Genomic DNA, 57,671 nt, shown 5'->3' with positions numbered 1-57,671 from the left:
CAAAGATAGCGTGCAGGCAGTTATTACAGCACCTAGCCGCGAGCTCGCAACGCAAATTCATAACGAAATCAAAAAACTCATCAAATATAGCGATGACGAAATTCGTTCGTTGCTTGTTATTGGTGGTACGGATAAACAAAGAACCATCGATCGTTTGAAGAAACAGCAGCCTCATATCGTTGTTGGTACGCCGGGTCGGATCAATGATTTGATTCGTGAAACAGCGCTACTGGTTCATACAACGCAGGTTTTTGTTATCGATGAAGCGGACATGACGCTTGATATGGGATTCTTGATGGATGTCGATCAAATTGCGAGCAAAATGCCTGAAAACCTGCAAATGCTTGTTTTCTCGGCGACAATCCCGCAAAAATTAAAACCTTTCTTGAAAAAGTACATGGAAAATCCGCGTTATGAGCATATTCAGCCGCAAGCTCTTGCGAATACAGACGTGAAACATCAGTTGATCGCTCGTCGTAGTAAGGACAAGATGGATATTCTGAAAAACGCGCTTGTAGCTTATCAACCATATTTAGCAGTTGTTTTCACCAATACGAAAGCAATGGCTGATGAAGTGGCGAAAGGCTTGACCGAACGCGGTTTGAAAGTAGCGAAAATTCATGGTGGCGTTGAGGCCCGCGAGCGTAAACGTACAATGAAACAGCTGGAAAACCTAGAATACCAATACGTTGTAGCGACTGACCTAGCTGCACGTGGTATTGATATTCAAGGAATCAGCCATATTATTAACTACGAATTACCAAGCGATCTTGATTTTTATATCCATAGAACGGGTCGTACAGGCCGTGCCGGGCACTCTGGTATCGCGCTAACGATTTATGAGCCATCGGATGAGGATGCACTGAACCAACTGGAAAAAATGAACATCGAATTCAAGCATGTCGATCTTAAGAATGGTGAATTTGTGGATGCGGATGACCGTAACCGTCGTCAAAAGCGGGAAGCGAAGCGCGAAGCAGCGGATCCACGCGAAATCGGTATGCGTAAAAAAAGCCAAAGAAAAAGGCAAACCAAACTACAAAAAGAAACTCAACTACAAAATGAATGAAATTAAACGTCGCGAAAGAAAAATGAACAAACGCGGGAGGTAACTAGCATGTTAAGATTAGGCTCACATGTTTCGATGAGCGGCAAAGATATGATGCTTGCCGCAAGTCAGGAAGCAGCATCTTATGGATCGAATACGTTCATGATCTACACAGGCGCGCCACAAAATACACGGCGTAAACCGATTGAAGACTTGAACATTGAAGCGGGACTTGCGCATATGAAAGAGCATGACATCACGGATATCGTGGTGCATGCGCCTTACATTATTAATATTGGGAACGCCGTGAAACCAGAAACATTTGAAATCGGCGTCACTTTTTTGCAATCGGAAGTGGCACGTACAGCGGCTCTTGGCGCGAAACAAATCGTTCTTCATCCTGGCGCGCATGTTGGTGAAGGTGCAGAAACGGGAATCAAGCAAATTATTAAAGGCTTGAATGAATCGTTGAAACCAGATCAAAATGTGCAAGTAGCGCTCGAAACGATGGCTGGAAAAGGTACAGAGATTGGCCGAACATTTGAAGAAATCGCCGCGATTATGGATGGTGTGACGCATAATGAGTTGCTTTCTGTAACGTTTGATACGTGTCACGTGCATGATGCTGGTTATGATATTGTGAACGATTTTGATGGTGTTCTGAATCAGTTTGATAAAATTATTGGTTTGGATCGCTTGAAAGTGTTACATATCAATGATAGTAAGAATGAACGTGGGGCGCATAAAGATCGTCATGCGAATATTGGTTTTGGTCATATTGGCTTTGACGCGCTGAATTATATCGTGCATCATCCGCAGCTGGACGACATTTCTAAGATTCTGGAAACGCCGTATGTTGGGGAAGATAAGAAGAATAAGAAAGCGCCATACAAGCATGAAATTGCGATGCTTCGTAGTCAAACATTCGATCCAGATCTTTTGACAAAAATCATAGCAGCCGAATAAGGCGCTAATAAAGGAGATAAAAACATGACAAAATCACTCGTTTTTGGACATAAAAACCCGGATACAGATACGATTTGTTCTGCGATTGCGTATGCAGAATTAAAGAAAGCGCAAAGGCAAGACATCGAAGCGGTTCGTCTTGGCGAAATCAACAGCGAGACGGCTTTCGTCCTTGATTATTTTAAGATAGAAGCGCCGCGCCTTGTTGAAACGGTTGCGAATGAAGTAAAAACGGTTAGCTTAGTAGATCATAATGAAAAACAACAAAGCGTAGCTGATATTGCTGATGTTACCGTTGTAGAAGTCATCGATCACCATCGTATCGCTAATTTTGAAACGGCAGATCCTTTGTATTACCGCGCGGAACCAGTTGGTTGTACGGCGACAATCCTTTTCAAAATGTTCCAGGAAAAAGGCATCGAAATTTCGAAAACAACGGCGGGTCTTATGCTTTCGGCGATTATTTCCGATACTTTGTTGTACCAATCACCAACATGTACACCAGAGGATAAAGAAATCGCTGAGAAATTAGCGGCTATCGCGGGAGTTGAAACAGCTACATACGGCTTGGAAATGCTAAAAGCTGGCGCAGATGTGACGACTAAAACGGTGCCTGAACTATTGCTGGACGCCAAAGAATTTGAAATGGGCGGTTCAAAAGTAGAAATCGCGCAGATCAATGTTGTCGATGAAAAAGACGTGTTGATTCGCCAAACAGAAGTGGAAGCAGAGATGAGCAAACGGATTGCTGATAAAGGTCTTGATTTGTATTTATTCGTCATCACCAATATTTTGACGAATGATTCTGTAGCCATTGCGCTTGGTAGCAAAACGGATAAAGTCGAAGCGGCATACGGTGTTGTTTTTGCGGCGAATGTAGCACCGCTAGCTGGTGTTGTATCGCGTAAGAAGCAAGTCGTGCCAATTTTGACAGAGATTTTTGCGAAATAATAACGGAAGGAGAAGCAGCTTCGTGTGTAGGCTGTTTCTTTTTCTACCATGAGGAGCGATTGATTTGGAGATACATCGTTTGGATACCCTATCGTTAAAGGAACAAGTGGCATTGTGGAATGAGGCGTTTGGAGATTATCTCGTACCGGCTGTTATGACGGAGGCGAGTTTCACCGCACGGATGGAGAAATTGCAACAATCCCCACACGAGTCGCTTATCGCAAAAGTCGAAGGAGAGGCTGCGGCGATTATATTAACGGGAACGCGCGATTTCAAAAATACGAGAATGGCGTGGATCGGTGGGCTCGCAGTTGTGCCGAGATTTAGAAAAATGGGCGTATCGCGTCAACTTTTGGAGCGGCTTTTTGTGGGTTACCGAGAGCAGGGAGTGGCTGAGTCGCGTTTAGAGGTGATTTCGGAGAATGTTCCTGCGCTGGGACTCTATCAAAAGCTAGGCTACACCGAAATAAACGAATTGATTTATCTCACTGGGAACTTGCAGGATTACGAGGTTGTCGGTTATCAGTTAAAAGAAGTAAGCGATCCGAACGATTACATAGCGCTGGAAGAGGATGCGTTACCATGGCAAAATAGGATTGCAGCACATCATAAAATCGCGACTATTTGGCGGAAGGAGAAGCAATTAGGCTATATTGTGTATGGGGCTTCGGATGATAATTTGATTCTTTTGCAAGTGAGACTAGATAACGCGCCAGAGCAGATTTTAGACTTATTACAGGCTTTTTATGACACATATGGCGGCATTTCCTGCGCGGTATTTAATGAAGTCGTGACAAGTGAATATATCCCTGTTTTACTGGATAAAGGCTTCGAAAAAATAGCAACACAAATCCAAATGCGTAAAATAATCTAGCAAAATGCGTTTTCCACTCGGAAAAACGCACTTTTAACACCTAGGTTCTCCGACGAATCGGAATGAAGCTTGCCAAGAACAATACAATTGCCAAAATCAGTGCTGTGTACGAAACGAAGGCGTTCCAATCCAGCACGCGAACGTAGATGCCGACGAACGCCCAGACGAAGACAAGTGGCGCGATCCAATCATTTTCGCGGACTCGGAAAGTATAAGCGATAAGCGTCGCAATAATGAGTAGCGCAATCGTCCAAGCAACCTCACCAAGCCCCTAAAAAAGCTGGTGATTTCCTTCCAAGTGATGTAGTAACAAATATTCGCGATAGTTGCCACGCTGACCCAGCCTAAATAGAGACTGATTGGTGCCCTCCAAACGAGCGATTTTGTCACGATTTGTTGTGCTTTATACAGTGTGATGAGTCCGACTAACAGTAATAGCATGACAATAACCGATCCTAAAAAATAACCATAATGCCAGCAAACAATCCATAAACCATTCAATAAAGACGTGATGGAAAATGAAAAGGCGAGTGCTGTCGTCACATTTTTTCGGTTGAAAGTCAGCGCGATAAGCATAGGAATAAACTGATATAAATAACGCCCCAAATAACAAATACATACCCTGCCGGTGTAAATAAGACATCGAGTCGATTGGAAATTTCGCCAGTATTGAGGCCATTCAGCGGCAAAATATTAGCGAGTGCATTGATGCCAACCATGATCACAAAGCACAGATACATCCAGATTAGTTTCATTTCAAGCACCTCCATATTTGTGCTTTCCCTTTATCGTGGTTCATTAATCATCTGATAAACGAATAAAAATGATAAATAAGAGTCATTACGATTTACAGGTTCGGCTTTTTTATGTATACTAGAATGAAGTAGTGATTTTTAAGTATAAAAGGAGTTTTTTCAAGGTATGGATGAGATATTAAAGGTAGCGAACATTTCCTACCATTACGATAAAGAAGAAGTGCTCCAGAGAATCAACTTATCAATCAAAAAAGGGAGTTTCACCGGGATTATCGGGCCCAATGGTTCTGGGAAATCGACCTTGCTGAAACTGATCTTAGGGCTTCTAAAAACACAACAAGGAGAGATTACGTTGTTTGGAAAGCCGCACGCAGACTTTAAGGATTGGTCTAAAATTGGCTTTGTATCGCAAAAATCCAATGCGTTTAACGGTGCTTTTCCGGCGACGGTGAAGGAAGTTGTGTCTAGCGGTTTGGTGAAGAAGAAAGGAATGTTTCGTCGGTTGAATCGCCATGATTTTGAAGCGGTCTATGAGGCGCTAGACATTGTGGATATGAGACGGTTTGCGGGGCGGAATATCGGCGAGCTTTCTGGTGGGCAGCAGCAACGTGTTTTTATCGCCCGCGCGCTTGTGAGTAAACCGGAAGTACTGATTTTGGACGAGCCGACAGTCGGTATTGATGCGCAGAATGTGGCGTCTTTTTACGAGTTGTTGAAAGAGCTGAATGCGAAAGAGGATATTACGATGTTGCTTGTGACGCATGATATTTTAGCGGTGAATTCGTATGTGGATCATATTGTCAGCATGAATACGAAGGTGCTTTTTGACGGGACGGCCGTTGATTATCAGTTGTACTTAGAGGAACGAGAACTTGAGGCGCTTGAGGCGAGTCGGATTGGGGTGACACATTGTGATTGCGAACCTGTTTGAATACGATTTTATCCGAAATACGTTTATCGTCGGCATCGTGATCGGGATTGTGGCACCGCTTTTGGGAAGTTTTATCGTGGTTCGGCGGCTTTCCTTGATGGCGGATGCGCTAAGTCATGTCAGTTTGGCGGGCATCGCGGTGAGCCTTTATTTAAGCAAGATGTATTTACCACTCGTGGCGCTGAATCCGCTGTATCTTGGCTTCGGTTTTGCAGTCGGTGGTTCTCTATTGATGGAGAAACTACGCAATGTGTATAAGCAATTCCAAGAACTGGCGATACCGATTATTATGTCGGCGGGGATGGGATTCAGTGTTATTTTTATATCGCTTGCAAATGGATTTAATACGGACCTTTTCAGCTACTTATTCGGAAGTGTCAGCGCTGTGAGTACATCGGATATGTGGACGATTTTGGCGACTGCGTTTATCGTATTACTCACTGTATTTTTCTTGTATAAAGAACTATTTTTGCTATCGTTTGACGAAGAGTACGCGAATGCCTCAGGAATTCCTGCAAAAGTGGTTGATGTGATTTTCATGTTGTTAGTAGCGCTCGTGATTGCGTCCAGTATGCGCATTGTTGGGATTCTACTAGTGTCGTCTCTTATGACGTTGCCCGTAGCAGCCGCAATTCGTATCGCTAACGGCTTTAAACAGACCATTGCTTATGCGATTCTGTTCGGGGAAATATCGGTGATAGGCGGCCTTGTGAGTGCTTTTTACCTCGACCTAGCTCCAGGTGGTTCGATTGTTATTATCTCTGTCTTGATTCTCGTTATAACGATTAGTGTTCAAAAAAATTAAACAAAAACTGGCGATAGCCGAAAGAAGTGATTCGAATGTCTCTAACAGCTAATGAAGCATTGCAGTTAATGAAGCGAAAAGGCTACAAACATACGGATAAGCGCGAATTTCTAATTAACCTGTTTGCACGAAAAAATCGTTATATGACGGCAAAAGAAGTTTTGGAGTGCATGAAAGAGGATTTTCCAGGAATTAGTTTTGATACAATTTACCGTAATTTGTCTTTATTTGTGGAATTGGATTTATTTGAGGAAACCGAGTTGTCGAGCGAGAAACATTTCCGGTTATCGTGTGCGCATGAAGAACATCATCACCATTTTATTTGTATGGAATGTGGGAAAACGCGCGAAATTCGGATGTGCCCGATGGATTTCTTGGAAGAAGCATTGCCGGGTTATCAGGTCGAAGGTCACAAGTTTGAAGTGTATGGAAAATGTCCAGATTGTCTCGCAAAAGTTGGATGAAAACACGAAAACGCGCCCCCATCAACGGGAACGCGTTTTTTTTCTTGGTTACAAAATTAGTACCATTTATTTGTCCAAACTGATAACCAATCGAATCGACTAACTCGGAAATCGTGTTGACCTGCTGGATATTGGCGAGCTCACACACGATATCAGCCGCAACGATGGAATCTTCCAACGCGTGGTGATGTTCAAATGTGATGCCAAAATAATCGGCAACAAGGTTCAACTTATGCGAACGTAATGGCAATATTTTTTGCGATAATACGCAGGAACAGAAATAGAGATTTGCGGGTAATGGCAGATCGTATTTCTCCGTTGTAGCGCGGAAAACATTGATATCAAACGTTGCAAAATGGGCCGCGACTGGTAAATCGCCGATAAAGTTAATAATACTTGGATAGACTTCCAACCAATTCGGCGATTCCCACACGTCTTCTGGATAAATGCCGTGGACGCGAATATTGGAAGGGTAGAAATCTTCTTCAGGATTGATTAATTGATAGTATTCGGAATGCTTTTCGCCGTTCAGATATTTGACCATTCCAATCGAACAAGGACTCGTCCGCGAACCATTGGCAGTTTCAAAATCAAGAACGACATAGTTTAAATCTCTCATCTTGTCTTCACTCCTTCTCATCCATCATACCTCTAAGAATTTGACTTGCGCAAGGATTTTGGTTTGATATAAAGGCCAAGGTCGCGCCGTTCTTTTCGCAATGCTTTGGACAGCGAGAGCATCATCAAAAGCATAATAAACGAAAACGGTAGGGCGACGATGATTAGCATATTTTGCAAGCCTTCTAAACCACCACTGAAAAGTAGAATCGAAGCAATGAGCGACTGAATAATGCCCCAAATAAATTTGACACGATTCGCAGGGTTCATCACGCCGTTCATCGTTTGCATACCAAGCACATACGTGGCCGAGTCAGCAGATGTAATGAAAAATACGCCAATCAAGAAAATCGCGATGACAGAAAGTAGCGATCCCAGCGGCATGTGGTTGAAAGTACCAAACAGGACTTCTTCGGTTTTCAGTTGCGTTAAGTCAAAGCCAGCGCGTTGAACGGACGTAGATGCTGTTCCAAAAACAGCGAACCAGACAATACTAAGTAGCGTCGGCAACAGGATAACACCAGCTAAAAATTCACGGATTCGGCGACCTTTGGAAACACGCGCGATAAAAATACCGACAAACGGTGACCAAGAAATAAACCAAGCCCAGTAGAAAATAGTCCAGCTATTAATCCACTCACGACCCGCCGCATCAACCGGTGAAGTCCGGAAGCTCATACCGATAAAATTTTGCATATAAGCGCCGGTAGCGTCGGTCATCATATTTAGCGTCAACAAGGTCGGGCCAACGACAATAACGATAATCATCAGAAGGACGGCCAACACCATATTCGTGTTGCTGAGCCACTTCATACCGCGACCAAGCCCACTCATGGCAGAAGTCAAAAACAGGACGGTAACGATGGCAATAATGATAATCTGAACTTTAAAACTAACGGGAATGTCAAATAAGAAGGACAAACCGCCATTGATTTGCGTCGCACCAAAGCCAAGCGTTGTCGCAACACCGACAATCGTCGCGAATACGGCAATAACATCAATCGTCACGCGGACGGAAGGCTTCATCCATTTTCCAAGAAGCGGGTCAAGCGTTGCGCTAATAAGTCCTGGCTTGTCATGTCTAAATTGGAAGTAGGCAAGCGTCAGCCCAACGAAAGCGTAGATCGCCCAAGCATGAATTCCCCAATGGAAAAAGGAAAAACGGAGCGCGTCCATTAACGCTTGATTTGTTCCAGGTGCAGCTTCAGGACTCGAAATCGCATAATGAGATAACGGCTCCGTCGCGCCCCAGAATACGAGCCCAACGCCCATTCCAGCGCTGAACAGCATACCGAACCAAGAAATAGTTGAATATTTTGGTTTTTCTCCCGCTTTACCGAGTTTGATCGATCCAATCGGACTAAAAATCAAGTAAAAGCAGAAAATCACGATGACTGAAACGAAAATTAAGTAGTACCAGCCAAATGTTGTTGTAATAAAATTTTGAATGTTCGCGGTTACGCTAGCTAGACCTTTTGGCGTTAGCATGCCGATTGTAACGAAGACAAGCGTGATGGCCAGCGTGATCCAAAATACATTTGTAATTTTGTGCGAAGTTTCCTTTTTTGTTCCCATAATTCCTCACTTTCATTGCTAGATAAGTTTCTGTGTAGAATCTAGCAAATAAACAAGAATGAAACGGTGAAATAGCTCCATTCGGGTTTGTATATTAGTTGACCTTAACTATGGTAACAAAGATTGGCGGTGAAAGCAAATGAGCTACAATAGGCTAGCATTCGATGTTTGAATTATCAGATATAGGATAAAGTTACATAATGGTATAACACGCATCTATTAGGCAGTATCTGGAGGGGAAAAGCATGAAGAAAGAAAACAGCTTTCTGGTAGGATTCATTATTGTCGTTGTTTTAATCTCTTTTAAAATTTGGATAAAATTCACTTTTGAGTTACAGTTATTCTGTTTGATTTTATTGGTCGCTGCATCGTGGACATTGAAATACTTTATTTTCAAAAAGCTGAAATCAGGTAGGAAATAGAATAAAAGAAAAAACGTCGATGCGCAACAATTGGCATCGACGTTTTTTTTGGATTATTTTGCAGCTTCGGCTTCTTCCGCTGCTTTTTTAGCGAAATATTCCTCAGCTAGAATATCGATTTCTTTCTTCAGTTCTTCCACCATTGTTTCTTCGGGAACTTTACGAACGATTTTACCGTGACGGAAGAGAAGTCCTTCACCACGAGCACCGGCGATTCCGATATCGGCTTCACGAGCTTCACCAGGACCGTTTACGGCGCAACCAAGCACGGCAACTTTTAACGGCGCTTTGATTGTGGAAATGTATTCTTCTACTTCATTCGCGATGCTGATTAGGTCGATTTCGATACGACCACATGTTGGACACGAGATAAGTGTCGCAGCATTGGATGAAAGACCGAATGATTTCAACACCTCACGCGCTACTTTAATTTCCTCTACAGGATCGGCAGAAAGGGAAACACGAAGCGTATTTCCGATGCCCTTGCTAAGAATCGCACCAAGACCGACGGCACTTTTGATACCTCCGGCGAACTGTGTACCTGATTCTGTGATTCCTAAATGTAGCGGATAATCGAACGCTTTAGAAGCTAAATCGTAGGCTTCGATTGCCAAGTTCACATCGGATGCTTTAAGGGATACGATGATATCATGGAAATCGAGGTCTTCTAGAATTTTGATATGATCTAGCGCACTTTCTACCATACCTTCTGCCGTAGGATAGCCGTATTTCTCGATGAATTTCTTCTCGAGACTACCAGCGTTGACCCCGATACGAATCGGAATTCCTTTTGCTTTTGCCGCGTTCACGACTTTAACAACACGATCACGACGGCCGATATTACCGGGATTAATCCGGATTTTATCGACACCAGCCTCGATTGCTTTTAAAGCTAAGCGATAATCGAAATGAATATCAGCTACGAGTGGAATCGAAATTCTGCTTTTTATTTCTGCAAGGGCATCCGCCGCGCGCTCATCAGGGACGGCGACACGAACAATTTGGCACCCAGCTTCTTCGAGACGATGGATTTCAGCAACCGTTGCCTCTACATCATGCGTTTTCGTTGTGGCCATACTCTGGATAAATAACTCATTACTACCGCCTATGGTCAAATTACCAACCTTTACGGGCCGGGTATTTGATCTATGTGTTCTTTCTGTCAAAGCGATTCGCTCCTTATAATCCTTACGTGCAGGATTTGTTATTATTAATGCATTACTAATCATACCACTATTCGTGTGAAAAATCATCCATCTTGTTTATTAGAAATTGGTGAGAAAACGGCATTGTGTCACTGTTATAAGAATTTGAAAAGGCTAAAAAAGGAAGTTTTAACACCAATTATTGTACACCATATCAAATGGAAAGACTATATCCAGTCGCATAAATATTGCGCAAGATACAGTCTTTTCCGATTGAATTATTTGATAGGTTGTTTTTGATCTGTAGGTGGAATTTGCCGAATCACTAGGAAAATAATGAAGAAGCTGACGGCCATGTTGATGGTGGAAAGGTAAGGAACCGCGATTTGGAACCAGTACATAATCATCGTGAACACAGCTGCGAGCGTCATACTGTATGCCGCGATATTCCAGTTGTTGAAATAGCTGATTCCCATGCGACCAAACCCGCTCATAATATATCCAAATAGGGCATAGAGCGCGACTTTGAAGAAGGAAACAAGAATCATCGCGATTAAAATGATACCGAGTAAAATCGGGATAAAGTATTTTGACAAGTCTTCCATTGACTGGTAGAAACTCACCAAATCATCTTTGGATTTAATTCCCGCAGTCGCATAGCTTACCGATTGATCCACACCAGGCGCTTTAATATAAATTTTATCCGATAAAAAAGCGATGGCGCTGTCCGCAGAACCGAGTTGATTATCGACTTGGTCTGTGGTCAGGCTATCCGTCGAATCGAAGACGAAAAAGACGCTACCTTGGTCGATGGTGATTGGTTTGTCAGCATCAGAAACGAGTTTTCCATCTTCCACGGTGAAATCAGGAATATCATTTTTAATCGTATCTGCGCCAACTTTCATGGCATCATTTGCGGCAGTCGCTGTGTGGTAGCCGATTGGTAAAAAAATCAGAATCGAAATGAGAATTATGTAAAGAATCGATTTCCATATTTTATCCGCTCGAAATGTTGCGATATCCTCTGGGGAGTAGATACTTTTTTGCAAAACGTTTGAAAATATTCATTTGGTTGTGATGCACCTCATTCTTGGTTTATTTATATAGTAGAAAACGTAAATCTTAGTTGGGATTTGCTTTCTTTATAATAGCTTGAAATTGGCAGGATTGCAAGGGTAGGAAAAGATGCGGTTAGTAGTTACGTCAGCCGTGTCACCTCCTATGAAAAAAGGATGTTGCTTTTTAGAGCCCGCTCAGCTTTCAAGTAAGCATTTAAATTGCAACGCTCCCTTTCTAGTGATAACCTTATAGACGTAGGGAAAATTCGCGGGTCGCGTTATCCCTGAGTTTTTTTCAAATAAAGATATATCAAGGAGGAGTTTTTATTATGACATATGAATTACCTAAATTAGCTTACACATACGATGCTTTGGAGCCGAATTTTGATAAAGAAACAATGGAGATTCACTATTCGAAACATCATCAAACGTACGTAACGAAATTAAATGATGCATTAAAAGGACATGACGATTTAGCTGCTAAATCTATCGAGGACTTGGTTGCTGATTTAAATAGTGTTCCTGAAAACATCCGTACTGCTGTTCGTAACAACGGCGGCGGACATGCGAACCACACATTTTTCTGGGAAATTCTTAGCCCACAAGGTGGCGGCGAACCATCTGGCGCTTTAGCAGATGCAATCAACGCAACTTTTGGTAGCTTCGATGAATTCAAAACGAAATTCGCTGATTCAGGCGTTGCACGTTTCGGTTCTGGTTGGGCGTGGCTAGTAGTGAAAGATGGCAAATTGTCTATCATCTCTACTCCAAATCAAGATTCACCGTTAACAGAAGGCTACACACCAGTTATCGGTCTTGACGTTTGGGAGCACGCATACTACTTGAAATTCCAAAACTTACGTCCAAAATACATCGAAACTTTCTGGAACGTAGTAGACTGGAACAAAGCTGGCGAGAACTTCGACGCAGCAAAATAAATTTGAACTTGTCTATAATCTAAATAAATTGGCGACAAGCGCTCGCATTCAAGGAATTTTGCGGACTTCCGGTTCTCATGTACAAGTCGTACACTCCGCTTCCGGCTTCCACCAAATTCCCCGAATACAAACGCTTTCGCTCAATTTGTTTAAAGCATAATCTTCGTCTTACCCAATGATGGGCTAGGCGTTTTTTTTGCGTGCTTAGAGTATTGTCTTATACTATTTCTGCATGGAATTACAAATCTAAAGATGCCTTTAACTTTTCTTAATGATTTTCTCATCAAACTCTAGTGGTAATCTCGCCAAAATTCAGATACAATAGAAGTAGATGAGTGCTGAAAAAGGAAGGATTGTGACACGTGAAAAATAGATTTATCAAGAAGACCGACAAACCGAAGAAGAAAAGGCAAGTGATTCCACTGCGCTTGAACATCCTATTTTTCGTGATTTTTATATTATTCTCGGCCTTGATTTTGCGCTAGGTGTGGTTCAAATCGTTCAAGGGGAAACGTATAAGCGTCAATTGGAGGAAACGGATGATGTCAGTGTAACGAAAAACGTGCCACGTGGTGTTATTTACGACCGGAATTATAACCTGTTAGTGGGGAATTCTGCGGTGAAATCAATCACATATACGCGTAGTCAGAAAACGCAGGCAACAGACATGATTGCTGTGGCGAAGAAATTGGATAAATTGGTCGCGATTACGCCGGAGAAATTGACGGAGCGTGATTTGCAAGATTATTGGATTTTGACACATCAGAAAGAATCCATCGCACGTCTTAGCAAGGCTGACCAAACTTTGGACGGCGGAAAAGTATACAAGAAACAAATTGCAGGCGTGACGAAAGATGATTTGGCTAGCTTGACCGATGAAGACAAGCGTATCGCGACGATTTACAAAAAGATGACGGCAGGTTATGCGTTGTCGCAAGTAGCGCTTAAGAGTAAAGGCGTGACGGATGAGGAAATCGCGAAGGTAAGTGAGAATTTAGAAAGCTTGCCAGGCGTTGATACGACAACAGACTGGAATCGTTTTTATACGTATGACGAAACATTGCGTTCGATTTTAGGCAGTGTATCAACGGAGAAACAAGGGATTCCGAGTGACAAAGTGGATTATTACTTAGCACAAGGCTACAGCCGGAATGACCGCGTTGGCCGGAGTTATTTAGAAGCGCAGTATGAATCTGTATTAGCCGGACAGAAATCGAAGTCGAATAGTGTTCTGGATAGTAGCGGGAATATTATTGAGACGGTTGAGAAATATGAAGGTTCTAAAGGTAAGGATTTAGTCTTGTCTGTGGATGTTGAGTTGCAGAAGAAGATTGAAGAGATATTGAAGAAGAATATGCAGATTGGTAAGGCTGCTGGAAGTTCTGATTTGTTTGACCGAGCGTTTGCGGTAGCGATGGATCCTTATACTGGGCAAGTATTGGCATTATCTGGGCTGCTGATTAATGATAAGGGTGAGTATGAAGATTATTCACTTGGCAACTTTACCTCAGCTTACAATATGGGATCTGCTGTAAAAGGTGCGACTGTATTAGGTGGAATAATGGACGGAGCTATTACGGAGGATACGGTTTTTGTAGATAAGCCAATTGTATTTAAGGGCACGGATAAAAAAAAGTTCATGGTTTAACCGTAACGGTGAACGCTCATTGTCACTGGATCCTATTGGAGCTTTGGAAATATCATCTAATTCCTACATGTACCAGACATCGATGAAGATGGCTGGGGCAAAATATGTTTACAATGGTCCATTCCGAGCTTCACCAGAAACGTTTGACAAAATGAGATATTATTATAATCAGTTTGGATTAGGAGTTAAGACCGGTATTGACCTTCCAGGAGAACAAGTGGGCTTTAAGGGTGATGACAAGACGATGGGTAAAATTCTCGATTTTTCTATTGGTCAGTATGACTCATATACACCATTACAATTAGCTCAATATGGAGCAACAATTGCAAATGGAGGTTCTCGAGTTGAGCCAACGATGTTAAAAGAAATTCGTGATCCAAGTACAAATGGAGATACTGTTGGAAAGGTAGCAACAGAAATCGAACCAAAAATCTTAAATCAAGTTGGTGCCCCAACGTCAGCGATTAAAGAGGTTCAAAAAGGTTTTTATGAAGTTACTCATGGCGGAAATGGTACGGGTAATAAATATTTTAAAGATGTTCCCGTTGAAGTTGCGGGTAAAACAGGTACAGCTCAAGCCTTTTATGATGGCCCTAAAAAAGGAAATGCAATGGCTGGCGTTTGGAATACAACATTTGTTGGTTACGCCCCAGCTGAGAAACCAGAGATTTCAATCGCTGTTGTAGTTCCCTGGGGATACAGAGATAATGGAAGTACAGATCCTAAGGTTAACATGAAAATTTCTGAGGAAATATTTGAAGCTTACTATGATTTGAAAAAGGCAAGAGCAGAAGCTGGTAAAGATTCTTCAAAAGTGGATCAACCAATTAATAATAAAGCAGCTGCGGCAGCTGCGCAATCTAAATTAAATGATTAATAACTTGTCAAACATAAATTATAAAAGTATTAATAATATTGTTATAAGAAATAAAGAGATCGCAAATCCAGTACTGGATTTGCGATCTCTTTATTTTAACGTTGTACCGTTAGATAATGCTGCAGTACAGCTCTGTATGGCACTGAGCCCCATCCACCATTTACCCATACATCATATTGACCAGCTTTTAATCCTTTCAGGGAAAAGGAAACTCTATATGGTCCACGTTTATAAACATTGATAGATTTATAAAATTTCGAATCACCTTTCTTATACAGCTCTACAGAAATTGCATTTGAATTAGGACTAACTCCAATCACATCAATTGTAGTTGCATTTTTGGAATAGGTATTAGCGTCTGTGTGAAAAGCTACTTGAGATGATCCTTTCGAATTCATAGCAAACGCTTTCGTCGATGAAACCCCTAATACCCCCGCAAATACCAACCCTACAATCAACAAAAATGGTAAAACTCTTTTTCTAAAACTCATTACATTCTCTCCCATCATTCTTTTTTTTGAACTACTCCCTAATCAACAATATAAATATGTATATAGCAAATAGAACTATACATATCATACTGTTAATTGGTGATAATTACAACTATAATCTATATAAGACCCACGTTATTTCCAAGGATAATATGGATGAATTTGTTATAATCGCATGTATGGGATATTTTTTATTCCCAATTCTGATACAAACTAACTTTACTTGGCTAATTTGCCATTTTTTAATTTTTTTTGCATAATTGTTTGAAATTATTCATTGTTTATACTAAATAAGGTTAATTCCACTCACCTAATTCACTCGCAACCATCTGAATAATACGGTTTTGCATGTTATATGCAGTTCGACGGCTTACGTGGATTTTTTGTGCGATGCCTTCCATTGTTGTGTTGGAGTTGGTGCGCCAATATCGTAGTTTAATGAATTCTTGGTATGGATCACCGAGCGAGTTCAGATTACGCATGACATTTTCTATACATCGCACTACGGTTGAAAGCCTTTCAATTCTAATGTCGAGATGAAGCGTATTATAAGAAGGGGATTGTGGATTTTTCTCGTGCTGTAAGTATTGTGTTAACTCATTGATACGTTCTATCATTCGGGGATAATTGATAAGCTCATGCTCGATATAACGATAAATTTCTTTCGGCATAGTTTTAGTTGCTGTTGTCATATTATGACCTCCATTCATCTTTAATATAGGTTCATTATACAACGGATTTCACGTCCAAACCTGTCTGAAATCGCCCATCTTTATTTTTATTTTAAACCGCAAAAAAGCATCGTGAAACGCTGATATACTAGCGCTTTACGATGCTTTAATTTAGAAATCAATGACAGCATTTTTTTAATTCTTTTAGGTAACGTTTTTTCAGAATGGTCTCGATGACTTGGACAATTCGATCGTATTTTTGTCTACGGTGGGCTAATACCACGTGTGTATGAATTGGTGAACTATAAGCAACTTGAAAGAGTCTAAATTCGACTACTAAGAGTAAGATGATTGCCGTAAAGGAAAGCAAAGTATTTGTTTGGTATAAGAATATAAGATAGATGACAGACATTCCCACAAACGAATACATAAAAATTGACTTAATATGCGAATAGGGTGTGAGAGACATTGTACCAGAAAGATATGCTTTTAGATGCTCCAAATCTTCTAGCGGAATTTCTTTTAGGGCTTGGTTTAACATATTCTCGTCATCTGCATGCTTTTCAATAGTAGAAAATAGCTGAGAAAATTTCATATGTTCTGATTTAGATATTTTCAAGAAAATGCGCCTCCTGTGATTTTCTTTCTAAGTTGTCAGTAGAGGCGAATTTATCTACGGTATTTTGCAATTCCTTTTCATAGCGGCTGTTTAGAATGATATCAGCGAGCGAAACAATACGATCGAATTTAGCTCGATTATAGGCAAGTTTTACATGCTGATGGATGGGTTTTCTGGCAAAAAATAAACGAATAATGCTTAATAGACAATATACAAATAAAAGTTCCAAAAAGGTGGACATGAAAAAATTAGTTTGGTACATATTATAAATAAAAATCATCATGCCGGAGACAAAGGTTCCTATGATAATCTCACTTTGTCTAATGAATACGACTCGCGTACCACTTCCTGAAAAATAGGTTTTAACTTTTTCTAGTTCTGTTAGAGTGAGTCTGTTTAGTGCATAGCAGATAGCTTCGACATTATCTGCTTGTTCGATTAAACCAACTAAAAGCTTTGTGAAATTATCTAATTCGGTTTTGGATGCTTTCATTTATGTACCTCCTGGGGTGTATAAAAAATCAAGATTTCATACTATTTTTCGTACTTCTGCGTAACGTTCAGCTAAGATAATATCAATGAGGCTAACAACACGATCATATTTACCTCGGGTATAAGCTAATGCTACGCTAGTCTTAACTGGAAAAGTGAGGGCTGTTCTGAATAATTCAATGACACAAGCTAGAAGGAACATAAGCGCAATAACAGCTACAAAGAAATATTCTTGAAACATGTTGAGAATAAAAATCATCATACCTGCTATAAAAGAACCAATAATTATTGTTCTAAGTCTTTTTTTGTAATTATCAAGTGGTCGACCTCCTGTTGTAAAACTACATCACAATTATAGTATTTGTTGATAATATGCTTAATTAATTTTCTTCAAAATTAGAAGGGGTTTTTAACGCATTTTGAAAATCTCTTCTATATCGTTCATCTAAAATAATGGCCGTCAAGCTGATAATTCGATCGTACTTACCTCTGTTCATTGCGATTTCTAGAAAGGACTTTGTTGGCGCTTTTAAAGTAGAGCGGAAGAAAATTAAGATACATGCTAATAAATAAGCGATTCCAAGGAAAAAAAACTAGCAATTCTGCTTGGAATTTTATGAAAAAGAAAACGGTCATGCCAGAAATGAACGAAGCCATAGAAATTTGCAGAAAGGTTTTTGAAAAGGTTCGAATGCCACTTCCTGAAAAATATGATTGCACACTCTCTAGTTCCTCAGTACTTAACTGGTTCAGATTATAAAGCATTGTTTCCGTATCTGATGTATCAGTTTCAAGAGAAGTAATTAGTTGTGCGAGTTTAGTTAACTCAAGTTTAGATGTCTCCAAAATGCTACCTCCTTATGTACATTAAAAAAATCTACACCCATTATACAACAGATGTAGATTTCATAGTATGATTTAGTAGATGATTTGTCTAGAAAATCTTTATTGTATGCTTGTTCGATTCAACCGGTTAAAAGCTTTGAGAGGTTATCTAATTCTGCTTTTGGTGTTTTTATGTATGTACCTCCTAGTTTGTGTAGTTAAATCCAGATTTCAGACTATTTTTTTCGTACTTCTGCATAACGTTCGGCTAAGATAATATCAATGAGGTTAACAACACGATCATATTTCCCCCGGACATAGGCTAGAGCTAAGTTAGGTCTAACAGGAGATGTAAATAATGGTCGAACCAATTCGATAACGCAAATCAGTAAGAATGCAACTGCAATAACCGCTACAAAGAAATAATCTTGAAACATATTGAGAAGAAAAATCATCATGCCTGCGATAAAAGAGCCAATGACTATCGTTCGTAGTTGTTGAAATGAAGTCCTTTTACCTGTTCCAGAAAAGTAGGCTTTGGTTCGTTCTAATTCTTCTAGTGTCAGAGAGTCTAAGGTTGCATTTAATACTGTGATATCATCAGCTTGTTCCATGACGGTTGAAATGATTTTGGAAAATGGTTCTAAGTCTTTTTTTGTAATTATCAAGTGGTCGACCTCCAAATATAAAATAAACTCTACACCCATTATATAACAGATGCAGAGTTTTGAATACTATTTGTGTGTTACTTTATCTAAAACACTTTTAATACCAATTAAAAGTAATGATGCTGCCCCGATGAGAATTTCTATACCAAGTGCTCCAATGATACATGCTACTGCTCCAAGTACTATAGCTCCACCAAAAGCATAGACACCAACAGTTTGCATTTGTGAATCTAGTTCGTTATTTTTATTATCGAATATGAATGTCACTTTCATCGAAGCGCTTGTTTTATATTTATCTGTCACTTCAATTTCAGGTACATTCGCCGTGAGTGTGATGGTTAGTTTATCCGCAACTGGTAGCCACTTTACGATGATATTTCCAACAACGATTTTTGCGGCTAAATCGGCAACCACTTTTTTTTGTGTTGGCTGCATCCTCTGTTGAGAGGGTTCCTGTCCAATTGGCTAGTTCTTCTTCAAATGACGCATTGATTTTTCCGTCTTTCACTGTGATTGTTGTGTCACCATCACCAGGATTTGTTAGTTTGGCACTTGTTGTAAACAGGACGCTAAGATTTGGTGAAATAACGCGGACATTCGCTTTTTCAAGTTCCAAATCAAAGGTGACTTTATCATCAACCAATGCGGCTAAACTCGAATTTCCGTATAAAATATCACGAATCCGAAGTATACGTGCTCGGTTAATCGCTGCGGAATTCGGTGTGTCGCTCACTGGTGGCGGGGTCACGGTTGAAACGCCCTTATCTGCGCCGGAATAGGTCACTTTATCGATGTCTAATTTCCCGTTTCCTGTGCCGATCGACATTTCGAAATATTGGTCGAATGCCCAGTTGTCAGGCATCGGGAAGCCAAGGTTGCCGCTGAATCCGGTGGACATATTAGCGACAAAAACGTTATCTACGAGACCAGCATTTTTCAGGCGGCTACACACATTGCGGGCACCGTAAACGCCGATTTGGTAGGAACGCAAATCTTGATTTTGCTTGAATGCGGCGCGTAGGTTTTGGAAGTAGGGCATGATTAAATCTGTAATTTGATAGTCGTAGGCGTCGAGGTCGACCGCGAAATAAATCGTTGTTCCTGCTGGAAAACCAAGATTGTATGCGGCATCAATGGCTTTATATCCATCACTAATGCCTTGAAGTGGGACCTCGAAATATGGAATTTCATAGCCGCCGTCTTGGTAGATTGGGAAGATTTTTAGACCTTTTTTTTAGGATTGCCGCGATTTCTGTCGGGTTCATCGCTTTCGGAACTCGAGCACCGCCGCGAATGACATTTCCTGTTAAATAGCGGCCAACGTAGCGGTAACCGGCATTCCATAAGGTATCGATTTGGTCGGTATTCAGGACGTAAGAAGTATCACAGGCGGTCGCGCTTCGGTTCGTATCGCCAGCACTTGATAGCAGCGCTTTGAACGTACCCATATTAATCGCGCCGGTCGTGATACTCATTTTCATAAATTCTTGATAGCGCTTCACCAGATTCGTCGTTTCTGCGTCGTATGTGCCACTAAACTGATTGATCGGCAGGCCGTTGCATGCGAGACTGTATTGCAAAAGTAGAACGAGTGCCTTGTTCGATGGGAAGGTAGGAATCAGGTTTGTCAGATTTGTCGTCGTCCCTGGCCCAAAATTGCCGTTCGCCGTCGTGCGCGCCATGCCTTCTTCTTTTTGAAGGGCGTAAATCAGCGTGGTATTTGTGTCACGACCGTATAAACCATCGCACGGAACGAGTGTACCAATCCAAGCGCTGTAATCCCGATTTAGATTTTGCTGAACCGTCCGAACGGCGAAATTGCCACCACTTACCGTCTGGAACGCGCTCATGTTAAGTAGAGATTTCATAATGATCGTCGATACGACACCATCTTGCGTCGCGAGTCCAGCGTCTTTTTGGAACATTTTAACGGCGATTTGCGTTTGTCCACCGAACGTTCCAGTGAAACCACCGGGGCTATAGCCTTTGCAGTAGAATGCGCCTTGTAAAATATAGTTGATATTGCTCGGTTTGGCGTCGCTTGCTCCGATTGTCAGCGGCTTGAACGCTTTCTCTGTTCCCGGCCCGAAATTATCCGCGGTAGGTGAGATGCCAAGTTCGATTTGAAGGGCGCGCGTTAACGCATACACCGTCGTCCATCCTGTTTTCCCGTTCTCAGGAATCGTTTGATAATCGCCTTTTGCGACATAACTTTGATACGTTTTGTTCAACCAACTCTGTACTGTTTTTACCATTTCATCCATTGTTGCCAACTCCAATTCTCTATTTATGTTTGTCTTACAAGAACTATTTTATAATGAAAAATCATGCGGGAAATGCAGAAAAAATGCAAACAGGTTTTCAGCTAGGATAAAATTTTTCAATTTCTCCTCAAAATCCCGTGCAAAAACCTGATAATTAGCGGATATTATGGTATGATAAGTTAAATGTGAAAAACAGAGTAGGAAGGATATTCAAAGTAAATCGGCGACAAGCGCTCGCATTCAAGAGATTCGGCAGACTTCCGGTTCTCATGTGCACGAGTACGCTCCGCTTCCGGTTTCCACCGAATCTCTTGAATACAAACGCTTTCGCTCGATTTTGCGTAAAGCAGAGACTACGTCTTACTCGAAAAATAATTGGCATTGCGATTCATTCTAGATTTTAGTAAGACTCAACGTGCCCAATTTTTTTCGACAAAATATAGCTAATCCAAGGGGGAAATAGAATGACAAAAAATTATCACGTAGCCGTTGTTGGTGCGACTGGCGCTGTTGGGACTCAAATGATTCAATTACTGGAAGATGTGACGTTTCCGATAAAGGAAGTTTCGTTTTTATCTTCGGCGCGTTCTGCTGGTAAAAAATTGACGTTCCGCGGGGAGGAAATCGTGATTAAGGAAGCGACGCCTGAGAGTTTTGCGGGTGTGGATATCGCTTTGTTTAGTGCTGGCGGTTCTATTTCTGAGCGTTTTGCCAAAGATGCTGTGGCCCATGGCGCGATCGTAATCGATAATACGAGTGCGTTCCGGATGCATCCTGATGTGCCACTTGTTGTTCCTGAGGTGAATCCTGAGGCTTTGCGTGATCATAAAGGCATTATTGCGAACCCGAACTGTTCGACGATTCAAATGGTCGCGGCGCTTCAACCGATTCGTGCGGCTTATGGTCTAAACCGGATTATAGTTTCAACATATCAAGCCGTTTCTGGTTCTGGTATTCAAGCGATTGAGGAGTTGCAAACGCAGTCCCAAGCCATTTTAAGTGGGGAAGATTTTACGCCTGCTGTGATGCCGGTGAAAGGTGACAAGAAACATTTCCAAATCGCGTTTAATGCGTTACCACAAATTGATGTTTTCACGGATAATGACTATACATACGAAGAGATGAAGATGGTCAATGAAACGAAGAAAATCATGAGTGATGCATCGATGAAAGTGGCGGCAACGTGTGTGCGTATTCCGGTTATTACGGGCCATTCGGAGTCTGTTTATATTGAAGTGGAGCAAGATAATGTGAAGGTTTCGGAAATTCAAGAGCTTCTGCGCAACGCTCCTGGGGTTGTTTTGGAAGATGATACAGCGAACCAAGTTTACCCACATGCAGCGAGTTCGGCTGGCAAAAAAGAGGTTTTCGTGGGGCGTGTTCGTCACGACTTAGACGATTCGAAAGGGTTCCACATGTGGATTGTATCGGACAATTTGTTAAAAGGTGCCGCTTGGAATTCGATTCAAATTGCTGAATCTTTAATCGAACAAGAAATCATCTGAAAAACGCGAAATAATTGAGGTGTAGCGAATGAAAATTATCGTGCAAAAATTTGGTGGGACTTCCGTTCAGAACGAGGAGTCCCGCCAGCTTGCATTTAATCATTTACAGAATTCGATCGATCAAGGCTATAAAGTGGTCGTCGTTGTTTCGGCGATTGGCAGGTTAGGTGATCCATATGCGACGGATACGCTGCTAGAGCTCATTGGCGCGAAGGAAACGCGTTTGTCGTTACGAGAGCAAGATATGTTGCTTTCTGTCGGCGAAACGATTTCTACCGCGGTGTTCACGAATATGCTTTTAGAAGCCGACATTAAGGCGACGGCGTTCTCAGGCGCGCAAGCAGGTATCCGAACATCTGGTGAATACACGGCGGGCAAAATTTCCGAGGTTGACGTGACGCGTTTACGTGAAACCTTGGAAACGGTGGATATTGTCGTCGTGGCTGGTTTCCAAGGAAGCGCGCCAAATGGTGATGTTACAACGCTTGGTCGTGGTGGGAGCGATACTTCTGCCGCAGCGCTTGGCGTCGCACTCGCCGCTGAACGAATCGATATTTTTACGGACGTCGATGGCATGTACACGGCTGATCCGCGAATCGTGAAAAATGCGCGTTCGTTGCCGACTGTCAGCTACAATGAAGTGAGCAACATGGCTTATCAAGGCGCCAAAGTGATTCATCCGCGTGCTGTTGAAATTGCGATGCAAGCTAAGATTCCGCTTCGCATTCGCTCGACCTATTTGAAGGGTGAAGGTACGCTGGTCACATCGCAAACCGAGGTCAGCGGTCGTTTTGACGTGAAAGAACGCCTTGTTACAGGCATCGCGCATGTGACGAACTTGACGCAACTTCGTGTCAAAACGGATAGCGTGCATACCCAGCAGAAAGCCTTCGCCATTTTAGCTGAGGCAAGTATTAGTTTAGATTTTATCAATATATCGACAAACGAGATCGTGTTCACCGTGCCAGAACGAAAGCGCGAGCACGTGTTGACACTTTTAAAAGAAGCATCCTACGTGGCAGAAACGACCGAGAATTGCGCGAAAGTTTCCATCGTTGGCGCCGGCATCGCTGGTGTTCCAGGAGTTACCGCCAAAATAGTGTCCGCTTTATCCGCGAAAAACATCACCATTTTGCAGTCTGCAGATAGTCATACCACGGTTTGGATTCTAGTCGAAGAAACGGATTTAATCGCCGCAGTGAACGCACTTCATGACGAATTTTGCATTGAAAATGAGTTGGAGGAGGAATAACATAATGGATTTTGGAAAAGTAGTGACAGCAATGGTGACGCCGTACAATTCCGAGAAAGATAAAGTGTGTAAAAAAAAGGATTCATCGTTTAGTCAACCACCTCATTGAAAACGGGTCGGATGGGCTTGTGGTAGCAGGAACGACGGGGGAATCCCCAACGATTTCGCATGAAGAAAAAATCAAGTTGTTCAAACAAGTCGTGGAAACAAACCAAGGTCGCGCGAAAATCATTGCTGGGACGGGTTCGAATAACACGGCGGAAACGATTGCCTTCACGAAAGAAGTGGAAGAAATCGGTGGGATTGACGCGGTTTTGATCGTGGCGCCGTACTATAATAAGCCAAATCAAGCTGGTCTTTACGCCCATTTTGCAGCAATTGCGGAGGCGACGACGTTACCGGTTATCATTTATAATATTCCGAGCCGTTCGATTGTGAATATTGAGCCAGAAACGATTATCGAGCTGTCCAAAATCGAGAACATTGTAGCGGTCAAAGAATCCAGCGGTAATTTTGATAATATCACGAAAATTATTGCAGAAACGGGCGATGATTTTGCGGTGTACAGTGGGGATGATAGTTTCACTTTGCCGATTTATGCGCTTGGTGGAAAAGGTGTTATCTCGGTTGCGAGCCACATTATCGGGCCTGAAATGCAGACGATGCTTCGCGCTTTTGATGAAGGCGATACAAAAAAAAGCCGCAGAAATTCATGGCAAACTCGTACCGTTAATGAATACGTTATTCATCGCGCCAAATCCAGCGCCTGTGAAACATATGGTTAACAAACTCGGCGTTGACGTTGGGCATTTACGCTTGCCACTCGCGCCGTTAACAGAAACAGAGATAAAAACTATCGAAACAGTATTTAAAAATTATTTGAAATAAGAGGAAGGAGGAATAACTTTGACAATTAAAAAAAGCAAAACACATTAAAATTATCCCACTTGGCGGTGTTGACGAAAGTGGAAAGAATTTATACGTAGCTGAAGTGGATGAATCTATTTATATTATGGATGCAGGTCTGATGTTCCCAGAAGACGAATTATTAGGCATCGACGTCGTTATTCCAGATATTAAATACTTAGAGGACAATCAAGAACGGATCGAGGCTATTTTCCTAACGCACGGTCATGAAGACGCAATCGGAGCCTTGCCGTATATTCTTGCCAAAATTAAAGCACCAGTTTACGGCACGGAACTGACTATTGCACTCGTTAAGGCGGCTTTAAAAGAACATAAGAAAGTTCGCTTCAACGACTTCCATATTGTTGATGAGAAAACGAAATTATCGTTCCCAAATGTGGATGCAGAATTTTTCCGTACAACGCACTCGATTCCTGATTCCGTGGGGATTGTGTTAAATACAAGCGAAGGCGCGATTGTCTACACAGGCGATTTCAAATTCGACCAATCCGCAAAATTAGGCTATGAAACAAGCCTAGGTCGCATTGCTGAAATCGGTGAAAAAGGCGTACTTGTTCTACTATCTGATAGTTCAGAAGCGGAGCATGCAGGCGCTACGTCCAGTGATAGCCTTATCGATGAAGAAATTCGCCATGCTTTCCATTCCGCACCAGGTCGTGTTATCGTAGCGTGTGTTGCATCTAACTTGGTTCGTTTACAGCAAGTCCTGGATGCATCATTTGCAACAAACCGTAAAGTAGCGATCGTAGGGAAAGAACTAGAACGCGTTTTTGACATCTCCGTGCGATTAAACAAAATCCAATTACAAAGCGAAGATCTGGTTATTCCATTAAAAGAAGCGAAGAAATTACCACAGGACAGGTTAGTTATCATAGAAACAGGTAATCTCGGCGAACCAATCCAATCACTACAATTGATGACACAAGGCAAGCATCCAAAAGTAAACGTCGAAAAAGGCGATACAATCTACATTACAACAACGCCATCACCATCATCAGAAACCATTTTGTCGAAAACGATTGATATGCTGTACAAAGCAGATGCAACCGTACTAACGATGAACCGCGATTTGTTCGTATCCGGTCACGGTAGCCAAGACGATTTAAAACTAATGCTAAACTTAATGAAACCAAAATACTTCATCCCAGTTCACGGTGAATACCGCATGTTGGTGGCTCACGCGAAATTAGCATACCAAGTCGGCATACCAAAATCAAACGTATTCGTAGCTGGAAAAGGTGAAGTTATCGAGTACAAAAATGGCCGTATGACCGCTGGAAATCGCGTGTTTGCAGGTAATACACTAATCGATGGACTTGGCGTAGGAGACGTCGGTAACATTGTGTTACGCGATCGCAAATTGCTATCAGAAGACGGCATTTTCATCGTGGTTGTCACATTGAACCGCAAATCCAAAGCGATCATCTCCGGACCAGAAATTATCTCACGCGGTTTCATCTACGTTCGCGAATCCGAACATTTGCTTGAGAAATCTTCCGAAGTAGTGACAAAAATCGTCGAGAAAAACCTACAAGACAAAGAATTTGAATGGGCGAAGTTAAAACAAGACATCCGCGACCAACTAAACCGCTACCTGTTCGAACAAACGAAACGCAGACCGATGATACTGCCGATTATAATGGAGGTATAACGAAAAGCTGAAACGGCCCGTTCAGCTCCAAAAAAAACTGGAGCGGCCGCAGTAAAAACCCGCACTTGGTTTTTGTGGAGGGCGTGAAGTTTTCGAGGAGTTGGCCGTTGAAGCTGGATCTAGAGAGAAGCTGAAAGAGCCCGTTAGACTCGACAGAAATTGTTAGAGGGCGCAGTAAAAGCCCTCTTTTGACTTTTGCGGAGGCCACGAAATTTCCGAGAGGCTGGCTCTTGAAGCTGGATCCGAAGGCGCGGTCATGACGCGGCGCAAGGAAGGCAGTTTCATTACATTCAACTGCATATTGAGGTTCTAACAAAGCAAACGACGCTTTCTAAGAACCGCAACAAAGCTAGATCTGGAACCGATGATACGTCAAAAATCGGAGCGTTCCCGCAACCGTGATTGCTAGGTTGGGAATAAATACTGAATTATTATTAGTCAGGCTCTTGAGGTAGATCGGAGGCGCCAAACATGACGCAGCGCATGATTAGATGCTTTAAAACATGGAGTTTCAATATTTGAGTTGTGATGGTTCAGAGCTTGGTGTATAAGAGCCACTGGTGGATTACATGCTCGCTGCGCTCTCATGCATATTGAGGCTCTAAATCGGCAAGGGATGCCTCATAAGAGCCACAACATATCAAAAAAAACGTCGCTTTAACTCCAATTTTAAAGGAGCCAAAGCGACGTTTTCCATGGATAAAATTCGGCGAAGACTAATTATTGGCGGAAGATGCTTTATAAGAACCGCTGAAAGGATTACCTGCTCGCTACGCTTGCATACATATTGAGGCTCTAATGCAGCAAAAGACGCTTTATAAGTGCCTCAACATATGTTATAGTACAATAATAACAAATCAAGCAAGGAGAGTTAAAACATGGCCATTTGGTTTACATTACTGGGGTTTGCATTTCTAGCGTTCATCGTTGGACTTATCATGCTGTTCACCCAATCTAAACGCAAAATTGGAATTTACGTCGTGAGTGGCGCGAGTCTTATTATTATCGCCTCTATTATCGGCGTATTTATCTCATTCGGCAACTATAATAAGTTGCAGCAACAAGTCGCAAGTTATTCCTCTGACAGCAAGACTGGCAATACGAAATCAGAAGGAAAAGAAACCTACAACGTGAACTGGCACAACAACGCTGACGGCATGGACAAGAAAATTTCAACGGTCGCCGTCGAGAAAAAAGTCGTCCACTCCACAATGGAAGATAAGGATATGCCAGGAACATTAACAATCGCTATTGAAATCAAAAACAACACAAAAAATGAACTGCTAAGCTATCCGTTACAAGGCGAGTTAACGACAGTCAATGGACAACAATTAGCAGCTGATATCATTCTATCAGATCTTATCGATGGCAAAATGAAGCCAGGAGCTACAATTAAGGGCACCATCGTGTTTCCACTAGATAAACTGGACAAAGTATCAGACATCGAATGGTTCCAATTTTCATGGTCGACATACAACAAGGATAAGTTACTCAAAAGTGATACAGGACGAATTAATTTGAAGAAATAACAAATAGCGCTTTGTTGAGACTGTTCGAAATAAAAGGAGTAAAAATTACAAAAAAAAGCAGTAGAAATGCCAAATTTGAGGCGATTCTACTGCTTTTTAGTATCTTACTCTGTCACATTCAATGCTTCAGCGAGATACTCATCATATGAAATTTCTTTATTGTAGAACTGATCTTTCGAAAGGTTGACGATACGAGTCGCGACACTTTGTAAGAACTGGTGATCATGTGATGCGAAAATCATCGCACCTTTAAATTGGATCATACCGTTATTTAATGCGGTAATCGATTCTAAGTCTAAATGGTTGGTAGGTTCGTCCATCAATAGAACGTTCGCACCAGAAAGCATGTTTTTCGAAAGGATACAACGAACTTTCTCACCACCGGAAAGCACACGTACTTTCTTCAATACTTCATCGCCACTAAATAGCATACGACCTAAGAAACCGCGCAAAAATGCCTCGCTATCGTCTTGCGGGGAGTATTGACGTAACCATTCCACAAGATTCATATCGTTTTCTTCAAAGAACTCGGAGTTATCTTTCGGGAAATAGCTTTGGGTTGTTGTTACGCCCCATTTATATTCGCCTTCATCTGGTTCCATTTCGCCAGCAAGGATTTGGAAAAATACTGTTTTTGCAACTTCATCGTCACCAACAAGGGCAACTTTATCGTTACGATTGATGATAAAGCTTACGTTATCAAGCACTTTAACGCCATCAATTGTTTTGGAAAGGTTGGTTACAGTCAGTAAATCGTTCCCAACTTCGCGCTCAGGATGGAATTGTACGAATGGATAACGACGACTAGAAGGTTGGATATCTTCAAGCGTGATTTTTTCAAGCATTTTCTTACGGCTGGTCGCTTGTTTTGATTTCGAAGCGTTGGCCGAGAAACGTGCGACAAAAGCTTCCAATTCTTTGATTTTTTCTTCTTTCTTCTTGTTGCGGTCGCCCATCATAGATTGTGCAAGTTGGCTAGATTCATACCAGAAATCATAGTTACCAACGTAAAGTTTAATTTTGCTGAAATCAAGATCGGCAATATGTGTACATACTTTATTTAAGAAATGACGATCATGGGAAACCACGATAACAGTATTTTGAAAGTTGATCAAGAATTCTTCTAACCAATGGATTGCTTTGATGTCCAGGTGATTGGTAGGCTCATCCAGAAGTAAAATATCAGGTTTACCGAATAATGCTTGCGCCAGTAAAACTTTGACTTTATCACCACCTGTAAGTTCTTTCATTAGTTTTCCGTGCAATTCTGTCGCAATACCAAGACCGCTAAGCAAAACAGCAGCCTCGGGTTCCGCGTCCCAACCGTTAAGCTCTGCAAATTCGCCTTCTAGTTCTGCTGCACGAATACCGTCAGCATCACTAAAATCTTCCTTTGCATAAACCGCATCTTTTTCTTCCATGATTTTGAACAATGTCTCATGTCCACGAATAACCGTTTTTAGAACTTCTTCATCATCATATTGGAAATGATCTTGTCTCAGTACAGTTAAGCGCTCACCAGCTGGGATATGCACATTACCACTTTGTGAATCAAGCTCACCAGAAAGTACTTTTAGGAAAGTGGATTTACCAGCGCCGTTCGCGCCAATCAAGCCATAACAGTTCCCAGGTGTGAATTTAATCGAAACATCTTCAAATAATTTTTTATCGCCAAAACGTAAAGATACATTATTTACAGTTAACATTTTCGTCCTCCCAAATTCGCGCGTTTTCAACTGAAATTTTCATATTGAATGCCAAAAACGCAATTACTTCTATTCTATCATGAATAAGCACGCATTGAAAGAGCAGGGAACTGGACTTTCTAAAAAATGCTGTTATAATAAAAATCAGATAAACAAATAAGTCGCCGAGATTACAAACTTAAGGTGGGGTTATTTGGATATTCGATAGTTGTTCAACTCTTTTAATGATGGATTTGTAACCTTTCTTTTTGGATAGGTGCAAACTTCGCTTTACACAAACTGAGCGAAAGCGTTTGTATCCAGCCGGTTCGGTGGAAGCCGGAGAGCTGCGCATACTGGTGTATGTGATGACTGAAAGCAGGGAGAGGGTAGTTTCCTCGACCATGCAAGAAGTTAAGCGTAGCAAGTATTGCGTAGCAGAACCGGAAGTCCGCCGAACCGGCTGGATGCGAGCGCTTGTCGCCAGTTTATATAGAGTAAGCAACTATTTTGAGACGTTACCACAGGGGGGGCTTTTAGCTGAGATTGATCTTTTTTGAGATCTGACCCTTTGAACCTGTTCGTTAATACGAGCGTAGGGATTGTGGCGAATGAAGTGGTATCTGATACATAACTTGACGATATGACTCCTTTCTTCTGCGGTACGTTTTTTACCAAAAAAAGAGAGGGGTATTTTTTATGCGTAATACGCGATTGTTGACGATGTTAGAATGTGCTATATTTGCAGCACTAGCAATGGTTCTCAGTTTTATTCCGCTTGATATTGGATCATCTTTTTCGATATCTCTGGGTATGATTCCGATGTATATCATTGCGATTAGACGTGGCTTTTGGGCTGCTGGTTTTTCTGGATTATTGTGGGGGTTGCTTCATTTCGTGACAGGAAAGGCCTATATTTTGAGTCCGTTACAAGGATTTCTGGAATATATTGTAGCATTTGCTTTCATTGCTTTTGCTGGTGTTTTTGCGGTACAAGTTCGTGGTTATTTAAAAGAAGAGAAGTTAGGCAAAGCAATTGGCTGGGCTTGGGGAACGATGGTTATTGGCGGCGTGGCGCGGTATTTCTGGCATTATCTTGCGGGTGTCTTGTTTTGGGGCGCTTATGCTTTCAAAGGCTGGTCTGCGCAATTGTTTTCGCTCGTGATGAATGGTGTGAGCTGTATCGCAACGATTATTGTGGCAGGAATCATTGTTTCCGTTCTTATGAAAATCTCACCGAAACTGTTTCTACCTAAGTAAGGACGGCTTTATACAAGCGGTACTTATTGCGACTTCTTTTGTAGGAAGTTATTATAGCTGTGCCAGTCGGTTTTGCGAAAATTGCTCCTGTGCGACATTTAGTAAACTTGGTTAGCGCTGTGATTTTCGGTGCTCTGATATGCTATCCTAAGGAAAATGGATACTAGATTGAAACGCACACATCGATTTTAGTAAAAATAGTGTACGATGATTCTTTTCCGTGTTATGATGGAGATAGGAAAAAGATGATCATAGTACTACCTAAAAGTGAAGCCTCTATCTCCTGCCAGAGATAGAGGCTTCTTTTGTTAGATTCACCGTCTGCTTTTTCTCTTGCGCCGAAAGTCTAACCAGTTGTTGAAAAGTGCAATGATTGCGGGAACAATGACCATAATACTACCTTCCTTCTCTAGGTGTCATACTCGTCCTAGAGGCAGACGGCTTATTTATTATACCATATATAGCAAGCTTTCTGCGTCTATTATTCTAGGGTATTATGCTGATTTTTTCGATTTTGGGCATTCAAATTCATACCCGTATCCGAATAATAAGCCTCCAATTTCACACGCAAATCCTCTTTTTTTTAAGAAATTTCAAAAGTTCCCTAAGTGCCTATGAGTAGTGCATTTGGTGGAGCTTTTTTCTGTCTGAATGGGCACATATGAGGCGACAGTGTTCGCTTTTTGATTTTGGTTACGCTATAATGGTGTTTAGAAAGGGCTGTGTTATTTGGAATAGAATCAACGTTTTGATTTCTTACTCGCTATAACTGTGTTCTAAGTATACAACCAGTTAAAAGCTGAGAAGTGCTAATTCCCAGCTTTTATTTCTTTTTACTGATACGTTTTTCCATCGTATTTTTTTGTTCTATGAAGTGTTTCGTTATTGGCAGAGGTGGGAATACATACGTCGTGGGTCGATGGGTTCGTTGATTCAAAGCTTTCATACTAGCGATATGCTAGCTAATTAAACTCGGAGGTGTCTAAATTGCTAAGATTTGAGCATGTTTCAAAAAATTTACAAGGGCGGTAAAACGGCGGTCAATGATCTGAACTTAGATATTGATCGTGGCGAATTTATTTGTTTTATCGGGCCAAGTGGTTGCGGGAAGACAACAACGATGAAGATGATAAACCGCTTAATTGAGCCGACAAATGGCCAAATTTTTATTAACGACAAGGATATTATGAAGGAAGATCCGGTGAAATTGCGTCGGTCGATTGGGTATGTGATTCAGCAAATCGGGCTGATGCCGCATATGACGATTCGTGAAAATATCGTACTTGTTCCGAAACTTTTGAAATGGTCGGAAGAGAAGAAAAATGAACGGGCGCTGGAATTGATTAAATTGGTCGATTTGCCTGAAGAGTACTTAGATCGTTATCCGTATGAGTTAAGTGGCGGACAACAGCAACGGATTGGTGTGCTTCGTGCGCTGGCTGCGGAACAGAATTTGATTTTGATGGATGAGCCTTTTGGTGCGCTGGATCCAATTACGCGTGATTCGTTGCAAGAGGAATTCAAGAATCTGCAACGGGAACTAGGAAAGACGATTATTTTCGTTACGCATGATATGGATGAGGCTATCAAACTTGCGGACCGGATTGTGATTATGCGAGGTGGAGAAATCGTTCAGTTCGATACGCCAGATGAGATTTTGCGAAATCCGGCTGATAAATTTGTGGAAGATTTCATTGGGAAGGATCGCTTAATTGAGGCGCGTCCAAATGTGACGAATGTGGAGCAAATCATGAATAATACGCCAGTTTCAATTACGGCGGATAAATCACTTCAAGCCGCGATTCAATTGATGAAGGAACGCCGTGTTGATACGTTGCTTGTGACGGATGATCAGAACGTGTTGAAAGGGATTATTGATGTAGAAGCCATCGAGCATAATCGCCGGACTGCGACATCGGTTGTTGATATTTTAGATAAGAATGTATTTTATGTGCGCAAAGATGCATTATTGCGCGATACGATGCAACGTATTTTAAAACGAGGGTTCAAGTATGTCCCTGTGGTGGATGAGAAAAACCGCTTAGTTGGGATTGTGACGCGCGCGAGCCTTGTGGATATTGTTTATGATTCCATTTGGGGCGATTTAGAAGAAGCTGCGACGGAACATGCTGAAGTGGCGAAAGAGCTTGAAAAAGAAGAAGTGCACGAATAAAATAGGAGGTTATTTTTAATGGACGCGATAATGCAATTTTTCCAAGACAACGGCCATGACCTGCTAGTAAAAACGTGGGAACATCTCTATATTTCGCTATCCGCGGTAATATTAGGGATTGTTGTGGCTGTACCGGTGGGCATTCTGCTAACACGCTCACCAAAAATCGCTAATTTTGTGATTGGGATTGTTAGTGTTTTACAAACAGTGCCGTCGCTTGCAATCTTGGCTTTTATTATTCCAATCCTAGGCGTTGGTAAAATACCAGCGATTGTAGCGTTATTTATCTATTCGGTGTTGCCAATTATGCGAAACACGTTTATCGGTGTTCGTGGCGTTGATAAAAACTTGATCGAATCGGGACGTGGAATGGGGATGACATCTTGGCAGCTCGTCAAAAATATCGAACTTCCTAACTCGATTTCTGTAATTATGGCCGGCATTCGTTTATCCGCTGTATACATCATTGCTTGGGCAACACTTGCCTCATACATTGGTGCAGGCGGACTCGGTGACTTTATCTTTAACGGATTGAACTTATATCGTCCAGATTTAATTCTCGGCGGTGCGATTCCAGTTACGATTTTGGCGCTATTAGTCGAATTTTTCCTAGGCAAATTAGAAGTTCGAATTACACCAAAAGCAATTCGTGCGGCGAAAGAGAATATGTAAGGAGGGACAGTAAAAATGATGAAAAAACGACTCAAACTTGCTACTGTTGTCCTGCTTGGCGTAACTCTTTTATCGGCGTGTGCCCTGCCAGGACTTGGCGGTAGCACGAAAGGCACGATTAAAATTGGGACCATGTCCACAACAGAATCACAGATAGTAGGTAATATCGTAAAACAAATGATTGAACACGATACCGATTTAAAAGTAGAGATGGTAAATAATCTTGGTTCTTCCGTTGTGCAACACCAGGCGATGGTAAACGGTGACATTGATATCTCGGCAACGCGTTACACGGGAACTGACTTAGTAGGGCCGCTTGGCGAAGAACCATTGAAAGATCCTGAAAAGGCGCTAAAAGCTGTACAAAAAGGTTTTTCCAAGCGTTTTGATCAATATTGGTTCGATTCGTACGGTTTCGCAAATACTTATGCCTTTATGGTGCGTCAAGATACCGCGAAGAAATATAATTTGAAGACGATCAGTGATATGCGTGCGGTAGAAAATAAGCTCGCTGCAGGTGTCGATAACTCCTGGATGGAGCGTGCTGGTGATGGGTATAAAGCCTTTTCCAAAGACTATGACATCACATTCAAGAAAATTTTTCCGATGCAGATTGGCTTGATTTATACAGCATTGAAAAACAATCAGATGGATGTTGCGCTTGGTTATTCAACAGACGGCCGAATCCCGACATATAATTTGGTCGTACTAAAAGATGATAAGCACTTCTTTCCGCCGTATGATGCCTCACCAATGGCCACAGATGCTATTTTAAAAGAACATCCTGAGTTGAAAACAACGATTAATAAATTGGTCGGCACGATTTCCACGGAAGAAATGCAAAAACTGAACTACCAATCAGATGGGGAATTAAAAGATCCGTCGATCGTTGCAGAAGAATTTCTAAAAAAACATGATTACTTTGAAGATAAATAAGGAGGTGTCGACAAAATGGAAACTTTTTCACAACTCATTGACTATTATCAAACCAATGCAACGTACGTGATGGAAGCATTCTGGCGGCATTTCTTGATGAGTGCTTACGGCGTTATTTTTGCAGCGATTGTTGCGATTCCACTCGGGATTTATATTGCCCGCAAGAAGAAATTAGCGGTGTGGGTCATCCAAACTGCGAACGTGATTCAAACGATTCCTGCATTAGCCTTACTCGCAATGCTAATGCTCGTGATGGGGCTCGGGACAAACACGGTTGTACTTTCTCTATTCCTTTATTCCATTTTACCAATTCTGAAAAATACCTATACAGGCATTCAAAATGTGGACGGTGCGCTACTTGAATCAGGAAAAGCAATGGGAATGACGAAATGGCAGGTGTTGCGTATGATTGAAATACCACTCGCACTCTCCGTTATTATGGCGGGAATTCGAAATGCTCTCGTTATTGCAATCGGGGTCGCAGCAATCGGAACATTCGTTGGCGCAGGCGGACTCGGTGATATCATCGTCCGTGGAACCAACGCGACAAACGGAACAGCGATTATTCTAGCTGGAGCGATTCCAACTGCACTGATGGCTGTTATGGCTGATATGCTACTCGGCTGGGTAGAACGAAAACTAAACCCAGTGAAGAATAAAAAGAAGAAATTTGCAGGAGCATTATAATGATAAGCGGACTATCATCCTTAGCGGGTGGTGGTTCGTTTTTTGATTAAAAAATGGGAGGCGCCTGATGGAAACAAAACTCATTATTATTCGCGGAAACTCAGGAAGTGGTAAAACAACTATCGCAAAAGAACTACAGAAAAAGCTAGGCGCAGGAACACTGCTCGCTTCACAAGACACGGTACGTCGTGACATGCTACATGTAAAAGATCGTCAAGGAAATCCGAGCATCGACCTCATTCGAATCATAGCTGAATACGGGAAAAATACGTGCGAGTATGTCATCGTAGAAGGTATCCTAGGTAAAGCAATTTATCAAGACATGCTCCACGCACTTATCCATTTTTTCGATTATAAAGCAGACGTCTATTATTTCGATCTCCCATTTTCAGAGACCGTAAAAAGACACCACACAAAAGCAAATGCACACGAATTTGGAGTTGAAAAGCTAGAAGAGTGGTGGCTTGCAGACGATTGCTTAGGTGTGAAAAATGAAATCATTCTTGATAGTAAACTGTCCAAAGAAGAGGCAATAAACCTTATTTTAAAAAAACGCTCAAAATAAAAAGTTGACATGTCACCATATAGTGTCGTATAATAAACATGACAACAAAAGGTGTCCTATTACAAAAAGAGAAAAGGTGGTGTGTATGCTTAACGAAAAAGGCCAAGTGAGGGATGTCTATGATGCTGTCGCCGATCCAACGAGGCGAAAGATACTTCAAATGCTGACAGATGTGGAAGAATTACCCCTATACGAGATAACGGTTCATTTTCAAATGGGTCGTACAGCCGTCTCTAAGCATTTGGCTATTTTAAAAGAAGCCGATCTTGTAGTGGCGCGAAAAGTTGGTCGTGAAACCAGATACCGGTTAAATGCCAAGCCACTGAAAGAAATTCAAGACTGGGTATCGTATTATGAAGGATTTTGGAAAGAACGAATGTTTAAACTAAATCAATTATTGGAGGAACAAAACATGAAACCAGATGTATCATTAGATTTTCAATTCACAAGCTCAGTAGAAAAAGTATGGCACGCGTTAACAGACTCGGATATGCTCGCAAAATGGATTTGGAATAACGATTTCAAAGCAGAGGTTGGACACAAATTCCAATTCCGCGCAGAGCCATCCGAATGGTGGGACGGCATTGTGGATTGCGAAGTGCTTAATATCGATGAGCCAAATGCTATCACATATACGTGGGCAAGCGCTGGCGAAACAACAACGGTAACATGGACATTGACAAAAAACGCAGATGACACCGTGCAATTAAAGCTAGACCAAAGCGGTTTCAGCGAAGAAACAAAAGCGCGTCAAGGTGCAATCGAAGGCGCTACGTATGCGTGGACTGAAATGGGTAATAAACTAGGAACTGTTTTAGCGTAAGGTTGATAAATAGAGTGCAATTCTGAAATGGGATTGCACTCTTTTATTGTGAGAAACTACTCGAAGTTGAAGTTACATAACCAGGTATGCGATAATTAAGTTTCAGCGTATGACTAGATTGAAAGAATGGGGAAGATACTACTATGAAAATAAATCAATTAATTGCGAATAATATCAACCATCTGGATACCGTATTACCAACAGATAAGTCATTAGGAATTGCCGGATTATCTGGCTCTGGGAAAACGACTTTTTGCCAAACTATTGGAGAGGAATCTAAGAAGCGCCTTGTTTCCTTATTGCCAAAAGCAGAATATCAATATTTATTTCCCGAAATTATGGACACGAATTTCAGCGCAATCAAGATGGAAGAAATGCCACTCGTCCTGTTCCTTGGAAAGTCCTCTATTTCATCCAATCCGCGTTCGACCATTGGGACGCATACGGGTGTATTTAAAGAAATACGGGTGACAATGGCAGAAAAATTCGACTTATCACCAGAGCTATTTTCGTTCAATAATGTGTTGGGCTGGTGTACGGGTTGTAAAGGGCGTGGCAGTAATAGTAATGTGACATGTAAAAAATGTGATGGCAAGCGTTTTAACCCCGAAGTTGAGACCTATAAAATCAATTTATTAGGAAAAGAACATAGCATTTCCGAGGTTAATAATTTGAGCATGGAAACATTACTCTCGCTTAAAGACGAATTAAATCTTAGCGAAGGAAAACAACACATCCTACAAAATATTATCAACATGAATATCGGTTACTTGACGCTGAATCGGATTATGGGGACGCTATCAGGCGGTGAATTAACGCGACTTTATTTGGCGGAATTCATGGCGACAAGTGAAAATACAGTAATCATTATCGATGAAATATCGGTCGGTCTTGATCACCAAACCTTATTAAAGATTCTAGAGCAAATTAAACAATTAGGCTACAAAAATCAGATTTGGCTCATCGATCATTCGGACACCGTACTAGACGCAACGGATGAGCAACTATTTTTCGGACCTGGTAGTGGGAAATACGGTGGAAAGATTGTGGAGGAATCGCCACGACCAGCGCCAGTTCTTGTTGAAACAAATCATGACAAGCCGACAGAATACTATCAATTTAAAGATTTACACTGTCGTAATATTCAAATGGCAGAGATACAAATCCCCAAAAACAGACTTGTGACCTTTACGGGTGAATCAGGATGCGGGAAATCGACGCTTGTTAATGAATGTATTGCGAAAGATTTTCTAAAACGCTATCCAAAAGATAAGCTAGTCATGGTCGGTCAAAACCGCAATCAATCAATTACGAGCCGTTCGACCGTAGCTACTTTCTTGGATATTAAGGAAAAAACTGACAAAGTATAGCGATGACATTGATGCCATTTTTGAACGTTCAATTGAGGATATTATTGATGAGTTGCCAAAGCAAGATCTCGCGCACAAACGCTTGAGCTTATTAATAAAATTAGGACTAGGTTATTTGACGCTAGAAAGAAAAACACAGACGCTTTCCACAGGGGAATTCCAGTGTGTGCATCTCGTGTCGGAACTTTTTTCGGGGTCTAAAAATCCGCATACGCTATTCATTTTTGATGAGCCGTCGAAAGGCCTGTCGCAAAATATTTTAAACCAATTCATCGACAGTATCCGCGTCATTTTAGAGGATGAATCTGTCTCCATGGTGATGATTGAACATAACGATTACATGCTAGAAGCCTCCGATTTCATTGTTGATTTTGGAAAACGGCAAGTCGCGCCAGTCGAAAAGCTGGATATTGTGACGCATGAAGATTTTTATCGTCAGAAAAGTGGAGATAGCGTGAAGCCGACGCCAATTTCTTCTACGCTGAAGCCTCAAACGGGTGTTCATTATCTAGAGGAGAATCATATTAACTACTTCAAAAACGCGGAAAACATCTATAAAGGCGGTATTTTGAAGAGCTTGTCATCAATGGCCCGCTTGATCTATGGCGAATTCGAATCAGAAAAAATTGCACCTGTTGTTGCGATTGATTTGGAACGGCATTTGTATAGTCAATATAGTTTCCTTTTTGAAATGGGTGGACTCATTAATCATATTGTGGCGTCACATCCTACGAATAAAGATACAAGAAGCTTCGATTTTTATTCAGCAGATAACCATTGCCCGTATTGTTCTGGACGCCGTGTGATCGAAGAATTTGATTTCGATGTCGTGATTCAAGATCGAAATGCGCCATTCTGGGAAGGTATGCTGCACCCAGAAGTGATGAAAGTGTTAGAGTTTTTCCAGTTTCAGAAAATCGAGTTTTTGTTTGAGGAAATTAAGAATGAGCTTGGCCACGATTTGAGTAAACCATACAGTGAGCTGACAGAAGCGGAAAAGCATACGTTTTTATACGGCTATTGGGAAAAATCGTTCTATGATAAAGCAGGCAAGGCGACGAGAATCTGGCAAGGGTTCAATCAAATCATTGGCCGCTACATTGTTATTTCCAAATCGATTATCAAAGAACAAATGAAAGAAACTAGAAGAATAGTGACCTGCCCGATCTGCGAAGGTAGCGTTCTTGGTCATCACAAAAAATTGACATTTGGCGAAACGGATATTCGTGAACTGATTCAACAACCAATAGATCAAGTGATAGCAACAGTTGGAGCGTTACCAGAACTAGTGAAAATGAAAGAAATCGTTGGTGGAGAAATGCCGCTTACAGAAGATGTTTCCTTACTTCCAAGAGAAAAACAAGTCGCCTTAAAAATGCTAGAGCTAGAACAAGCAAGCTTTGTCGGTTATGAAATGGTATTACAAAATGCTGTGCCATTCTGGAATCAAATTGAGGCTAATATCACAGCCATCAGTCGTAAAAATCAAGTCACGATTTGCGATTTCCCGAATATAAAAGAGACGCGAGCAACCATCATTGATGCCTATTTTGTCAATGGGAAATATAAAAAGCTAACGTACGTCTATGAAGCATTTGGCTATAAAAAAATCGTCACGCAAATCAATAAGGTCAAGAAAGCCCAACCGTGCCCATTCTGTAAAGGGAAGAAAGTAATCTCAGAGGATGGCCTGCATGATGGCGTTCAAAAATTATCGATACCATGCGTGACGTGTTCCGCAACCGGAATTAACGAGGATGGTCTGAAAGAAACGGTAGAAGATATCGCGATAGGCACGTGGTTGACAGGCAAAGTGAGCGATGTTGTCGCGGAAAGTTCGCTAACAGAAGCAGTAGCTGATATCCTGATTTTCAATCGTATCCGTGAGCTGAATAAACAAGAAATGATGGCAGTTTACGAATGCTTAGAACAAAATAACTAATACAATCAAAAAGCCCAGTGTCACCGCATTCAAACGGTTGGCACTGGGCTTTGCTTCTTTTTAAAATAAGGTGATAAAGTAGACAACGATATAAATGACACCAATGATAGCAGGAATAATCGAGGCCATCATCAGGAAAATTTGGTACATCGGTTTGCGCTTCATCTGCATCCCTTTAATGCTCAAATAAAATCCTAGGCAACCGGAAGCTCCCATTAGAATGGCGACAATAAATAATAGACTTTCTGGCCACTTGATATTATACATAAGATACAAACAAATATAACCGAATAAGATAAGTAAAATATTAATATCAACGAGCGCTTTCCATTTTTCATTTTTAGGCATGCGGGTTCCAACTCCTTACACAAGCAAGTATAGCTTAAAATAGGTCATTCATGCAAGTTGATATCTAGTTGTCTATAATTTAATTATGTAAACTAAAGTAGGTGTTGAAAAACTTTTCCCTGACATTTGAGACATTTTCATTTATAATAGGAGATAGGAACAGAATTGCTGATTGAAGGTGATATGGATGGTAAATAAGAATCCCAAAGTATATAAAAAAATGTTAGAGAATAATCATACGTTACCGTACAAAGTTCGTGTAGATGGGCAATTGTTCGAAGTGATTGTTTATTCGATGCTCGGAAAAATCGCGGGTGTTATTGTTGCGAATCTCAATGGTCTGACAGTAGGCCGGGAAACAGCGGAAAAAGTGATTATCGAGGTTCAGAAATATAGTTTTTACTTTGAGTACTTGAAAAAACGCGCGCAACTAGTCAAAGAGCGCGATAGTATAACTGCGGAGCGAATCGAAGGCGTCCAGCGTATTTTGAACGAAAAAGGGCTGTTTGGTCAGAAATTGCAGTCTGAGATGGACGAGCTGAATTTGGCGCTTGAGGTATACAAACAGCAACAACGCAAATTAGATATTTACCAGGAGGATATTACACTTTTAAATGAGAAAGTAGCGTCACAGCAAGAGATTCTTGAAGAAGATTGGAATAACGCGGAGGACTTGTCGCTAGCGTATGCCATGGCGGCGTATGGACAAAGTTTGTATTTGGAGAAAACGCGTGATACCCGTAAGAAAATGCTGAAATGGACACAAATGCACGGGAAAATGTTACCAGCTGAACAACGCCGTGCTCTATCAAAATTAGCGTTTGTTTTGAGTGAAGCCCAGGCCGGTCATATTTTTGATCAAATTACAACCCTGATACCGATGCTCGAAAATGGTCTGCACTTAAATCCAAATCAGCCAATTCCAGCTCGTGTGAAAGATTACGGGAAGGCATATGAAGCGTATTGTCGCGTATATGAACCGCCGATGGAGAAAATAGGACCTTTAATTCGAAATAAGAAAGCCTAAAGATGGCGTTAGAAAGGTAAGGCGTATGTATACAACTCAAATGATGGAACAATTAAAACAAGAAATTCCAACACTGATTATGAAAACAGAAGAAGATTTGGCGGCGTACACGTTTACAAAAACGGGTGGGAAAGCCGATCTTTTTGTGATGCCTACGAGTCATGATTCAGCGGCGAAAACCATTGCTTTTGCCCATAAGCATCAGATTCCGTTAACCATATTAGGAAATGGCTCTAATTTGATTATTAAAGATGGTGGCATTCGCGGCATTGTGATGTACTTGGATGCCTTACATGCGATTAAGCGGGAGGGTACGCGAATTATTTCCGGCTGTGGTGCTAAGATTATCGATGTGTCCAGGTTTGCATTGGAGGAATCCCTCAGCGGCTTAGAATTTGCATGCGGAATCCCAGGATCTGTCGGCGGCGCGTTGTACATGAATGCAGGCGCTTACGGCGGCGAAATATCCGATGTCCTGATCGAAGCAACCGTATTAACAGCGACTGGCGAACTTTTGCACCTTCAAAAAGATCAACTAGAGGCTCGATATCGCAAAAGTTCCATCGCGGATAAGCATTATATCGTGTTAGAAGCCGTCTTCGAATTGGAGCTCGCCGATAAAACACAAATCCGTCTAAAAATGGACGAACTAACAGAAATGCGCGAATCAAAGCAACCATTAGAATACCCCTCGTGCGGTAGTGTTTTCAAACGCCCACCTGGTCATTTTGCTGGGAAGCTGATTCAAGAAGCTGGATTGCAAGGATACCAAATTGGCGGTGCGCAAGTATCGACAAAGCATGCTGGTTTCATTGTTAACATTGATCAGGCAACCGCGACGGACTACATGGAATTAATCGAACATGTCCAGAAAACCGTTTTTGAACAATCTGGTATTTTACTGGAAACTGAAGTGAAAATTATTGGAGAAGATAAGTAAACCGAAATCTTTTTAGCCTGTGAACATTTGCGGGCTAGGGAGATTTTTTTATTTTCCGGTTAAGGCATGCATAGCAACGCTTTTTTTGATACAATAGAGGAAGTCATAAACTAGAGGAGGATGTCATTTTTGGACGCTTGGACCAAATTATTTTACAATCGCAGTTTTCGACGTGTGCTTGTATTTCTTTTAATCGCCGTTATTCTGTATCTACTTAGAAGCATGATTGATATTATCTTGCTGACGTTCATTTTTTCTTTCCTCATCAACCGGTTGGAGAATTTTATTTTAAAGCGTATTTCCATTTATCGAAAAATTATCGTGATTATCCTGTATGCGTTTATCGCGCTGGGTATTACGTTGTTGATAGTGAAATATATTCCAATGTTAATCGAGCAAATGGATCAGCTTATCCGCTCCATCAATCATTTTTATACGAAGCCAAGTAATAATGAAACAGTGAATTACATCATGTCTCTCGCAAAAGAGTTTGAAATAACGAAGTATGCGAATGACGGGATTCAGTTCTTGTTCACCTACTTAGCAAATATTGGTGTTGTTGCGATGAATACGTTCATTGCTTTGATTCTAAGCCTATTTTTCTCACTTGGAAAAGAGCAACTTGTTTTATTTACCAGTAAGTTTGGGCAAAGTAAGGTCGCGTTCGTTTACGACGAGGTGAAGTATTTCGGTGGTAAGTTTAATGAGACGTTTGGGAAAGTCATTGAGGCTCAATTCATGATTGCCTTGGTCAATGGCGTTCTCACGACAATTGCACTTTGGATTATGGGCTTTCCGCAGTTGTTCTCACTTGCAATTATGGTTTTCCTGCTAGGGCTGATTCCGGTAGCCGGGGTTATTATCTCGATGGTTCCACTAACAATCATCGCCTACACGATTGGCGGCGTGAACTACGTTTTGATTATTTTGGTGCTCGTTGTGGTGATTCACGCGCTAGAATCATACGTTTTGAATCCGAAATTAATGTCTGCTAAAACAGATTTACCGGTTTTCTATACGTTTATCATCTTGATTTTCTCCGAGCATTTCTTCGGCATTTGGGGACTAATCGTTGGTATTCCAGTCTTCATGTTCTTCCTAGACGTGCTGGACGTTATCAATAAAGACGAGGTGCTCGTTCATCCAGATCATAAAATAACAGATAAGTAAAGTAGAACTGAGAAGGTTGGTCATGCAATTTTCTCAGTTTTTCTAATGGGAGGACATCAAAATATGAGTCGTTATTTAGTCATTGTTTCATTGGACGCGTTGGGTTCTGCTGATTTGGAAGAACTCACAGGTTTGCCGACGCTCGCTTTCTTGAAAAATAACGGGGCACATGTTGAGGCGGTTGAAACGATTTATCCGTCGTTAACGTATCCGGCGCACACGACAATCGTGACGGGGCATTATCCAAAGACGCACGGCATTGTGAATAATACCAAAATCCAGCCTGGAAAAACGTCACCGGATTGGTTTTGGTATGCCGAGGCAATCAAGGTGCCAACATTGTATGATGTGGCGAAACAAGCAGGGCTCACGACGGCGGCTTTTTTATGGCCTGTGGCAGCGCGAAGTTCGATTGATTACAACATCGCGGAAATTTTTCCGAATCGGTTTTGGTTGAATCAGGTGATGGTCTCCTTATGGGGTAGTTCACCGGGATTTTTAATGGATATGAATAGACGTTTTGGCAAATTGCGTCGGGGAATTGCACAGCCGGAACTGGATGATTTTTTGATTGCAGCGGTAGAAGATACGATTTTGCGGAAGCAGCCGAATTTGACGTTGGCTCATTTTGTAGATATGGATAGTATGCGGCACGCGCACGGTGTGAGGTCGCAGGAGGCTCGAGATGCGCTCGAACGACATGATGCGCGTTTGGCTCGGATAATCGATGCGACGAAGCAGAATGGTACATATGAGGATACGACGTTTATCGTGCTAGGTGATCATTATCAAATCGATGTGCATTCGGTGATTCAGCTCAATGCTCTGTTTGCGGAACAGGGTTGGCTGACGCTACAGCAAAATAAAATCGTTGCTTGGGAAGTCTATGCGAAAAGTTGTGATGGCTCGTGTTATATTTATGCGAAGGATTCTACCAAGGCCGCCACGATTCGAGCGCTGCTTGAAAACTGCGAAGGTATCGAAAATATCTATCAACAAGATGAGGCAATAGCGTTCGGCGCAGACGATACGTGCTTACTCATGATCGAAGCGACAGCCGGTTATTATTTTAAAGATCAGGCATGGGGCGAAGTCGTTCAAAAAGTGAGGCCAGAGGATATTGGGAATCCTGATTTTTACCAAGCAGTACACGGCTATTCCCCGCAAAAACCGAATTACACGACAACGATGATTGCGTTTGGCAAGGGAATTAAATCTGGCGCTGTAATCCCGCAGGCACGGCTTATCGATGAGGCACCAACATTTGCAGCTATTTTGAATCTCAAATTGCCGGATACAGAAGGAACGGTAATCGAAGGTATTTTTGATTAAGTAAAGGGGACACGTCTAGATGAAACTAACAAAACAAGAGAAGAGCTGGGTTTTTCAAGATTGGGGAAATTCGGTTTATTCGATTATGATTACGACAGCAATTTTGCCGATTTATTTTAAAGGGGTAGCTAGTAACGCGGGGATTGCGGACCATGTGTCGACCGCTTATTGGGGATACGCGAATTCTTTAGGCACGCTACTGATTTCCTTGTTGGCGCCAATTCTAGGAACGATTGCCGATTATCAATTTTTCAAAAAACGATTTTTCAGCTTATTTACGTGGCTGGGCATTGCATTTACGGTAGCTTTCGTATTCGTTCCGAGCGATCAGTGGATGCTACTACTCATTTTCTATATGCTCTCGCTTATTGGTTTTTCCGGCGCGAATATTTTTTATGATTCATTCCTAGTGGATGTCACCACCAACGATCGCATGGACAAAATTTCATCTTACGGTTACGCATTCGGTTACTTAGGGAGCTGCATTCCGTTCGTCGCGTTTATCTTTTTCCAAGCAACGGGGATTCTGCCGATTAGTCAAACGATGCTGCTCAATGGGGCATTCTTGCTGACAGCGGTTTGGTGGGCTGTATTTACAATTCCGCTGTGGCGCAACGTTCATCAAGTCTACTTTATTCCACACGATAAAAAGCCTGTACGCAGCAGTTTTATCAGATTAGGTAAAACGCTTAAAAATATGAAGCAGTATCGCAATATTGTCCTGTTTCTCGTCGCGTATTTCTTTTATATCGACGGTGTGGATACCATTTTTCGAATGGCGTCTTCCTATGGGATTGATCTCGGGATTTCGGATACGACGCTTATCATCGTTTTATTGGTGACGCAAATTGTCGCCTTCCCATTTACAATCATTTATGGTCAGCTCGCCAAACGTTTTGGTGGGAAAGCTTTGATACTGACTGCAATTTCTATTTATATTATCATCTGTATTTACGCCATTTTTATGAAAACTGCGACAGACTTCTGGATTTTGGCGATGTTAGTTGGAACATCACAAGGCGGTATTCAAGCGCTGAGCCGTTCCTATTTCGGCAAAATTATTCCAAAAGAACGATCTAATGAATTTTACGGATTCTATAATATTTTCGGCAAATTTTCAGCGATTATGGGTCCGGCATTAATGGGAATCATCGCCCAAGTCACCGGCCACACACAATACGGCGTAGCAAGCTCGTTGTTTTATTTATCATCGGCGGTGTGTTATTGTTATTTGTGAAACCTGAAAAGCTGAGCCAGCCCGTTTAGCCTCGGCAGAAATTGTTAGGGGGCGCAGTGAAAACCCTCTTTTGGTTTTTGCGGAGGCCACGAAATTTCCGAGAGGCTGGCTGGTGAAGCTGAATCGGAGGCGCAAATCGTGACGCAGAGTAAGGAACGAATGCTCACTCTGTTCGCACTCGTATTGAGGCTCTAAATCGGCAAGTAATGCCTCATAAGAGCCACAACATAGGGGGCGCAGAAAAAGTCCTCTTTTGACTTTTGCGGAGGCCACGAAAATTTCGAGGGTCTGGCTAAAAGGAAGGCAGTCTCATTGCATTCAACTGCATATTGAGGTTCTAAAAAAGCAAACGATGCTTTTCAAGAACCACAACAAAGCCGGATCGGAGATGCGAGTCGTGACGCAGGGCAAGGAACGAATGCTCGCGTTGCTCGCACTCATATTGAGGCTCTAAATCGGCAGGTGATGCCTCATAAGAGCCACAACATAAGAGCCACAACATAAGAGCCATAACAAAAAAACTAGGAGTGAAATAAAATGCAAGAAAAATATCAAAAAATCACAGACACATCGGGTATCATGACATTTGAATTAGAGTTAGACAGCAAAATTGCTAAAGTATGGGAGCTTATCGCGACAACGAAAGGTTTTGCCCAATGGTTCCCTGAGCTAAGCGTTGGTGAGTCTGGCGTCGATGGGTTAATCTTATTTGATTTCGGAAATGGCGAATATGAAGAAATGACGATTACCGTATACGAACCGAAGTCTATTTTAGAATACACATGGGATAAAAATAGGGTACGGTTCCAATTAACGGATCAAGGTGAGAAAACAACACTTCGCTTCACGGAAGAAATCAACGAGCTTACAACACATACGCCACGTGATATCTCAGGCTGGCACATGTGTTTACAGAAAATCCAAGGTATTTTAGAAAACAAGGACGTTTCGTTCACAGAAGACGAGTTTTTAGCCCTATTTGATAAATACCAAGCGTTGATGAACTAACTAGAGGAGTGAGCAGATGCCAATCATTATCACGATACTCATACTTATCTATTTTATTTACCAACAGTTTGAATATGAAAAAATACGCAGAATTACGTATGTCGCGATCCCGATTTTTGCGATATACCAAATAACGCAAACCTTGCCAGATATGAAAAGCGGCACGCCAGTATTTATTGTGATTCTCGTTTTTATTTTAGGTGCAGGAATTGGCTTATTTCAAGCTAGTAAGGCGCAGGTAAAAGAGGCGAGAGCTCAGATTGGATTTGCAGAAGTGGCTGGTGAAGAACTGCCAGTATATAAGAAACAGGTGCTAGTAAAGGGTGGCGCCCGGTATCTTATTGGCTGGGCGGCGATCATCCTGGCAAAGTTTTTTCTAGCACTCTTATTGCATCTACACATCCACGAGAGCCTAATCGATGCCTTCGTACAAGATGCCCTAAAAGACATGTTCTTCTTCCTATCCTTCACGCAAAAAGAGGGGGCAACAGCATGGATGGACTGGACATTAATCGGTATTTCGAGTGCCGTCTACACGTTGCGATTAATGCAAAAACATCCATTAGTAAAAGCCAAATTAATTAGAAAAAAAGAGCATGACCATTGAAAAATAGGGAAGCACGCTGTGAAATTCTGATTTGTCAGATGTCCTTTTGCAGTTTGTGCTTTCTTTTTGATGTTGGAGGGCTTTGTCTTGACTTTAAGTGAACTCCAAGGTGTAAGGTTGAGGAGTAGTGAAATTCAAAATAGAGAACGGAGAATGTATATGTCAGGCAAAGTAATCGTTATTACAGGAGCGTCAAGCGGGATCGGAGAAGCTACTGCAAAACTTCTCGCTAAAAAAGGTCATAAAATCGTACTTGGAGCGCGCCGGGAAGACCGTTTAAAAGAAATAGTAGAGGATATCGAGAAAGATGGGGGTTCAGCGGTGTATCAAGTGACAGATGTTGCGAAACATGATAGTGTGGAAGCATTAGCAAAACGCGCGTTAGATACGTATAGTAAAATCGATGTTTGGTTAAATAACGCTGGATTAATGCCGCATTCTACTTTTGATAAACGGAAAGTGGCGGAGTGGGACCAAATGGTGGATGTTAATATCAAAGGCGTACTGTATGGAATCGCAGCTGCATTACCAACTATGCGTGAACAAAAAAGCGGTCATTTTATCAATGTTTCGTCGATTGCAGGGCATCAAACACATCCGGGAGGTGGCGTGTATAGCGGGACTAAATATGCTGTTAGAGCGATCAGCGAGGCGTTGCGTCAAGAAGAGGCCGCAGCCAAAAGCAATGTTCGCGTAACAATTATTTCACCAGGTGCCGTTGCTACGGAGTTGACGCATACCATTACAGATGAGGATTTGAAACCGGGAATTGAGCAATTATACAACGAGGTGGCGATTAGTCCAGAGCGGGTGGCAGAAACGATTCTTTTTGCAATGGATACGCCAGCTGACACGGCGATGAATGAAATCCTGCTACGCCCAACGAGCCAACAAGTTTAAAAGAGGAAGGGGAGGCACGAATGAATATCAAAGTAGTGAGTGAGGAAACTCATATTTCTGCGGACACAATTCGCTATTATGAACGGATTGGACTTATTCCACCAGTACGGCGAAACGAAAATGGTGTCCGTAAATTTGATGAGGAAGATTTACGTTGGCTTTTATTCAGTCGTCATATGCGAAATGCCGGGCTCTCAATTGAGTCGCTGATTGAATATTTGAGCCTTTTTCGCGAAGGCGATGCTACGATTGCTGCGCGTGTAGAGCTTTTAAAAGAGCAGCGCAATGAGTTACAGGATCGGATTGAAACCATGCAAAGTGCACTGGAACGATTAGATTTTAAAATTGAGAATTACGGCAGTCATGTTTTGCCGACCGAGAAGAAGTTAAAAGACTTTTAAAAAGGAGCTGATAGCATGTCTGCAATTTTCAAAAAAGGTGACGTGATTACGAATAATTATTTTACAGGGACAGCGTATTTGGAAATGCTTGTACCAGAAGGAACGGAATTTAATTGCCCGATTGGGAACGTGACATTTGAGCCAGGAGCGCGAAATAATTGGCATGCTCATGATGGTGGGCAGATTCTATTAGTCACAAGCGGAGAAGGTTACTACCAAGAAGAAGGGAAGCCAGCGCAAAAATTGCATGTTGGTGATGTGGTTACAATCCCGGCCAATCTGAAACATTGGCATGGTGCAGCAAAGGATAGTGAATTTGTACATCTTGCTATTACCACAAATCCTCAAAATGGCGGCACGAATTGGTTAGAACCAGTAAGTGAGGAGCATTATAACGCGCTCTGAAATCAAATAAAGCATGCTAGCTTTTTCCCGCTAGCATGCTTTATTTTTGTCATGATTCATCAGGCTGGTATTCCAATAAATCTCCGGGCTGACAATCCAATGCCACACAAATGGCTGCTAGCGTAGAGAATCGAATGGCTTTTGCTTTACCGTTTTTCAGTATTGAAATATTAGCCATCGTTATACCGACTTTTTCGGATAGCTCGGTGACACTCATTTTCTTTTTGGCCAGCTGCACATCAATATTAATTATAATCGCCATATATCCATTCACCTCAGACCGTCAAGTCGTTTTCAGATTTAATAGCCACAGCTTCTTGCAAAATTCTCTGAAGAACCGCCGCAAAAGTAGCAACAACAATGGACGCAAACGTAAGAATAAGCCCAATGACGACAATTCCAGGCGCATCATCTTGCTGTGCGAGACAATAGAAAAGCGGTAAACTAAGAATATAAAGCCCGCTAATGATGATCGCACAGTACTTTATACGCTTCAAAGCTCGCACGGAAAGCTCAGAGAAAGCCTTCTGTTTATCAATGTAAGTCAAGACCTTTAGTGCCTGATACAAGCCGATAAAAAATGGCACCGCAGCAATATACATCGTAATCAGAATGGGATAAAGCCACCGCGCAAAATCAGGGTCATTTCTCCCAGCTTCTAAAGCTAGTGCGGGTAATCCAAAAATACATAGAGCAAGTATAACAAGCCCGATAAAGAGAATAGCAAGTTTTAAAAGCAAGGTCGATCCACGTTCCATAAAAAACACCTCATTTAATAGTATATATCGATTATAAACTAAAATATATCGTTTTACAATAAAAAAAATGTTGTTTTTTGACCGGTTACTCACAATTAGAATATGCTATAATAAAAATGGAGGTGATCAACATAGCAGAATTAGAAGACTATATCAGCTTATTAAAATCAAAATCGCGTTCAGAATCGACGACACAGCAATCGAAAAAAATCATTCAGAACTATATGCAAAGATTCGGCTCGTTGGAAGTTTCTAAAAAGGAGGTCTATATCTATTATAAGGAATTAGAAAAGAAGTTAGCTATATCTACACTTTACAGTCATATCAAGATATTACGCCATTTTTATCATTTTGTATCTAACGAGAATCCGAATATCAACAACCCCTTTGCTCGATTTAAACCACGAGCGCCGGTTCGTAAGTTTGTTCGTGTACTATATGAGCAAGAAATCCACTCATTATATGTCCGAATGCTAGCGAATAATCGAATATCGAATTATCAGCGCTTTCTATTCGATTTTATCTATGCAACAGGTATGAAGCCTTCTGAAATGCAGAGATTAGTGTTGTCAGATTTCGATTTTATTGATGGAAGTATTGTTGTGACAGGCGATAATGGTAGTAGTCGTTATACTTTTTATAGCAAAAGTTTGGAGCCGTTGATACTTAATCACCTAGAAAAGCGTCAAAGCATGCTGGAACAGCAACATCTTTATCATTCTTCTTTTTTTATAAATTGGGAAAACGGTCTTATGATTCATGGATATATCATTTATCAAGCAATCACAGCAATTGGTAAAGAATTAGATATGAAGTTAACGCCATCAATTTTACGCCATTCGTTTGCTATTGCATCATTAGAAAATGGTTGGGATAACAGATATATCCAGACACTGCTGGGACATGTATCGATACTAACAACACAGATCTATGAAAAAGTAGAAATTAATTCAAAGCAAAACACCATCCAGAAATATCATCCACGTGGTAAAAAATCATAGAAAGGCGTGAAAATCGTGTTCCATGAAAACGATATCGTGATAAAACAAAAAATTATTGGTGATTTGAACAAGTATTTAATGTCCCAAAAGCAAGTTGCAGAATTTCTAGGCATGTCAAGATCTAATCTATCTAGCGTAATCAGTATGGATAAATTAAGACCGCTGTATGTATTTGACCACGGCAGTTCTAGAAAGTTGGCATTATTCTACAAAAAAAGATGTGGAGACTTACTCAAAAAATAGGTCTACAAGGAAAAGAAATAAATGATAGAACATTGTTATATAAAATGAAACACGAAACTAGAAAAGACAATAGAAAAAGTAAGGGGAGAGAAGGTTTTTCCTGCTTATTTCATATTGTCTTTTCTAGTTTACATAATATATATTATAGGAAGTTGTAGTTTGATAATATTGAAACGTAACTACACAATAAAAGCATCATCTCTCTCTTTTAAGAGAAAAACAATGCTTCTAACTCATAAATTAGGATCTTTTTTGAAGTTTTGGTGTAAAGTTTCGTTCTCGTGATATGCTTGGAACACATAACCTTTATCACGTAACATTTTAATCACTCTAGGCAATGCATCTAATGTATTTTTACGTTCGTGGAACAGAATAACTAATGGTTCGTCGCTGCCTTCATAAGCATTCACTTGAGAGAGTACATTTTGATACACTGCCCCTGAATTGCCTGGACTATAACGCCAATCGTTGCTATCGATATTCCAATCAACTAACCGGAAATCATTTTGCTTTGTTTGCTCAATCTGATTCTTTGTGAGATACGTACTACCATAAGGCGCTCGAATCAAGTTGGTACGAATACCGCTAATTCTTTCAAAATCATCGCGCTCACGGCTCATTTCACTAATAAATGTAGGATTCTTTTTGCGATATAGTTTCTTTGCATTGTGTGTGTAGCTATGTAAACCAATTACAAAACCACTATCAATCATGCGCTGATACGTTTCCTTGTCACCATTGGCGAACTCGTTTCCAACAAAGAAAAAAGATGCGGGAGCTTTCTCTTTTTCAAGAACTTCTAAAAATTGTTTTAAATGTATGCTAGGTCCATCATCGAACGTTAAGTAAACGACCTTTTTTCCCACTGCTGGTCCTGGTGGATCTTTTGGCGCAGAACTAATACTTTGTTGCTTGGGCGGGACTTTCCAGTGCTGTACAGAGATCGCTTCAGCTTTTAATACAAGCAAATCTTTGGATGAAGCGGTATTTGTAAATAAGTTATTTGTTGCGACTAATCCCCCAATGGTTAATACAAGAGTTGTCAAAACAATAGCAATGAGCCACTTAAATTTCGACGACTTACTATTTGTTGCTGTTTTCGAACTTCTGCTCTGTCTCATCCATCATGGCCTCCTTTTCTTTCATAAGACAATTTAAACATAGATTGTTATATAATTCAAGGATAAATGGTCGCGAAATTGATTTTTTTGATATAAAAAAAGCTTTTTTGTAATCTGAAAGTAATAAAAGAGCGCGAAATGTCATCTGCGCTCTCCAATATCAATTATATTTTTGCGTTTCTAAAATCGCATTAGCCATCTTAACAACATCATCTTCAGGAGCTTCAATTCCTTCAAGTGGATAACGGATACCAAGACTCTCCCACTTGTATACACCCATTGTATGGTAAGGTAGCACTTCAACGCGTTGTACATTAGGTAGCTTCGTAATAAATTCGTGCAGTTTCGTCAAATCTTCTGGATCATCCGTTTTCGTTGGGATTAACACATGACGAATCCAAATCGGCTGTTCTTTATCAGCAAGATACTGTGCAAAATCCAGAATCGGCGCATTTGGACGCGTTGTTAATTTTAAATGTTTCTCTGGATTGATTTGCTTAATATCCAGTAAAATTAAATCTGTCACTTCCATTAAGCGATCTAGCTTTTCGATAAATTCAGGATCTCTTGTAAAGCAACCACCACAAGAATCGATTGTCGTATGGATTCCAGCTTTTTGACAAAGGGTAAAGAGTTCAATCAGAAAATCTACTTGTAGCAAGGGTTCTCCCCCACTAACCGTAATTCCTCCACCTGAAGCATCCATGAAAGCCTTATATTTATAAGCTTCCTCGAAAACATCCTGAGCGGTTCTTTCCTCCCCAATTCCAATCTTCCACGTATCCGGATTATGACAAAATTGGCAACGCAATAAACAGCCCTGCATAAAAACAATAAAACGAATTCCAGGACCATCAACAGTCCCCATTGTTTCTACAGAATGAACACGACCAGTAACTTCAGACATTTGACTCCTCTTCCTTTCAGGTAATAAATTTACAACAGACAGGGATTGCAAAAAAACGCAATCCCTAAAGCCCGATGTTCTCTCGCAGAACTTCAAAGTCCCCGCAAAACCTCAGCGGAACGAGAAATGCTAAGATTCTAGGCAAAAGCGAGTACCGAAGCAGAGTGTACGACTGTACATGAGCATCGGAACACAGCTTTTAACGACGAAGATTAGCGTTTCTCGTTTCGCTGACTTACATAGATTCGTGCATGGTACGATGTATGACATCCAATTGTTGCTCACGTGTTAATTTAATGAAGTTAACAGCGTAACCAGATACACGGATTGTTAATTGTGGGTACTCTTCTGGGTGATCCATCGCATCAAGTAATGTGTCACGGTTGAAGACGTTGATATTTAAATGATGCCCCATTTTTGTTGAGTAAGCATCAAGCATAGCTACAAGATTATTGATTTGTGACTCGTCTTCGCGACCTAATGCTTTTGGCACGATCGAGAATGTATTCGAAATACCATCTTGTCCATATTCATATGGAAGTTTTGCAACAGATGATAACGAAGCTAGAGCGCCTTTTGTATCGCGACCGTGCATTGGGTTTGCTCCTGGTGCGAATGGTTCGCCAGCACGACGTCCGTCTGGTGTGTTACCAGTTTTCTTACCATATACAACGTTAGATGTGATAGTAAGAACAGATGTTGTGTGAACGGAGTCACGGTAAGTTTTATGTTTTCTTACTTTCGTCATGAATGCTTTTAGAAGGTCAACAGCGATTTCATCCACGCGATCGTCATTGTTTCCGTATTTAGGATAGTCACCGATGATTTCAAAATCAACAGCGATACCATTTTCATCACGGATTGGTTTTACTTGTGCATGTTTGATAGCACTTAAAGAATCGGCTGCAACAGAAAGGCCAGCGATACCAGTTGCCATCGTACGTAATACATGTGTATCATGAAGCGCCATTTCTAGACGTTCATACGCGTATTTATCATGCATATAATGGATAACGTTTAGTGTATTTAGATATAGTTCAGCAATCCATTCCATCATTTCGTCAAACTTCGCCATTACTTCTTCATAGTCTAGTACTTCAGAAGTAATCGGTTGGAAAGCTGGCCCAACTTGTGCTTTTGATTTCTCATCCACACCACCGTTGATCGCATAAAGTAATGTTTTTGCAAGGTTGGCACGTGCGCCGAAGAATTGCATTTGTTTACCGATGCGCATTGCGGATACACAACATGCGATTCCGTAGTCGTCGCCCCATTTAGGACGCATAACATCATCGTTTTCATATTGGATAGCGCTTGTTTTGATGGACATTTTAGCACAGAATTTCTTGAATCCTGATGGTAATTGTGTCGACCAAAGTACGGTTAAGTTTGGCTCAGGAGCTGGTCCTAAGTTGTTTAATGTGTGCAAGAAACGGAAGGAATTCTTCGTTACAAGTGGTAGCCCATCTTCTGTGATACCACCGATTGATTCTGTCACCCATGTTGGATCTCCAGAGAACAATTCATTGTAGTCTGGTGTACGAGCGAATTTTACAAGGCGTAGTTTCATAATGAAATGATCCACGATTTCTTGTGCTTCCACTTCTGTTAATGTACCGTTGCGAAGATCGCGTTCTACGAAAATATCAAGGAATGTAGACGTACGGCCTAAACTCATTGCCGCTCCGTTTTGTTCTTTAATCGCTGCAAGGTAACCGAAGTATAACCATTGGAAAGCTTCTTGTGCTGTTGTTGCTGGTTTAGAAATATCAAAACCATGTTGCATTCCCAGTTGTTTCAATTCAGCTAATGCGCGGATTTGTTCGTTTAACTCTTCACGTAAGCGAATAATATCGTCGCTCATTGTGCGAAGACCTGTATTTTTTAAGTCGTTTTTCTTGTCTTCGATTAGACGATCCACACCGTATAATGCTACACGACGGTAGTCACCGATGATACGTCCACGGCCATATGCATCTGGAAGTCCTGTAATAATACCGGATTTACGAGCTGCACGCATTTCATCGTTATAAGCATCAAAAACACCTTGATTATGCGTTTTGCGCCAATCTCTGAAAATGCTTGAAATCTCTTTGTCGACTTCATAGCCATAAGCTTCACAGGCAAGTTCTGCCATACGGATTCCGCCGAACGGTTGTAGTGAGCGTTTGAAAGGTACATCTGTTTGGACGCCTACTACTGTTTCTAACTCTTTGTTTAAGTATCCAGGATCATGTGATGTGATAGTCGATACAATTTTTGTATCCATATCTAACACACCGCCGTTTTCCCGCTCTTGCTTTGTTAAATCCATTACTTGATCCCATAATTGCGATGTTGCATCTGTAGGACCTACTAGGAAAGTATCGTCACCTTCATACAATCTGTAGTTCTTCATAATAAAGTCTCTTACATCAATTTCATGTTCCCAGTTACCACCTGTAAATTCAAACCATTGTTCTTTCATCACGGAAACCTCCTACGTTTTATTGTTCGTTTATGAGCGTTAAAAATTGAGCAAAGCTACCCAAGTAACTTCTATACTGTTATCATACCACAAAATAAAAATAATGCTACAGTTTTCACATAAAAAATTTTTAGTGCTTTTTCATCAAATTAAAGTGCTTACATTGTTTTTTTAGCGCCAAGTGATTGGTATCACATACTTTCTTAGATTGTCATGATTATTAAATAAGTACAAAAATAATTTAGCTGCAACATTGTAATATTTCTGTACCATTCTAAATTCGTATTTCTGTTATAATACAGAAGCCGTTTGGAAGTCTCTGTATCAAATCAGGTATTGTTGCTATCACTAGCTTTCTACATGACTGTTCTAACTAAAAAAAACTAACCTCTATTTCTTGAGATTAGCTTCTATATCTTCGAAAAGTGGCATACCGACTTGGGCACCGATTTTTGTAGTGCTTTGCGCAGCAGCTTGGTTAGCAAAACAGACAGAATCACGCAAGGTTTTTCCTGTAGTGATGGCCACCGCGAAAGCACCATTAAAGGTATCCCCTGCCCCAGTAGAATCTTTGACATCCACATTTACAGCAGCAATATCCGCATCTCCCGAAGCATCACAGACCCGAACGCCATCTTTTCCTCGCGTTACAAGTAGTGCTTCCGTGTTCCCTTGCAAAATATTATCGGGTAACTGCTTAAACTCCGTCTCGTTCGGCGTCAAATACGTTATCTTCTGCAAAAATGAAACTGAAAAATGATCTACAGGCGCAGGATCAAAAATAGTTGGTACCTCGTGCTCCATCGCAATATCCACCGCTTTTTCAATCACCCAGAACGGAATCTCATTTTGCAACAATACAATCGATGCCTCTGCGATAATCTCCTCAAGTGGTAAGTCATCAGGCCAGGCGTTATTCGCCCCAGGAGCAACGATAATTCGGTTGTCGCCATGTTCCCCGCAAAATCATCGCCAGACCGGTCGTCAAATCCACACTGCGCACATGTGTCACGTCAATACAAAAAGAATTCAGATTCGCCAAAGCATCCGCTCCAAATGCATCGTTTCCAATCATACCAACCATCGCCACGTCGCCACCAAGTTTCGCGGCAGCAACCGCTTGATTCGCACCCTTACCACCTGGCGAAATCAAGGCGTCTTCACCCTTCACCGTTTCACCAAGCTCTGGCATCCCCGCCAGTTCCGTCGCAATATCCATATTAATACTTCCAATAACAACAATCTTTCCCATCTTCCTAATCCCTCATTTCCAAAGTGATTTTTGAGATGTCGTGATAGCCGTCGCTTTCGCTGCTAAAATTTCATCGATCTGTGCCTGCGTTGTAATCAAGCCACCAGCGATGACAGGAATGTGAAGTAGCTCCGTCATTTGTTCCACCATCGTAGGCAAGATTCCAGGCAACAATTCAATATAATCCGGTTTTATTTTTTGAACAAGCGCGGTTCCTTTTGTAAACGCGCTCGAGTCTAGCATAAATAATCGCTGAATCGCGAGAACCTTATGTTGTTTTGCTTTTAAAATGACGTTTCCTCTTGTCGAAATAATTCCAGCTGGTCGAACGTCTTGACACAAGAAGTCCACCGCGTATTCATCATTTTTTTAAGCCATGAATGAGATCAGCGTGCAAGATTACCTTTTTACCACCAGAAGCGGCCAAATTTACGAGCGATTTCAGCTGCCCAACCTGCGTTTCTA

At 41.4% G+C, this 57,671-nt stretch carries 49 protein-coding genes, 11 pseudogenes and 1 riboswitch (1 of these 61 running past the window's edge); of the genes and pseudogenes, 34 read left to right on the top strand and 26 right to left on the bottom strand.

The window, feature by feature from the left end:
* The 4 genes and pseudogenes from PCORN_RS13545 to PCORN_RS13530 form a co-directional block, all read left to right on the top strand.
* Nucleotides 1-1,112 (top strand): annotated as a pseudogene (locus PCORN_RS13545) (DEAD/DEAH box helicase) (it extends 164 nt beyond the left edge of the window).
* A 5-nt stretch (nucleotides 1,113-1,117) separates the two neighbouring features.
* Nucleotides 1,118-2,014, top strand: coding sequence for a deoxyribonuclease IV (locus tag PCORN_RS13540; protein WP_036081655.1), 897 nt, complete (start codon nucleotides 1,118-1,120; stop codon nucleotides 2,012-2,014).
* Nucleotides 2,015-2,038: 24 nt separating this feature from the next.
* Nucleotides 2,039-2,965, top strand: coding sequence for a manganese-dependent inorganic pyrophosphatase (locus PCORN_RS13535; RefSeq protein ID WP_036081653.1), 927 nt, complete (start codon nucleotides 2,039-2,041; stop codon nucleotides 2,963-2,965).
* Between the two features lie 79 nt (nucleotides 2,966-3,044).
* A complete protein-coding gene (locus PCORN_RS13530) occupies nucleotides 3,045-3,839 on the top strand; it encodes a GNAT family N-acetyltransferase (RefSeq protein ID WP_159102600.1) in 795 nt (264 codons plus the stop codon).
* Between the two features lie 96 nt (nucleotides 3,840-3,935).
* On the opposite strand, the gene PCORN_RS13525 is transcribed toward PCORN_RS13530, so the two are convergent.
* Both PCORN_RS13525 and PCORN_RS20490 read right to left on the bottom strand, forming a co-directional pair.
* On the bottom strand, nucleotides 3,936-4,445 hold the full coding sequence (locus tag PCORN_RS13525) for a hypothetical protein (RefSeq protein ID WP_241433195.1): 510 nt from the start codon (nucleotides 4,443-4,445) through the stop codon (nucleotides 3,936-3,938).
* A complete protein-coding gene (locus PCORN_RS20490) occupies nucleotides 4,400-4,594 on the bottom strand; it encodes a hypothetical protein (RefSeq protein ID WP_241433194.1) in 195 nt (64 codons plus the stop codon). The genes PCORN_RS13525 and PCORN_RS20490 overlap by 46 nt, the downstream gene beginning before the upstream one ends.
* A gap of 166 nt (nucleotides 4,595-4,760) precedes the next feature.
* Here PCORN_RS20490 and PCORN_RS13520 point away from each other — a divergent pair, with 166 nt between their 5' ends.
* The 3 genes and pseudogenes from PCORN_RS13520 (at nucleotide 4,761) to PCORN_RS18650 (ending at nucleotide 6,794) form a co-directional block, all read left to right on the top strand.
* Nucleotides 4,761-5,525: a metal ABC transporter ATP-binding protein gene (locus PCORN_RS13520; protein WP_036081649.1), complete on the top strand. Its 765-nt coding sequence runs from the start codon at nucleotides 4,761-4,763 to the stop codon at nucleotides 5,523-5,525.
* A pseudogene (locus PCORN_RS13515) lies at nucleotides 5,506-6,382 on the top strand (metal ABC transporter permease). The gene PCORN_RS13520 and the pseudogene PCORN_RS13515 overlap by 20 nt, the downstream one beginning before the upstream one ends.
* The gene (locus tag PCORN_RS18650) at nucleotides 6,366-6,794 is read left to right on the top strand and encodes a Fur family transcriptional regulator (RefSeq protein ID WP_036094139.1); all 429 of its coding nucleotides are present in this window, start codon (nucleotides 6,366-6,368) and stop codon (nucleotides 6,792-6,794) included. The pseudogene PCORN_RS13515 and the gene PCORN_RS18650 overlap by 17 nt, the downstream one beginning before the upstream one ends.
* 160 nt (nucleotides 6,795-6,954) lie before the next feature.
* Here PCORN_RS18650 and PCORN_RS13510 read toward each other — a convergent pair.
* From PCORN_RS13510 to PCORN_RS13495, 4 genes and pseudogenes are all read right to left on the bottom strand, one after another.
* Nucleotides 6,955-7,413: pseudogene (locus tag PCORN_RS13510) on the bottom strand (3'-5' exonuclease); the annotation flags it as partial.
* A gap of 32 nt (nucleotides 7,414-7,445) precedes the next feature.
* The gene (locus PCORN_RS13505) at nucleotides 7,446-8,987 is read right to left on the bottom strand and encodes a glycine betaine uptake BCCT transporter (RefSeq protein ID WP_036081645.1); all 1,542 of its coding nucleotides are present in this window, start codon (nucleotides 8,985-8,987) and stop codon (nucleotides 7,446-7,448) included.
* 475 nt (nucleotides 8,988-9,462) lie between these two features.
* Nucleotides 9,463-10,575 carry a flavodoxin-dependent (E)-4-hydroxy-3-methylbut-2-enyl-diphosphate synthase gene (gene ispG / locus PCORN_RS13500; protein WP_036081643.1) on the bottom strand — a complete coding sequence of 371 codons (1,113 nt, stop codon included), beginning with the start codon at nucleotides 10,573-10,575 and terminating at the stop codon, nucleotides 9,463-9,465.
* A 257-nt stretch (nucleotides 10,576-10,832) separates the two neighbouring features.
* Nucleotides 10,833-11,622: pseudogene (locus tag PCORN_RS13495) on the bottom strand (DUF1189 domain-containing protein).
* Between the two features lie 319 nt (nucleotides 11,623-11,941).
* Here PCORN_RS13495 and PCORN_RS13490 point away from each other — a divergent pair.
* Nucleotides 11,942-12,550 (top strand): superoxide dismutase, encoded by a 609-nt coding sequence (locus PCORN_RS13490; RefSeq protein ID WP_036081641.1) that lies wholly within the window; start codon nucleotides 11,942-11,944, stop codon nucleotides 12,548-12,550.
* Nucleotides 12,551-12,912: 362 nt separating this feature from the next.
* Nucleotides 12,913-15,075, top strand: a pseudogene (locus PCORN_RS13485) (peptidoglycan D,D-transpeptidase FtsI family protein).
* A 95-nt stretch (nucleotides 15,076-15,170) separates the two neighbouring features.
* On the opposite strand, the gene PCORN_RS13480 reads toward PCORN_RS13485, so the two are convergent.
* The 10 genes from PCORN_RS13480 to PCORN_RS20475 form a co-directional block, all read right to left on the bottom strand.
* Nucleotides 15,171-15,566: a hypothetical protein gene (locus PCORN_RS13480; protein WP_036081639.1), complete on the bottom strand. Its 396-nt coding sequence runs from the start codon at nucleotides 15,564-15,566 to the stop codon at nucleotides 15,171-15,173.
* Between the two features lie 296 nt (nucleotides 15,567-15,862).
* Complete coding sequence (locus tag PCORN_RS13475) at nucleotides 15,863-16,258, bottom strand: hypothetical protein (protein ID WP_036081637.1); 396 nt, start codon at nucleotides 16,256-16,258, stop codon at nucleotides 15,863-15,865.
* 157 nt (nucleotides 16,259-16,415) lie between these two features.
* On the bottom strand, nucleotides 16,416-16,856 hold the full coding sequence (locus tag PCORN_RS13470) for a hypothetical protein (protein ID WP_036081634.1): 441 nt from the start codon (nucleotides 16,854-16,856) through the stop codon (nucleotides 16,416-16,418).
* On the bottom strand, nucleotides 16,843-17,349 hold the full coding sequence (locus PCORN_RS13465; protein WP_036081631.1) for a hypothetical protein: 507 nt from the start codon (nucleotides 17,347-17,349) through the stop codon (nucleotides 16,843-16,845). Before PCORN_RS13465 ends, PCORN_RS13470 begins: the two co-directional genes overlap by 14 nt.
* 36 nt (nucleotides 17,350-17,385) lie before the next feature.
* On the bottom strand, nucleotides 17,386-17,610 hold the full coding sequence (locus tag PCORN_RS13460; protein WP_149024364.1) for a hypothetical protein: 225 nt from the start codon (nucleotides 17,608-17,610) through the stop codon (nucleotides 17,386-17,388).
* Nucleotides 17,611-17,831: 221 nt separating this feature from the next.
* A complete protein-coding gene (locus PCORN_RS13455; protein ID WP_036081626.1) occupies nucleotides 17,832-18,194 on the bottom strand; it encodes a hypothetical protein in 363 nt (120 codons plus the stop codon).
* Between the two features lie 215 nt (nucleotides 18,195-18,409).
* Nucleotides 18,410-18,841, bottom strand: coding sequence for a hypothetical protein (locus PCORN_RS13450; protein WP_036081623.1), 432 nt, complete (start codon nucleotides 18,839-18,841; stop codon nucleotides 18,410-18,412).
* Between the two features lie 66 nt (nucleotides 18,842-18,907).
* A complete protein-coding gene (locus PCORN_RS20485; protein ID WP_051999486.1) occupies nucleotides 18,908-19,255 on the bottom strand; it encodes a hypothetical protein in 348 nt (115 codons plus the stop codon).
* On the bottom strand, nucleotides 19,185-20,027 hold the full coding sequence (locus tag PCORN_RS20480) for a glycoside hydrolase domain-containing protein (RefSeq protein ID WP_241433198.1): 843 nt from the start codon (nucleotides 20,025-20,027) through the stop codon (nucleotides 19,185-19,187). The genes PCORN_RS20485 and PCORN_RS20480 overlap by 71 nt, the downstream gene beginning before the upstream one ends.
* A gap of 1 nt (nucleotide 20,028) precedes the next feature.
* Nucleotides 20,029-21,105 carry a peptidoglycan-binding protein gene (locus PCORN_RS20475; RefSeq protein ID WP_051999484.1) on the bottom strand — a complete coding sequence of 359 codons (1,077 nt, stop codon included), beginning with the start codon at nucleotides 21,103-21,105 and terminating at the stop codon, nucleotides 20,029-20,031.
* Between the two features lie 464 nt (nucleotides 21,106-21,569).
* On the opposite strand from PCORN_RS20475, the gene PCORN_RS13440 reads away from it, so the two are divergent.
* From PCORN_RS13440 to PCORN_RS13420, 5 genes and pseudogenes are all read left to right on the top strand, one after another.
* Nucleotides 21,570-22,610 (top strand): aspartate-semialdehyde dehydrogenase, encoded by a 1,041-nt coding sequence (locus PCORN_RS13440; RefSeq protein WP_036081620.1) that lies wholly within the window; start codon nucleotides 21,570-21,572, stop codon nucleotides 22,608-22,610.
* Nucleotides 22,611-22,638: 28 nt separating this feature from the next.
* The gene (dapG, locus tag PCORN_RS13435) at nucleotides 22,639-23,862 is read left to right on the top strand and encodes an aspartate kinase (protein WP_036081617.1); all 1,224 of its coding nucleotides are present in this window, start codon (nucleotides 22,639-22,641) and stop codon (nucleotides 23,860-23,862) included.
* Between the two features lie 4 nt (nucleotides 23,863-23,866).
* Nucleotides 23,867-24,750, top strand: a pseudogene (gene dapA, locus PCORN_RS13430) (4-hydroxy-tetrahydrodipicolinate synthase).
* A gap of 43 nt (nucleotides 24,751-24,793) precedes the next feature.
* Nucleotides 24,794-26,440, top strand: coding sequence for a ribonuclease J (locus PCORN_RS13425; RefSeq protein ID WP_036081615.1), 1,647 nt, complete (start codon nucleotides 24,794-24,796; stop codon nucleotides 26,438-26,440).
* Between the two features lie 878 nt (nucleotides 26,441-27,318).
* Complete coding sequence (locus tag PCORN_RS13420) at nucleotides 27,319-27,969, top strand: DUF4352 domain-containing protein (protein WP_036081612.1); 651 nt, start codon at nucleotides 27,319-27,321, stop codon at nucleotides 27,967-27,969.
* Between the two features lie 104 nt (nucleotides 27,970-28,073).
* Here PCORN_RS13420 and PCORN_RS13415 read toward each other — a convergent pair whose 3' ends face one another.
* Complete coding sequence (locus PCORN_RS13415; protein ID WP_036081609.1) at nucleotides 28,074-29,675, bottom strand: ABC-F family ATP-binding cassette domain-containing protein; 1,602 nt, start codon at nucleotides 29,673-29,675, stop codon at nucleotides 28,074-28,076.
* Nucleotides 29,676-30,170: 495 nt separating this feature from the next.
* A riboswitch (TPP riboswitch) is annotated at nucleotides 30,171-30,274 on the top strand.
* Nucleotides 30,275-30,353: 79 nt separating this feature from the next.
* Between PCORN_RS13415 and thiT the strand changes: the two genes are divergently transcribed.
* The 9 genes and pseudogenes from thiT (at nucleotide 30,354) to PCORN_RS13370 (ending at nucleotide 40,082) form a co-directional block, all read left to right on the top strand.
* Nucleotides 30,354-30,914 carry an energy-coupled thiamine transporter ThiT gene (gene thiT, locus PCORN_RS13410; protein ID WP_036081605.1) on the top strand — a complete coding sequence of 187 codons (561 nt, stop codon included), beginning with the start codon at nucleotides 30,354-30,356 and terminating at the stop codon, nucleotides 30,912-30,914.
* Nucleotides 30,915-31,901: 987 nt separating this feature from the next.
* A pseudogene (locus tag PCORN_RS13405) lies at nucleotides 31,902-33,087 on the top strand (betaine/proline/choline family ABC transporter ATP-binding protein).
* A gap of 18 nt (nucleotides 33,088-33,105) precedes the next feature.
* Nucleotides 33,106-33,759 carry an ABC transporter permease gene (locus PCORN_RS13400; RefSeq protein ID WP_036081602.1) on the top strand — a complete coding sequence of 218 codons (654 nt, stop codon included), beginning with the start codon at nucleotides 33,106-33,108 and terminating at the stop codon, nucleotides 33,757-33,759.
* A gap of 15 nt (nucleotides 33,760-33,774) precedes the next feature.
* The gene (locus PCORN_RS13395; protein ID WP_036081599.1) at nucleotides 33,775-34,695 is read left to right on the top strand and encodes an osmoprotectant ABC transporter substrate-binding protein; all 921 of its coding nucleotides are present in this window, start codon (nucleotides 33,775-33,777) and stop codon (nucleotides 34,693-34,695) included.
* A 15-nt stretch (nucleotides 34,696-34,710) separates the two neighbouring features.
* The gene (locus tag PCORN_RS13390; protein WP_036081597.1) at nucleotides 34,711-35,382 is read left to right on the top strand and encodes an ABC transporter permease; all 672 of its coding nucleotides are present in this window, start codon (nucleotides 34,711-34,713) and stop codon (nucleotides 35,380-35,382) included.
* 67 nt (nucleotides 35,383-35,449) lie between these two features.
* Nucleotides 35,450-35,947, top strand: a complete 498-nt coding sequence (locus PCORN_RS13385; RefSeq protein WP_036081594.1) for a kinase — start codon at nucleotides 35,450-35,452, stop codon at nucleotides 35,945-35,947.
* 85 nt (nucleotides 35,948-36,032) lie between these two features.
* Nucleotides 36,033-36,221 (top strand): annotated as a pseudogene (locus tag PCORN_RS21405) (metalloregulator ArsR/SmtB family transcription factor); the annotation flags it as partial.
* A 138-nt stretch (nucleotides 36,222-36,359) separates the two neighbouring features.
* Nucleotides 36,360-36,770, top strand: a complete 411-nt coding sequence (locus PCORN_RS21400) for an SRPBCC family protein (RefSeq protein ID WP_036081710.1) — start codon at nucleotides 36,360-36,362, stop codon at nucleotides 36,768-36,770.
* A gap of 143 nt (nucleotides 36,771-36,913) precedes the next feature.
* A pseudogene (locus tag PCORN_RS13370) lies at nucleotides 36,914-40,082 on the top strand (ATP-binding cassette domain-containing protein).
* Between the two features lie 60 nt (nucleotides 40,083-40,142).
* On the opposite strand, the gene PCORN_RS13365 reads toward PCORN_RS13370, so the two are convergent.
* Nucleotides 40,143-40,430, bottom strand: a complete 288-nt coding sequence (locus PCORN_RS13365; RefSeq protein WP_036081591.1) for a hypothetical protein — start codon at nucleotides 40,428-40,430, stop codon at nucleotides 40,143-40,145.
* A 187-nt stretch (nucleotides 40,431-40,617) separates the two neighbouring features.
* Between PCORN_RS13365 and PCORN_RS13360 the strand changes: the two genes are divergently transcribed.
* From PCORN_RS13360 to PCORN_RS13310, 10 genes and pseudogenes are all read left to right on the top strand, one after another.
* Nucleotides 40,618-41,457, top strand: coding sequence for a hypothetical protein (locus tag PCORN_RS13360; protein WP_036081589.1), 840 nt, complete (start codon nucleotides 40,618-40,620; stop codon nucleotides 41,455-41,457).
* Nucleotides 41,458-41,500: 43 nt separating this feature from the next.
* Entirely contained in the window at nucleotides 41,501-42,397 is an 897-nt protein-coding gene (murB, locus tag PCORN_RS13355) for a UDP-N-acetylmuramate dehydrogenase (protein WP_077913917.1), read from the top strand.
* 129 nt (nucleotides 42,398-42,526) lie between these two features.
* Complete coding sequence (locus tag PCORN_RS13350) at nucleotides 42,527-43,567, top strand: AI-2E family transporter (RefSeq protein WP_036081582.1); 1,041 nt, start codon at nucleotides 42,527-42,529, stop codon at nucleotides 43,565-43,567.
* Nucleotides 43,568-43,630: 63 nt separating this feature from the next.
* Entirely contained in the window at nucleotides 43,631-44,899 is a 1,269-nt protein-coding gene (locus PCORN_RS13345) for an alkaline phosphatase family protein (RefSeq protein ID WP_036081579.1), read from the top strand.
* 19 nt (nucleotides 44,900-44,918) lie between these two features.
* A pseudogene (locus tag PCORN_RS13340) lies at nucleotides 44,919-46,165 on the top strand (MFS transporter).
* A 508-nt stretch (nucleotides 46,166-46,673) separates the two neighbouring features.
* Nucleotides 46,674-47,144, top strand: a complete 471-nt coding sequence (locus tag PCORN_RS13330; protein WP_036081573.1) for an SRPBCC domain-containing protein — start codon at nucleotides 46,674-46,676, stop codon at nucleotides 47,142-47,144.
* A gap of 16 nt (nucleotides 47,145-47,160) precedes the next feature.
* Nucleotides 47,161-47,751 carry a hypothetical protein gene (locus tag PCORN_RS17520; RefSeq protein WP_051999482.1) on the top strand — a complete coding sequence of 197 codons (591 nt, stop codon included), beginning with the start codon at nucleotides 47,161-47,163 and terminating at the stop codon, nucleotides 47,749-47,751.
* 153 nt (nucleotides 47,752-47,904) lie between these two features.
* On the top strand, nucleotides 47,905-48,651 hold the full coding sequence (locus tag PCORN_RS13320) for an SDR family oxidoreductase (protein ID WP_036081571.1): 747 nt from the start codon (nucleotides 47,905-47,907) through the stop codon (nucleotides 48,649-48,651).
* 20 nt (nucleotides 48,652-48,671) lie between these two features.
* Nucleotides 48,672-49,052: a MerR family transcriptional regulator gene (locus PCORN_RS13315; protein WP_036081568.1), complete on the top strand. Its 381-nt coding sequence runs from the start codon at nucleotides 48,672-48,674 to the stop codon at nucleotides 49,050-49,052.
* A gap of 15 nt (nucleotides 49,053-49,067) precedes the next feature.
* Entirely contained in the window at nucleotides 49,068-49,457 is a 390-nt protein-coding gene (locus PCORN_RS13310) for a cupin domain-containing protein (protein ID WP_036081565.1), read from the top strand.
* Between the two features lie 49 nt (nucleotides 49,458-49,506).
* Here PCORN_RS13310 and PCORN_RS13305 read toward each other — a convergent pair whose 3' ends face one another.
* Both PCORN_RS13305 and PCORN_RS13300 read right to left on the bottom strand, forming a co-directional pair.
* Nucleotides 49,507-49,719 (bottom strand): helix-turn-helix domain-containing protein, encoded by a 213-nt coding sequence (locus tag PCORN_RS13305; protein WP_036081562.1) that lies wholly within the window; start codon nucleotides 49,717-49,719, stop codon nucleotides 49,507-49,509.
* A gap of 13 nt (nucleotides 49,720-49,732) precedes the next feature.
* Complete coding sequence (locus PCORN_RS13300; RefSeq protein WP_036081559.1) at nucleotides 49,733-50,215, bottom strand: DUF2975 domain-containing protein; 483 nt, start codon at nucleotides 50,213-50,215, stop codon at nucleotides 49,733-49,735.
* 116 nt (nucleotides 50,216-50,331) lie between these two features.
* On the opposite strand from PCORN_RS13300, the gene PCORN_RS13295 reads away from it, so the two are divergent.
* Nucleotides 50,332-51,216 carry a tyrosine-type recombinase/integrase gene (locus PCORN_RS13295; RefSeq protein WP_036081556.1) on the top strand — a complete coding sequence of 295 codons (885 nt, stop codon included), beginning with the start codon at nucleotides 50,332-50,334 and terminating at the stop codon, nucleotides 51,214-51,216.
* Between the two features lie 476 nt (nucleotides 51,217-51,692).
* On the opposite strand, the gene PCORN_RS13285 is transcribed toward PCORN_RS13295, so the two are convergent.
* The 6 genes and pseudogenes from PCORN_RS13285 to PCORN_RS13265 all read right to left on the bottom strand — a co-directional run.
* Nucleotides 51,693-52,580 (bottom strand): polysaccharide deacetylase family protein, encoded by an 888-nt coding sequence (locus PCORN_RS13285; RefSeq protein WP_051999481.1) that lies wholly within the window; start codon nucleotides 52,578-52,580, stop codon nucleotides 51,693-51,695.
* Between the two features lie 160 nt (nucleotides 52,581-52,740).
* Nucleotides 52,741-53,487, bottom strand: coding sequence for a pyruvate formate-lyase-activating protein (gene pflA, locus PCORN_RS13280; protein ID WP_036081554.1), 747 nt, complete (start codon nucleotides 53,485-53,487; stop codon nucleotides 52,741-52,743).
* 235 nt (nucleotides 53,488-53,722) lie between these two features.
* Nucleotides 53,723-55,954, bottom strand: coding sequence for a formate C-acetyltransferase (pflB, locus tag PCORN_RS13275; RefSeq protein ID WP_036081552.1), 2,232 nt, complete (start codon nucleotides 55,952-55,954; stop codon nucleotides 53,723-53,725).
* Between the two features lie 390 nt (nucleotides 55,955-56,344).
* Nucleotides 56,345-56,890, bottom strand: a complete 546-nt coding sequence (locus PCORN_RS18640; RefSeq protein WP_277620203.1) for a PfkB family carbohydrate kinase — start codon at nucleotides 56,888-56,890, stop codon at nucleotides 56,345-56,347.
* On the bottom strand, nucleotides 56,868-57,206 hold the full coding sequence (locus PCORN_RS20900; protein ID WP_051999479.1) for a PfkB family carbohydrate kinase: 339 nt from the start codon (nucleotides 57,204-57,206) through the stop codon (nucleotides 56,868-56,870). The genes PCORN_RS18640 and PCORN_RS20900 overlap by 23 nt, the downstream gene beginning before the upstream one ends.
* Nucleotides 57,207-57,218: 12 nt before the next feature.
* A pseudogene (locus tag PCORN_RS13265) lies at nucleotides 57,219-57,671 on the bottom strand (glycerol-3-phosphate responsive antiterminator); the annotation flags it as partial.

Origin of the sequence: Listeria cornellensis FSL F6-0969 (genome assembly GCF_000525855.1) — a bacterium.
Classification (GTDB): Bacteria; Bacillota; Bacilli; order Lactobacillales; family Listeriaceae; genus Listeria_A; species Listeria_A cornellensis.
The sequence above is the reverse complement of the archived record's forward strand: the minus strand, read 5'-3'. Positions and strand labels throughout refer to the sequence as shown.

What these genes read in the sequence shown, in the direction of transcription:
- PCORN_RS13540 (WP_036081655.1), top strand. Translation starts at nt 1,118, where the DNA reads ATGTTAAGATTAGGCTCACATGTTTCGATGAGCGGCAAAGATATGATG.
- PCORN_RS13535 (WP_036081653.1), top strand. Translation starts at nt 2,039, where the DNA reads ATGACAAAATCACTCGTTTTTGGACATAAAAACCCGGATACAGATACG.
- PCORN_RS20490 (WP_241433194.1), bottom strand. Translation starts at nt 4,594, where the DNA reads ATGAAACTAATCTGGATGTATCTGTGCTTTGTGATCATGGTTGGCATC.
- PCORN_RS13520 (WP_036081649.1), top strand. Translation starts at nt 4,761, where the DNA reads ATGGATGAGATATTAAAGGTAGCGAACATTTCCTACCATTACGATAAA.
- PCORN_RS18650 (WP_036094139.1), top strand. Translation starts at nt 6,366, where the DNA reads ATGTCTCTAACAGCTAATGAAGCATTGCAGTTAATGAAGCGAAAAGGC.
- PCORN_RS13505 (WP_036081645.1), bottom strand. Translation starts at nt 8,987, where the DNA reads ATGGGAACAAAAAAGGAAACTTCGCACAAAATTACAAATGTATTTTGG.
- PCORN_RS13490 (WP_036081641.1), top strand. Translation starts at nt 11,942, where the DNA reads ATGACATATGAATTACCTAAATTAGCTTACACATACGATGCTTTGGAG.
- PCORN_RS13480 (WP_036081639.1), bottom strand. Translation starts at nt 15,566, where the DNA reads ATGAGTTTTAGAAAAAGAGTTTTACCATTTTTGTTGATTGTAGGGTTG.
- PCORN_RS13475 (WP_036081637.1), bottom strand. Translation starts at nt 16,258, where the DNA reads ATGACAACAGCAACTAAAACTATGCCGAAAGAAATTTATCGTTATATC.
- PCORN_RS13465 (WP_036081631.1), bottom strand. Translation starts at nt 17,349, where the DNA reads ATGAAAGCATCCAAAACCGAATTAGATAATTTCACAAAGCTTTTAGTT.
- PCORN_RS13460 (WP_149024364.1), bottom strand. Translation starts at nt 17,610, where the DNA reads ATGATGATTTTTATTCTCAACATGTTTCAAGAATATTTCTTTGTAGCT.
- PCORN_RS20475 (WP_051999484.1), bottom strand. Translation starts at nt 21,105, where the DNA reads ATGGATGAAATGGTAAAAACAGTACAGAGTTGGTTGAACAAAACGTAT.
- PCORN_RS13440 (WP_036081620.1), top strand. Translation starts at nt 21,570, where the DNA reads ATGACAAAAAATTATCACGTAGCCGTTGTTGGTGCGACTGGCGCTGTT.
- dapG (WP_036081617.1), top strand. Translation starts at nt 22,639, where the DNA reads ATGAAAATTATCGTGCAAAAATTTGGTGGGACTTCCGTTCAGAACGAG.
- PCORN_RS13420 (WP_036081612.1), top strand. Translation starts at nt 27,319, where the DNA reads ATGGCCATTTGGTTTACATTACTGGGGTTTGCATTTCTAGCGTTCATC.
- PCORN_RS13415 (WP_036081609.1), bottom strand. Translation starts at nt 29,675, where the DNA reads ATGTTAACTGTAAATAATGTATCTTTACGTTTTGGCGATAAAAAATTA.
- thiT (WP_036081605.1), top strand. Translation starts at nt 30,354, where the DNA reads ATGCGTAATACGCGATTGTTGACGATGTTAGAATGTGCTATATTTGCA.
- PCORN_RS13400 (WP_036081602.1), top strand. Translation starts at nt 33,106, where the DNA reads ATGGACGCGATAATGCAATTTTTCCAAGACAACGGCCATGACCTGCTA.
- PCORN_RS13395 (WP_036081599.1), top strand. Translation starts at nt 33,775, where the DNA reads ATGATGAAAAAACGACTCAAACTTGCTACTGTTGTCCTGCTTGGCGTA.
- PCORN_RS13390 (WP_036081597.1), top strand. Translation starts at nt 34,711, where the DNA reads ATGGAAACTTTTTCACAACTCATTGACTATTATCAAACCAATGCAACG.
- PCORN_RS13385 (WP_036081594.1), top strand. Translation starts at nt 35,450, where the DNA reads ATGGAAACAAAACTCATTATTATTCGCGGAAACTCAGGAAGTGGTAAA.
- PCORN_RS21400 (WP_036081710.1), top strand. Translation starts at nt 36,360, where the DNA reads ATGAAACCAGATGTATCATTAGATTTTCAATTCACAAGCTCAGTAGAA.
- PCORN_RS13365 (WP_036081591.1), bottom strand. Translation starts at nt 40,430, where the DNA reads ATGCCTAAAAATGAAAAATGGAAAGCGCTCGTTGATATTAATATTTTA.
- PCORN_RS13360 (WP_036081589.1), top strand. Translation starts at nt 40,618, where the DNA reads ATGGTAAATAAGAATCCCAAAGTATATAAAAAAATGTTAGAGAATAAT.
- murB (WP_077913917.1), top strand. Translation starts at nt 41,501, where the DNA reads ATGGAACAATTAAAACAAGAAATTCCAACACTGATTATGAAAACAGAA.
- PCORN_RS13345 (WP_036081579.1), top strand. Translation starts at nt 43,631, where the DNA reads ATGAGTCGTTATTTAGTCATTGTTTCATTGGACGCGTTGGGTTCTGCT.
- PCORN_RS13330 (WP_036081573.1), top strand. Translation starts at nt 46,674, where the DNA reads ATGCAAGAAAAATATCAAAAAATCACAGACACATCGGGTATCATGACA.
- PCORN_RS17520 (WP_051999482.1), top strand. Translation starts at nt 47,161, where the DNA reads ATGCCAATCATTATCACGATACTCATACTTATCTATTTTATTTACCAA.
- PCORN_RS13320 (WP_036081571.1), top strand. Translation starts at nt 47,905, where the DNA reads ATGTATATGTCAGGCAAAGTAATCGTTATTACAGGAGCGTCAAGCGGG.
- PCORN_RS13315 (WP_036081568.1), top strand. Translation starts at nt 48,672, where the DNA reads ATGAATATCAAAGTAGTGAGTGAGGAAACTCATATTTCTGCGGACACA.
- PCORN_RS13310 (WP_036081565.1), top strand. Translation starts at nt 49,068, where the DNA reads ATGTCTGCAATTTTCAAAAAAGGTGACGTGATTACGAATAATTATTTT.
- PCORN_RS13305 (WP_036081562.1), bottom strand. Translation starts at nt 49,719, where the DNA reads ATGGCGATTATAATTAATATTGATGTGCAGCTGGCCAAAAAGAAAATG.
- PCORN_RS13300 (WP_036081559.1), bottom strand. Translation starts at nt 50,215, where the DNA reads ATGGAACGTGGATCGACCTTGCTTTTAAAACTTGCTATTCTCTTTATC.
- PCORN_RS13295 (WP_036081556.1), top strand. Translation starts at nt 50,332, where the DNA reads ATGGAGGTGATCAACATAGCAGAATTAGAAGACTATATCAGCTTATTA.
- PCORN_RS13285 (WP_051999481.1), bottom strand. Translation starts at nt 52,580, where the DNA reads ATGAGACAGAGCAGAAGTTCGAAAACAGCAACAAATAGTAAGTCGTCG.
- pflA (WP_036081554.1), bottom strand. Translation starts at nt 53,487, where the DNA reads ATGTCTGAAGTTACTGGTCGTGTTCATTCTGTAGAAACAATGGGGACT.
- pflB (WP_036081552.1), bottom strand. Translation starts at nt 55,954, where the DNA reads ATGAAAGAACAATGGTTTGAATTTACAGGTGGTAACTGGGAACATGAA.
- PCORN_RS20900 (WP_051999479.1), bottom strand. Translation starts at nt 57,206, where the DNA reads ATGGGAAAGATTGTTGTTATTGGAAGTATTAATATGGATATTGCGACG.